Source organism: Paenibacillus sp. GCM10027628, assembly GCF_042676385.1.
GTDB lineage: Bacteria > Bacillota > Bacilli > Paenibacillales > NBRC-103111 > Paenibacillus_E.
The window spans coordinates 576,715-634,385 of sequence record NZ_JBHTHA010000002.1; the positions used below are offsets into that span (position 1 = coordinate 576,715).

Here is a 57,671-nt window from a genome sequence, read left to right on the forward strand (position 1 = left end):
CGACTCAGCCGTTCCAGCTCTCCCAGAGACATCTTCCTGGGATCGCACTGAATTCCGCCCTTGCCGCCTCCGTAAGGAAGATTCATAATGCCGCACTTGATGCTCATCCAGAGTGACAGCGCTTTGACTTCCTCCGGAGTCACGTCAGGATGAAAGCGAATGCCTCCTTTGGTAGGACCCACTGAATCGTTATGCTGCGCTCTGTACCCTGTAAATATTTGCACCTTGCCGTCATCCATCCGGACCGGAATACGGACGGTCAGCATACGCAGCGGTTCTTTGAGTAATTCATAAAACGCTTCGTCATAGCCTAAATGTCCGAGTGCGGAGTGAATGACCTTTTGCGTACTTGTCAGCACATCCATATTCTCCGTCATCGTTTCTGCCTCTTGCTTTGTAGGGATAATCATCGAATCCACCGACTCCTTTGGGCCTCATTGGCACGCAATTATAGCATTTTTTCCAAAAAATCCTGCGCTCTCTTGCTTTTAGGCGCTGTGAAGAATGCCGACGGATGCGCATCCTCGACGAGCAAGCCGCCGTCCAGAAACAGAATCCGATCCGCGACTTCCCGGGCAAATCCCATCTCGTGGGTCACGATCGCCATCGTCATCCCCGTGTGAGCCAAAGATTTGACGACTTCCAGCACTTCTTTAACCATTTCCGGGTCAAGCGCAGAAGTCGGCTCGTCAAAAAGCATAACCTGCGGTGACATCGCCAGCGCTCGCGCGATCGCAACGCGCTGCTTCTGACCTCCCGACAATCTCGTCGGGTATTCGGCTGCTTTGCCGCCCAGTCCCACTTTTTTCAGCAGCTCCTTAGCCTCTTCTTCAGCTTTTTGCTTGGAGGTCTGTTTTACGGTCATCGGAGCATAAGTCAGATTTTGCAATGCTGTCATATGTGGGAACAGATTAAAATGCTGGAAGACCATCCCGACATCTTGTCTTAATTTCATAATATCCGTCTTGGCGTTCGTAATTTCTTGATCCTTGATCCAGATCTGACCGCTGGTCGGCACTTCCAGCAAATTCATACAGCGGAGAAACGTCGATTTGCCTGAACCCGAAGGACCGATAATGGCAACGACTTCGCCCTCTTTAATGGTCGTCGAAATCCCTTTCAGCACTTCATTTTTACCGTACGTTTTATGGAGGTCTTGTATCTTAATCACTACGTCTCATCCTCCTCTCCACCACTTTACCAAGCATGGTAAGCAAAATAATCATGCAGTAATAGATGACCCCTGCCAAAATAAGCGGCTCGAGATAGCGGTATAATTGTCCGCCGACAATGTAGGCGCGGCGCATCACATCGAGTGCTCCAATTACCGTGACGACCGCGGATTCTTTGGTCAAGCTAATGAATTCATTCATTAGAGCCGGCAAAATATTTTTCATAGCTTGCGGCAATATGATGTCTTTCATCATCCGTCTGTATGGAATGCCCAGAGCAAGGGATGCTTCTCGTTGACCTTTATCGACAGCAAGAATGCCCGCTCGGATCACTTCTGAAATATAAGCAGCCGAGTTGAATGTAAAAGCGAGCACCGATGCCCAGTAGGCATTGATTTCTATGCCAAGAACTTGTGGAAGACCGTAATAAATAATAACAAGCTGCAAAACCAGTGGCGTGCCGCGAAATACGGAAGTATAACCGTCTGCAAGCCAATTAAGGATTTTGGTGCGGGCAATTTTGAACAAGGCGAGAACAATGCCTAGAGAAAAACCTAATAAGGCTGCTGTAATAACAATTCGAAGCGTTACCCCGATCCCGGCTAAAATATAAGGGATAGAGGGCACGACTTGTGCAAAGTCCAAATTCATGCCCATGATTTCCTCTCTTGTTTAAAATTAGCTACTGTTTATCTCCGAACCATTTTACGATCAGTTTGTCCAATTCCCCGCTTTGCTTCAATTCTTGCAGCGCCCCGTCAAATTTCTTCGTCAATTCACTATTTTTCGGAAATGCGATACTTGCTCCTGCAGAGCTTTTATTCGGAATACTTACGGAAACGAGATCTTTATTGCTTGCCAGCAAACCTTTAGCTACGACATTCTCCATAAGCACGCCAGCGATACGATCAGACTTCACTTCTTGAATGAGATCGCCTAATCGATCGCGGTTCGTAATGTTGAAGTCGATGTTTTTTTTCAGCTCTTCCGCTTTATCTTGCTGGATCGAGCCGACCTGCACGCCCAACAGTTTGCCTTTCAAATCATCGACCGACTTAATTCCGCTAGTTTGTTTGACGAGCATCACATTGTCGCTTTGATAATATACGCTTGTAAAATCAGCATTCTGTTGACGTTCAGGCGTAGGATCCATACCGGCCATGACAAAGTCCACTTTCCCAGCCTGCAAAGCCGTAATTAATCCGTTAAAATCCATATCCGTGATTTTGATTTCATAACCAACCTTATTGCCTAGTTCTTTGGCAATATCCACATCGAATCCGATAATATCGGAGCTTTTTGCCGTATTCACATATTCGAAAGGCGGATAATCTGCAGATGTTCCCATGGTCAGCACTTTTTTCTGTTCTTTTGGCTGAGCCGAGGTGCCCGCCGTTGTTGTCGAATGGTTGGTGGAGCCGCAGCCTGCCAGCAGCCCAGTCGTTAGTACTCCTGCTAAAACCAGTGAAACGTACTTTTTCATGATGTAATCCTCTTTTCTCTGGATAATGTTAAAATTGAAAGCGGATACAAATTGGTTGTAGTTAGAATGTAACATAGAAGTTTTGCTGCTAAAAATTGAATTCATATATCGTTACTATTAAAAAATCTAATAATTGCCCGGCAGACTCAGTGTCCCTCCTGCTGCTCTCTTCAAGAATTTTCATTAAAGCTTAGAAAACGACAACGGTTTTCGAGCGACATTTCAGTCATAATCCGTTAATCTATGAAAAAAGATTCAAAGGAGGCTGTACCGTGGCACATCAGGTAATCAGTGAAGAAGAGTTCAGGCTGTTGCTGTCGTCCGATTACCGTAAGGAAGAAAAGGAATCCTTGGAAAAACCGAAACTTACCATGAAATTTCTGCATGAGCTAATCAGAAAGCTTCAGCACGAGAACCTCGTGCTTGCTAAGCGCATCGTCGAATTGGAACAGCAATTGGATTCGTTTCATCGGATCCAAGTGGAAGTGGCCGCCACGGTAGAGCTGCCTGCTCCTGCTGAGGCAGATGCAGCCGCAGCCGGGACGGACATAACTCTTGACACCTTTGTCCCCCAAAAAGGTATCCTTATCCCCCGCTCCGAGCGGCATGCTACGGAAAAGAAAAAGTCTTTTTGGAACTTATGGTTTCGTCCCAACGCCAAGGAGAGCAAACAAAAACAAGGGGCTCCAGAGTTGGTCTGAAAGCTTCTTTTTATACTCCGGGCGCACAAAAGTCCATAAACAACGAACCATCTTCGTTGTTTATGGACTTTTATTTTTTAGCTACCTTAATCATTTGATCATATAAGATAAGTCATAACGTGCGAATAAATCCGACATCGCTCTCTTAGCTTCCTCAGCGTCCGGCCCTATAACGTAAAGCTCATATTTATGCTGATCCGCCAAGGTAACAAATACGCTAAGAATGCTTTTGGCGTCCACCACCACCGTGCCGAATTTCAAAACGCACGAGGATTGGAAACGATTCGCAGTCCGCGATATGTCCCAGCCGATTTGCGTCGTATTTAGCATCATGCGCCCTCCTCAAGGTATGATTTAACCTGCCTGCTCTCCGGATTTTTTCCTTGAGCCCAGCAGTTTTTGCAGGAGAATAAACAGGAACAGTAGCAAGCCGATCGCGATTTTCGTCCACCAGGAGCTTAAAGTGCCTTCGAACATAATCAGCGTTTGAATGATCCCTTGAATCAGGACGCCCACCAAGGTGCCGGCGACATAACCGGTGCCCCCCGTCAGCAGCGTGCCGCCGATTACAACGGCTGCGATCGTATCCAATTCCGTCCCTAAGGCATGCAGGCCGTATCCGGAGAGCATGTAGAACGTAAACACCACGCCGGCCAAGGAAGAACAAAAGCCGCTCAACGCATACACTAGAATTTTAGTCCTTTTTACCGGTAGCCCCATTAAGATCGACGATTGTTCATTGCCGCCCAGCGCATATAGGTTACGACCAAACTTCGTATAATGCGCAAGGAAAATCCCGGCAGCTACTACACCTAATGCAATGATCACGCTGATCGAGATGTAAGATTTGCCAAATACGTGCAACTTCGTTTGCGAAATCGCCTTGTACCATTCGTTATCGATCGTTATGCTTTCGATGCTGATCACATAGCACAGTCCTCTGGCTAGGAACATCCCGGCGAGTGTTACAATGAAAGGCTGTAGGTTAAAATAATGAATGAAACAGCCCATGATCCAACCCATTAGGCTGCCCAGCACCAACACCAGTGGGATGACGAGGAACGGCGGCCAATGATGATGTTGTACGAGACTCGCCGATATCATGGTTGTCAAGGCAATCATCGAGCCGACGGATAAATCGATCCCGCCTGAAATGATGACGAAGGTCATGCCGACAGCAACGATCAGCAAAAAAGCATTATCTATCAGTAGGTTAAAAAAGACCTGTAGCGAAAAGAATCCGCTATATTCGACCGACCCTGCGGCGAACATGACAATAAACAAAACGATCGTAACAATAAGCGGCAAGTATCGTTTATCCACGCTGTGGAGTCTCATAAGGCAACCTCCTCTTGCTTCAATGCTTTTTTATATTTTCTTCGCTTGGACGCCAGTGCTTTCCGAAAATTGTCCGATTGAATCAAGCAGACGACAAGAACGACAATCGATTTCACGACAAGCGTAATTTCCGGAGGCACTCCGATCGAGTAGATCGATGTAGTCAAAGTCTGGATGATCAGAGCGCCCAGAATTGTGCCTGACAAATAAAATCTCCCGCCATTCAGCGAGTTGCCGCCGATCACAACCGCAAGTATCGCATCCAGCTCATACCAGAGCCCAGCGTTGTTGCCGTCCGCGCTGGATACATTCGAGCTTAAAATAATGCCGGCAAGACCGCTCAAGAATGCGCAAAGCACATAGACGATAAAAATGATTCGTCCCGAGTGGATCCCTGATAGTCTGCTGGCCGTAGGGTTAGAGCCGACGGATTCGATAAACAAGCCGATTGCTGTCTTCCGGGTTAGCACTGCAGCGATAATGAAGAAAAAAGCGATTATGAAGATTGAGAACGGCAAGCCAAGCAAATAGCCTCCGCCGATAAATGAATAATGGGATGAGGAGATCGTAATAATCTGACCGTTAGTGATCAATTGAGCTACACCTCTGCCGGCCACCATGAGAATGAGTGTGGCTACGATGGGTTGAATACCTAGCGTGCTGACAAGCAGACCGTTCCAGGCTCCCGCAACCAGCGAGAGCAGCAGCGCGAGACCTATGGCAATGAACAACGTGCTCATGCTGCTGCCATCCTGCTTGCTGATCAACAGACACGACATCGCTCCCGCGATGGATACGATCGAGCCGACGGAAAGATCGATGCCTTTGGTCGCGATCACGAACGTCATGCCGATCGAAATCAGCAAAAGAGGAGCTGCTCGATTAAGAATATCGATCAGACTGCCGAATAGGTGCCCATCCTTCAACGTAATAGAGAAAAAATTGGGATTATGGATCACGTTGACGATTAACAAGAAAGCCAGCATGACTAGCGGCCAGAGCAATCGATTCTTCATCAGACTTCCCCTCCTGCTATTGCTTTCATAATGTCCTGCTGTGTGACACCGTCGTTATCGATCTCAGCGATCTTGCGCCGATCACGAAGAATGGCGATTTTCGTGCTCGAACGTACAACCTCCTCAAGCTCAGAGGAAATGAATAAGATCGACATCCCTTTTTCGCAGAGCAGCGCCATCTGTTTCTGGATCTCCGTTTTGGCGCCAACATCAATCCCTCTCGTCGGCTCATCGAGAATGAGCAGCTTCGGGTTCGTCAAGAGCCAGCGCCCCAAGATGACCTTCTGCTGATTGCCGCCGCTTAAGTTTTTGATCAGAGCCTCCGGGCTAGGTGTCTTAATATTCAACAGCTTGATGTACGTATCCGCAAGCTCGGTTTGCTTCTTTTTCGGCAAGTAACGGAACGTTCCGATCGTCGCCTGCATAGCGAGAATCATATTTTCTCTGACGGTCAAATCCTCGATGATCGCCTCCGTCTTCCTGTTTTCCGGACAGAATGCAATACCCGAGTCTATCGCTTGGCGCGGAAAATGAAGATTCACGACCTTCCCGTTAATCCTCATTTCGCCTTGATCAGCACGATCAGCGCCAAAAAGAATGCGGGCCAACTCTGTCCGTCCTGATCCCAGCAAGCCAGCCAGACTTAAAATTTCACCGGGATTCAGGTTTAAATCGAAAGGTTCTATAGAACCTTTACGCCCCACCTGATACGCTTGCAAAAAAGGATTCTTCGGCTGACTGCTTCTTTGTGTTGCCATGACATTCGGCAATTGTTCCAATTCGCTTAAATCCTTGCCAATCATCCTCGATACGAGCTCCATTCGTGAAAGCTGCTCCGTCATGTACTCGCCTTCAAATTGGCCATTTCGCAATATGGTAATCCGATCCGACATTTCATACACTTGATCGAGAAAATGCGTGACGAATAAAATCGCCAGTCCTTCGGACTTTAGCTTTCGCATCACTTTAAACAATTCCTGCACTTCATTCGTATCCAGACTGGAAGTTGGTTCATCCAGAATCAACACTTTGGCGGATACATTCAGCGCCCTGGCAATCGCTACCATCTGTTGAATGGCCACCGAATAGGAGCCGAGCAGTTTAGACGAATCGATCTCTACATTCAATCGTTTCAGCAATTCTTTGGAGCGGCGGTTCATTTCCTTCCAGTCAATACATCCTCTGCGCATCGGTTCACGTCCGATGAAAATATTTTCCGATACGGTTAAATTCGTACAAAGGTTAACCTCTTGATAGACGGTGCTGATGCCGAGTTCCTGCGCTTCCAGCGGACTTCTGGCACGTATTTCACGATCATCCAATACAATCCACCCTTCATCAATGGCATGCACACCGGTTAGCACTTTGATCAAAGTCGATTTACCTGCGCCATTCTGGCCCATTAACGCGTGAATTTCACCCGGAAACAAGCGGAAGCTGACATCTGTCAGCGCTTTTACGCCGGGAAAATGCTTGTGGATATGTTCCATTTGTAAACGCGGTTTTTTCTCTGTCACTTTCATCTGCCTCCTATCCTGTGTAACGATAAAAGCCAGGCAATCTCTCGGCAAGCTGCGCATAAGCTCGGCTGAACAGCTTGCGGGACATACCTGGCAGGTAAGGCTACTTTGTATCAATCAATATTGACGGTTAGGCAGTTCTTTCTCCGCTGTTTCTTGAGGGAATACGCCTTCTTTGGTCAAGATGCGCTTCGGAACTTCTTTTCCCGCGACGACGTCTTTCACGATTTGCATCACTTGAGGTCCCATAAGCGGATTACATTCAACGATCACGTTGATTTTGCCGTCTTTCATTGCTGTGAATGCGTCCTTCGTGCCGTCCAGAGAGATCACAAGAATATCTTTACCCGGTTTGATTCCCGCTTCTTCAAGGGCTTGAATGGCACCAAGAGCCATGTCATCGTTGTGTGCATATAGAACGTCCATTTTGGTGTTCTCTGCTTTAGCGGATTTGATGAACGCTTCCATAACCTCTTTCCCTTTGGCGCGCGTAAAGTCGCCGGTTTGCGATTTCACGATTTTCAGGTTTGGATTGTCTTTGATGATTTCTTCGAAGCCTTTTTTACGGTCGATTGCCGGTGCCGAACCCGTTGTTCCTTGCAGCTCGACGATGTTGATAGGGCCTTTTTGGTCCTTCACTTTATTAAGCAGCCATTTACCGGCATTGCGTCCTTCTTCGACAAAGTCGGAGCCGAGGAACGTTTTGTACAGCGAAGTATCTTTGGAATCGACCGCACGATCTGTTAATACGACCGGAATGCCCGCATCTTTCGCTTCCTTCAAGACGGTATCCCAACCAGATTCAACGACCGGCGAGAAGGCGATAACATCGACCTTTTGCGCAATATAGCTGCGGATCGCTTTGATTTGGTTTTCCTGCTTTTGTTGCGCATCCGAAAATTTCAAATCGATGCCGGCTTCTTTCGCCGAATCCTGAATCGATTTCGTATTGGCTGTACGCCAGCCGCTTTCCGCACCTACCTGCGCGAAGCCGAGTACAATCTTTTTATCTGCCGGCTTGGCTGCCTCAGCTGCTTTGGTCGCTGCCGGGGATGCTGTCCCGGAGGTTGAAGCCGGGGAGCTGCCGCCGCAGGCGCTTGTCAAAAACATCGTTGCCGCAACCAGCAGGAATGCGCTGGATTTCCATACTTTTTTCATTGGGTTAACCCTCCTTTTTGTTCACCACTTTTCTGGTGTAACTTAATTTTAAAGCGCTTACTTTACAGAATGAATAGAATTCAATGCGAATTAATTGGACTAATTTCCGATTGTTTTCTCGCCTATATTCAAAAATGTTGTTTTTTTATACATTAATTTGAATTTCTTCCGTCATCCCCCCCTTAACTTCACTTTCGCGCTCATGGCTCTACCGAAAGAAAAAAAGAGGGGGATTTCCCCCCTCTTCCGTCACTTTAATATTTACGCTTGTCAATTTCTCTTGCGGCAACTCCTTGGGTGAATACGCCTTCTCTGACGACAATCCGCTTAGGCAAATTCCTGCCCGAGATCAGCTCCTTTACAGCCTGCATCAGCATAGGACCGAGCAGCGGATTGCATTCGACAGTACAATTCAGCTTGCCGTCAAGCATCGCTTGAAAAGCTACTTTGCCTCCATCTACGGAGACGATGACGATATCCTTGCCAGGCTTTAGGCCAACCTCCTCCATCGCTTCCATGGCGCCGAAGGCCATATCGTCGTTGTGCGCGAACAGCACCTGTATATCCCGTCCATACTGCTTTAGTATATGCTGCATCGCCGTCTTCCCTTCTTCGCGGGTAAAATTGCCGGATTCCGACGCGGCAATTTTCATATTGACGTTTTCCTTGATCACCTCTTCAAATCCCTTTTTTCGATCCAATGCGGGTGCAGAATTCGTTGTACCTTGCAATTCCACAACATGAATTTGGCCTTTCACATTTTTCATTTTATCGAGCAAGTACTTCGCCGCTTTACGTCCTTCCTCAACGAAATTAGAACCTAACAGCGTCACATATAGAGAAGTATCCGACACATCGACGGAACGGTCCGTAACGATGACAGGAATGCCGGCGTCCTTTGCTTCCTGCAGTACCGCATCCCATCCCGATTCCACAACGGGCGAGAAGGCAATCACATCCACCTTGTCTGCGATAAAATCGCGAATGGCCTGAATCTGGTTTTCTTGCTTCTGCTGGGCATCCGAAAATAGAAGCTCAATCCCCGCTTGCCGTGCGGCATTCTGAATGGAGCTCGTGTTGGCTTCTCTCCACCGGCTCTCAGAACCTAATTGCGAGAATCCCAATCTAATCGTTCGCTCCTTCTCATCTGCAACAAATGCAAGATGGGTGTCCTTGCGTATGCTTCCTTCCGATACATGCGCCGTTTCCTTTGGCACAGTCCCGGATTCGCATCCGCTGAGCATCATGAGACAAAGCAGCAGCATCAATGTTCTTTTGGCAAACAACAATATCCCCCCGACCTATCGTGTACAGCGGGCTCGCAGGCAGCCTATTGCTTCCCTTGATAGCTGCCCAAATTCTCTTTCGTAATCAATATCGGTTCCAGCAGGTTTAGCTCTTGAATGGCTTTGCCTTCACCCGCATCGTTCAGCGTGTTAATGATATGTTCCCCCCATGCCCCCTCTTGAAGCGACAGGACCGCGCTAATCTGTTCATTCTTGACGCCGTCGAGCAGGTCAGGCAAGTCATTCGTTGTTATTGCGATCTGGCTTAGCCCCTTCGCCTTCCAAACAAGAATCGCAGCGGACCCCGCCAGCGTATCCAAGCCTACGAAGGCATCAAAATGAGGATGGGCGTCAATCATCGTCTCTAGATTCGTAATGGCTCGATCCAAATTATCCCCGTTCGTCCGATCTTCCAGCAGTTGAATGTCCGGCAGTCTGGATAAATAATCCTTGAACCCCGCCATTCGTTGCTGTATGCTGGTGAATCCGTATTGACCCGTCTCGGCAATCACCATCCCCTGCCCGCCCAAATCGTTCGCCAATTGCGCCGCCAGCTTACGACCGGTTTCGTAATTGTCGATTCCAATATAGGCTAACCTCTTACTCTTGGGGGCGTCATTGTCAAAGCATACAACACGGATTCCCGCTTGTACGGCCTTATTAATATACGGCGTCAAAGCATCGGCATCCACCGGACTGATCGCAATGCCATCCACATGCTGCTTGATCAGATTCTCCATCATCCGGATTTGCTGCTCGACGTTTGCTTCATCCGGAGCCTTGACGATGAGTTGCCCCCCCAACCTTTGAGACGCTTCTTCCGCTGTTTTCGTAACTGCTTTATAGAAAATATCAGATGTAGCATACACAATGGCAAAAATGCGCTTCGATTTAAATGCTCTTTCAACGGCTTGCTTTTTCTCAAAAACCGGTGGCTCTGGACTCGCTTGCTCGCTTTCGCAGGCTGCTGCTAAACCGGCCAAAATGCAGCAAAGGAATAGGAGAGGACAAATTCGCCTAATGAACCTCATACCGCAGTCGTCTCCTTCTATACTAACCTTGTTGACGGAAGACTTTTGTCGTAACTCCCGTGGCTTTCTTAAAAACAGCATTAAAATAATGCGGATCGTTATAGCCGACCATGGCGGCGATTTCATAAGACTTGGCGCTGGTTGTCTTCAACAATTGTTTCGCCTTATTTATTCTTGTCTTAATCAAATAATCAATAAAGGTTTGCCCCGCCGCCTGGGAGAAGATCCCGCTAAAATGGCTGGGACTTACGTTTACATAGGCAGCAACTGCGTTCAACGAAATATCCGGATTATCATAATTCCGGTCAATATAATCTTTGGCCTTGCTCAGAAGCTCCCCGTATTTATTTGAAATTTGATCGCGGTGTTTAAAGCTAAGCGAAAGAATGGAAATGGCATAGGTCCGCAGCTCCTCCAGACTATTGCTAATTAGCAAGGCCTCCTCTACCGATTCCAGCTGCTGCAAAAAAGACTTTACATCTCCACCGGATTCATGGATAAACTGTGTCGCAGCTGCAATCATGTCAAAAATCAGATAGTGGCGGAAAAATTTATGCGTGCTCTCAAGCTCCCCGCCTTCTTGGATGTATTCCCGCGCGAATCGCTCGATCTGCGAGCTATCCCCAACCTTCAAGAAGTTGGTCACCTTATTGCGGTCATGACCGCCTATTCCATTCGTGTCCGTATACATCGCCGGCCGGTTTTTCAGAAAATGATGATAGCTTTTATTTTGTTCCGCTTCCGCAAAAGAAACTGCAATTTCCTGTATGCGGTCCTGAACGCTCCCTATCCCCGCATAGAGGGCTCCGATCAGCTTATCCTCCAAGTGCTTGAATTTACGGGCCAGCTGCTGGGCTCTTTGTTCCAGATCCTCAGCTCGATCGCCTTTCAAAATCCAAACATGCTCTTTCTTATTGCGTTTAACGTGCAAATGATCCCCGAATTCACCAGTGAGCTCGAGGAATAGCGATTGGCTTTCATCTTGGGGTGCTAGCTCAAGCACAATAACCATATAATGTTTGGCGATAATCGGAAGCCCTAAGTCTTCCTCTTTTAGGATGGCTTCCGATGTCGATATGGAACCAAAGATGAGATCGTTCACAAACTGATCCTTGAGCAAATCAAGATTCGCTTTCGCTTGCAGCCGAAGCATTGCCTTCTCCTCAAGTTCAAGCCGGTCCCGATCGATTTTGCCCGAGACCTTTTTCAGAATGTGAAGCAGTTCCGTTGCATTGATCGGCTTCAAGCAGTATTCTTCCACACCGATTCGCAAAGCTTCCCGGGCATAGCTGAATTCATCGTGCCCGCTGAGAATGACGATTTTGATCCCCGGCATCTTCTCCTTGACAATTCGGCTTAGTTGCAAACCGTCCATAAACGGCATTTTTATATCCGTAATCAAAATATCCGGGGACAGCCGTTCTATGAGAGGCAAGGCCAGTTCACCGTCAGGAGCATCCCCGGTATAAAGAAACCCTTCATTTTCCCACTGAATCCGATCGCGAATTCCTTCTCTGACAAGCACTTCATCATCCACCAACAACACTTTTTTCATCGTTCACTCTCCTTGCCGGTATGCTTACGATGACCGTAGTGCCAACACCCTGATCGCTTTCAAGCTTAAGTCCGTAGGGCTCCCCATAATAGAGTCGAATCCGCCCGTGCACATTCATAATGCCAAAACCGCCTGACTGCGGTTGCATCAGATGGTTGTCCTGCTGAAGTATCGCGATGAGCTGCTCCTGCTTATCCTTCGGTATTCCCGCTCCGTTATCTGTAACCAGAAATTCGATATTCCCGCTCTTTCCGTAACCTCCGGTAATGCGGATTCGTCCCATGCCACGCTTATTCTTGATGCCGTGATACAGTGCATTTTCAACCAAAGGTTGCAGCGTCATTTTCAGTATATCGTAGGTTAATATCTCTTCTTGAACATGAATCTCGTATTCCAATATATCCCGGTACCGCATTTGCTGGATCGTCAAATAATTCGAAATGTGATCGATTTCTTCCTTGATCGTAATACAGTCCTTGCCTTTGCTTAAGCTGATCCGAAAAAAGGTAGCAAGCGCATTCACGATGCTAATGACCTCTTCGCTTTTTTTGCTTTCGGCAAGCCATATGATGGAGTCGAGCGTGTTGTATAAAAAATGCGGATTGATTTGAGCCTGAAGCGTCCTCAACTCCGCCATCTTCATTTGCTCCTGCTCTTTAATGCTATTCGCAATCAAAATTTTTATTTTATCGAGCATCGTATTGAAACTAATGCCTAAATCTGCGATCTCGTCATAGCCCACGCTGCCTACCTTAGCCTCCAAATACCCGGATGCGGCTTGACGCATTTTATTTTTGAGGAACCGGATCGGGCGAATCAGCCGGGATGAAACAAACGCGTACAACGTAATCGTAAAAACGATCGTAGATACGACGCTGACAAAAATTAGAGTCTCAATCTGCTTCGCATCCTTAACCACTTCCGATAACGGGACCTCCCCCACGATCTTCCAGCCGGTCAATTCGGATGTCGCATATACGGCGAGTTGCTCCCGATTGTTCATATAGCGAATATCGTTTCCAGATGGCGTAAGGAGCTCTTGCTTCGTTAACCCTGCGGCACGTCCCGCCGATTTCTCCTTATCCGGAACAATGATAGGCACTCCTAACTGATCGGCGACATAAAAAAAACCGCTTTCCCCCATTTTCGTATTGTTACAAAAGTCTTCAATGACGGATGCGTCCAGATTAATCACCATAAAGCCGATAACCTCGTCTGTAATTTCTTGTTTCACAGTCGCAACAATCGAGATCATGAATGGACTGTCCTGCACCGCGCGGTCCAGGTTGTTCAATCCATCCGTTTCGGAGGGAGGCAGGATCAGAATCTCATCCGGATTACTTAAGAGGTTTTTGATAGCGCGGTACCTGAAGGGATCCTCGTTCATTTGAAATACCCCTCTTTTCTCGCTAATGCCTTTACCGTATGGGTTAAACAGCATGATGTTCGTGATCCCGTTACTGAACCTGTACGTGTCCCTATATAAACTGAACGTCTTCAAAATATCCTTGGCTTCTTCATACGTTTCGTTCTGGACGAGCAGAAACCGCAGCACGCTTGACGTTTTACTGATATCAAGAAATTTGCGATTATCGGAAAATAGCACATCAATGTTATTCTTCAGATGTTCGGCCACAAGCTCCGTCGTTGCGATGCTATGTTGTGAAACCGTATTATAGGATTTGGTATAGCTGATGATCCCGACGATAATGAGCGGGATGGCGGTCAAAATAACAAACATAACCAGCATTTTCGTCCGCAGGCTTGAGGTCACCCAACGGTACAGCTTCATGTCGGCCCCCTCGTTTCTCGTCAGGTTGTTATTGAATAAAGCGTTTGCATAATTATATATTCTAAACCTATTCATTTCTATAATAAATAGAAAAGCATCCGAAAAAATGTTGTTTTTTTCTACAAAACTGAAAGAGGCAAGGGATTTCATCCCTTACCTCTGCCGAAGCGCACCAATGGTATTTGATTTTCGAGCCGCCATATTTTCCATCAGGAAAGTGACGTAGGTCTCATCTCGAACTAACCAGGCCGCATACTCCCTTTTAACAAAACGTTCCGCCTCTTCGAACGCAGGAAATTGCCGATTTAACTCCACTCCGTCCACATCGATTTCCCAGGCGCTGCCTGAAGGAAAAATAAACAGATGCTGTTCATTCCGATTCGCATAAAGCGACCCATAAACGGAATTTTTCAGATTAAAAGCGTTTTTACTCGAGTCCTCGCGTATCGGTTCCATCGGAAATGGCATTGCAACATACAGTTGATAGGCCTCCTCCGTCATGGAGCACCCTGAAGCCTTCGCATGACCCCCTCCCCCGTATTGACCCGCGATTTCCGAAACATCGATATGATCGTGAATCGTTCGAAAGCTTATCCTTTTACCGCCCATATTCATAATGGCGATGTAGTCCAGATGAGGGTTTTCTTTGCCCAAATCGTTGCCAAGTTCGGAATGATAGGATTCAGCATGAACAATGCCGACATAATGATCATGGATGCGGGATTGGACGATTTCCCGCTTTTTTCTCCGCACATAGCGCTCGATTTTTTCTTCCTCCATGTCCAATAATTTTTCTTCAAAAACGTCGAACGAAAAGTGCTCGCTTGTCCGAAGGCGAGCCACCATCTTTTCCTCAAATTCTTCGATGGAAAGCAGATAAAAGAGATCATTTAATCGTTTAGCTTGCAACGTTCCATGCTGTTCCCATTCCCAAGTGTCATATAGTCTTACGAATTCTACAAATTCATCTAAAGCCTGTGCCGGCTGTAACAATCCGTTTTGGACCAAATAATCATAAAACAAAGAAGTTGCGGAAGCGAGTTTTCCATTTTCATAAGCGACTTGAACAAACCCCCAAGGGTATTTGCCCAAATGAAGCGAGGTTTTATGATGATCGATCAGCTTTATTTGTCCGCCTGATTTGGCAAATTCGTTAAGTCCTTGTTCATTAGCTTCATCTACGGATAAGTCGGTGATAAACAGAAAGCTCTTTTTTCTTGGTTTTTCCAAAAAGCGTTTGACTTGCAGATTCAATCCTCCGACAGAGTTATATCGGATTTCAACCTTTTCTCCGAAAGCCAATCTGGCTACAATCCCGCAGCCTACTCCATCCAGATCGTTATGTGTATACAAATAATACAAAGGGACATCCTCCTGCTAATGATTTCCATTAGCCATTAAGATGCCCTTGATCAAGCTCCTCTATTCGGTATACTCGAATCGATAATCACCGTGCTATTTCACAGCTCCCGCCGTCATCCCTTCCATAAACTGCTTTGAGGCCAGGAAAAACATGACGATCATCGGTACGGAAGCCAGTGTCAGCCCCGCGAACAACATGCTCAAATCCGTAGAATACTGCCCGAAGAGCGACAGCATACCGACCGGTATCGTCTTCTTCAAATCGTCCTGGATAAAAATGAGTGGGAAGAAGAAATCGTTCCACGCCATTATAAAATTCATGATCATCACAGTCCCGAGCGCCGGACGGATCAGCGGCAGCAGCACGTGCCACATTACGCCGAAATCCGAGGCTCCGTCGATCCGCGCCGCTTCTTCCAGCTCCTTTGGCAGTGTCCGGAAGAATCCGGTTAAAATGAGCACCGCTAAGGGCAAGCCGATAGCCGTATACACACTAACCAGCGACCATATGCTGTTCAAAAGGGCAAGGTGCTTCATCAAAAGAAACAGCGGCACGATCCCGAGCTTGATCGGAATCATCATCCCTAGAAGGAAAAAGAAGAAAAGTGCGCCGTTCCATCTGAACGGATATCTGGCTATGTAAAACGACGCCAAGACGGCAAACAGCAAAATGAAAACAACCGAAACGACGCTCACTACGAGACTGTTCCAGAAATACGTTCCAAACGGAATTTGATGAATTAGCTTGTTATAAGCTGAAAACGACATGGAGATTGGAAGCGACAACGGATTTTTCAAAATTTGGATATTCGTTTTTAATGAGGAGGTCAGCATCAGAAAGATCGGATACAAACTGACCAGCGCCCCCAAATACGCCACCGCGTACTGGAGCCCCCGAACGGATTTGTTGGTTTTCATCGACAGCCTCCTCTCATCTTATTGCTGTGCCGATTGGTTCCTGGTGAAGTACAGGAATAAAGCTGATATCGTTGCGATGATGAAGAACAATACGACGGCCAACGCCGAGCCAAGCCCCAATGCGACCGAATCGCCGCCAGACGAGCCACCGAACGCAATGCGATAGAAGAATACGGCCAGCGTGTCGGTGGCATTGTACGGTTCCCCTTGCGAGCCTTCCATCGCGTAAATGAGTTCGAATGCTTCGAAAGCATGGATAAACGTAAACACCGTTACGATAATCAACGATTGGCTCATCATCGGAAGGATGATGGAACGGATCAACCGGAAGCCTTTGACCCCGTCCAACCGCGCCGCTTCAATGATTTCCGTCGAAATCGACTGAAGACCGGCCAGGAAGATCAACATCGAGAAGCCGACGCCGAACCAGCTGTTAACGAGTGTAATCGAGGTGAGCGCTGTAGCCGGATCCCCGAGCCAAGGCTTTGCCCATGAAACGAGGCCGATCTTTTTGAGCAGCACATTGACCACACCGTTGTTCGGATTCAGCATAAGCTTCCACAAAAACCCTACGACGATGACGGAAAGCAGTCTCGGCAAAAAATAGGCCATTTTTAGAAAGCTGGAACCTTTCAGCTTGCTGTACACGAGATAAGCAAGAACGAAGGCGAGCACGTTCTGCACAGCCATTTCGATCACGAAATAATAAAGATTATGACCGAACGCATTCCAAAATAAGTGGTTGAACGGCTCCTTCGTAAACAGGCTCACAAAGTTGCCTAGGCCGATAAAGTCGCCGCGGACCAGACCTTTCCAATCATAAAAACTATAGCCGAACGCCGCCACGATCGGATAAATCACGAACAAAATATAAACGGCGAGGGCAGGAACCGGGAACAGATGAACCGCTCCCTTTTTCCACCCGGATGATTTGGCCAAGTTATTCATGCCCCCACACCTCATCTCAACATCTTTTATTTCTTAGGTTTAAACCATGTATCCGCGCTCTTCTGCACTTCTTCGGCCACCTGCTCCGGCGTCAGTTTGTTCAAGTACATGCCTTGAATCGAGTTTTCCAAAGTAGCCTTCGTTGTCGGATTGCCGGCGCTGAAGTAAACGACCGCTGCGTAAGGTGTAGAAATAGAATCGGCATTCTTGGCGATCTTGGACACGAGCGGATCATTCGCCGCAACACCAGGGATCGTGCTTGGCTTTTGCAGTTCATTAACGGCTAACGCACCGAATTCCTTCGTCGTTAAAAATTCCATAAATTTCAGTGCTTCCGCTTTATGAGCGGATTTCGCATTCACGGCAAACGAACCGTCCACCCAAGTGGTCACCGTTGCTTTGCCATCCGCTTTCATCGGCGGAACCGGGAATACGTCCATTTGCAGATCCGGATTCGTTTTCTTCATGACCGCGTACTCCCAATCGCCCATGACCATCATGCCCGCCTGCTCGGTGACAAACATGTTCCTCATATCATCCATGCCAACCCCTATGTAATTATCCGGGAAATATGGCGTTAAATCTTTCATCATTTTGATGGAGTTGACGAATTCCGGACTTTTGAAGTTCGCATCGCCGGAAAGGATTTTATTGATAAAATCCGTACCGTAGAGGGAAGGCGCCAGCGTCCCTTGAGTCAATGAAAGAATCCAACCTTCCTTGGAACCGAAAGCAAACGGAGTTACTTTATTTTTCTTCAGCGTATCGGCCGTTTTGAGCAGTTCATCCCACGTTTTAGGCTCACCGAGATTATATTTTTGGAAGATTTTCTTGTTGTAAAATATTTGCGTCGAACTGAATACAGTCGGCACGCCGTATACTTTGCCGTCCTTGCCTGTAGCGGCCAGCAGCGTTGATTTGGCGAAAACGTCCATCCCCTTCACGCCGGTGAGCGGCTCCAGATAGCCCGCATCGGCCAAAACCGCACCTGCCGCATAAGGACGAAGATGAATAATATCGGGGCCGTTGCCGCTTTGCAGCGCTGTGTTCAAGGCCGTATTATATTCCGTATTTTTGGTCGGCTTGAACTCGATATCAATGTTCGGATTGCTCTTCTTGAACTCGGCAATGATTTTGGCATATGCGTCCGTATCCTCCGTACGCCAGCTGCCCATTGTCAGCTTCACTTTTTGCTGCGCAGCCGCCGTCGGCGCTGCAGTTGGCGCCGCCGTTGCTCCTCCCGGAGTTGCGCTAGGAGATGCGGTATTGCTGCTGCAAGCGACCAACATGGAAGATGCAGCGACCATCGTGACCAATGCCCCACTGAATACACGTTTCATTGAGAAAAAGCCTCCCTTATCTTTACACTTTTATGTTTAACCTCATGATGGACATGAGGACAAAACCGCTTCATGCAAAATCGGCCGATACTCGCGGATTCGGGTATTGCGTCCGAAATGAACCGCATTGGTGAGAAATACAACACTAAGACCCCGCGCCGGCTCGATCCATAGGCTCGTGCCTGTAAAACCGGTGTGGCCGAAGCTGCCGACCGGCCAGCTTTCTCCACAGCTGGGCACGACTGCCGGATCGTGCTTGACTTCCCAGCCCAGCCCGCGGCCACGAACCTGATGCATCGTTGCCTCCCTCATCAGGTTAGGCGGCAAGATATCATAGCTTTCCGGCCGCAACCACCAATCCGCGTAGCGTGCGAGATCTTCCGCCGTGGCGAATAACCCGGCGCTACCTGACACGCCGCCTAGGTGGAAACTCTTCTCGTCGTGAACCTCGCCGATGACGAAAGCTCCGTCCACTTGTTCCGTAGCGGCAATGCGATCCCGGAGCTCCGGTCCGGGGTTGAACGTCGTGCTGCGCATGCCAAGCGGATCAAAAATGTTATCCTTGGCGAAACGATCCAGCGGTTCGCCAGCAACCCGCTCTACGATGATCCCGAGCAGGATCATGCCGAGATCGCTATATTTCATATCCCCGCCCGGGGGGTAGGCAAGCTCTTGCGCCATAATCTCATCAAGCAAATTTGGCCGCTGTGCATGCCGTGAAACAAAAGACAACCCAGCAGGCAAACCGGAGGCATGCATGAGCAGATGACGCAATGTGACTTGCGGGTATCGAAATGCAGGCAAATAGTCCTGCACGGAATGGTCCAACGATAGCTTCCCCTTAGCCGCTAGCAGCAGAATGGCCGGCAGTGTCGCGGTTACTTTCGTAAGGGAGGCAATGTCGAACCATGTATCCAGCCGGACAGGACATTCCTTGGCGCCATCCGAGTACGATCCATATGATTTACCGAATCGAAAGCGGTTACATAAGGTGATTTCCAGAACAGCACCAGGCAGCTCCCCGTCACACACCCAACTTTCCACCAAGCGATCCGCTTTATCCATTGCGCTTCCCTGCCTTAACTGCCTGGCGCGTCTTTTCCAATGATTGAACACTCTCTTCGTAATGACGTCCGGCTATCCCGACATATAAAATATCGATCACGTTCAACTGGGCGATCCGGGAAGCCATCGCTCCGCTGCGAATGCTTTTCTCCAGGGTGCTGATAAACAGCTGGATATCCGCAAGATCCGATACGGGATTTGATCCGAATCGGGTGAGCGTGATGACGACGGCGCCATTTTGTTTGGCGATTTCAAGCGAACGGATCATGTCTTCCGTCTGACCCGCATAGGATATGCCAAAGACGGCGTCACCGGGAAGCAGATTGGCTGCGATCGTCGCTTGCGCGTCAAATCCGGTGCCGATTTCACACCAGCGGTTAATGCGGGACAGCTTTTGCTTAAAGTCCTCCGCAATGACGGCCGATGCTCCAACGCCGAACAGCCCGACTTTTCTCGCACTGCTCAGCGCCGATATCGCCTTCTCTACGCTTTCCGGCGAGAGTACCGTTAACGTATCTTGGATGGAAACTATATTGTTATGGGATACCGACTTGATAAGCTCCCCAATCGAGCCGTCGGTCCGGATCTCCTGATAGGAATCCGCAGGCAGCGACGATTGCGTTAAATCGCCGGCGATTCGCAGTTTTAATTCTTGAAATCCCTTGCAGTGAAGGGAGCGTGAAAGCCTTACGATCGTCGCTTCGCTCACAGCGGCGTATTCCGCAAGCTTTTGTACGGAAAGGCTGACTACCTCTTCCGGATGCTCTAAAATATATTGCGCCGCTCTACGTTCCATTGGCTTTAAACTGCCCATGGCCGCTTCTATGCTCACTAAGCCACCCTTTAGCATGGGAATCATCCTCTATGGTTTGATTGGTACTTTTGCTTTTCTTAACTCTATTATAATGAATAATATTTCACATTGTAAATATAAGTTTGAAATATTGTTTCTTAGCACAATGGATCATGCTTCTATGACAAGCAGTTTGTTGAAAACGATTTCTTTCTGGACTATACTAAATGTAATATAAATCATGCCATGTGTTTATTTGGGCTAGAAGGTTGATACCAATGGATAGTAAAATCAAAATCGTCGACGTCGCCACCAGAGCCGGGGTTGCTCCCGCTACGGTTTCGCGCGTACTCAATGACAGCAGCAAAGTTACGCCTAAAACAAAAGCGAAGGTCATGCAAATTATTAATGAGCTCGGATATCAGCCTAATGCGGCTGCTAAAAATCTCCGCTCGCAAAAAACGATGACAATCGGCGTCATTGTTCCTGATATCAGCAACGCCTTTTTCTCTGAAATCATCAAAGGTGTAGAAAACATCGCTTACTCCAAAAAATACAAAGTGGTCATTTGCGACACCGAAAATAATGAAGAAAAAGAACTTGAATTCCTGAATTTATTAACGACTCGAACGATAGACGGCGTCATCATGGTTGCGCCCATGCTCTCTAATGAAATCATTACTTCTATTGCGAACCATGGGCATATCATCGGCATCGTAGGCAGACAAATCGATCATGAACGTATTCCTTGCATCATTACCGATAATGTAAAATTTTCAATGCAAGTCGTTAGCCATCTAGTGGAAAAGGGGCATCAGGAGATCGCATTCATTAACGGTTCTCCGCATGCCGTTGACAGTTATGACCGGTTGGAGGGGTATTTGAAGGCGTTGCGGGAACATCACATTCCGTTTCATCCCGAATTAATTGAAAACGGCAACTTTAATGAATCTGGCGGATACGAGGCTGCGAAACGGCTTTTCGATAAAAAGATTCCCTTTACTGCTATTTTCTCGGCGAATGACGAAATGGCGCTCGGCGTATATCGGGCATGCGCCGAACTCGGGATTCAAATCCCGTCACAATTAGCCGTGGTGGGTGTTGATAATAATCGTATCAGCAAATACATCCAACCTTCGCTAAGCACTGTGAATCAGCCGAAATACACGATGGGCGCACTGCTCGTCGAGAAGTTAATCGACATGATGAATGAGAACGAATACGCGGACAATCGCATATTTAAAGTGGATTCCGAGCTGCTGATACGCGGCTCTTCCGATTACATAGTCCCCCGCTAAGGTCTCTAACTGTCGATCTTCCCATACAAATCCGGTTACCCAATAAAAACGAAGAAATGGACAGGAATAATCTCCTGTCCATTTTTTTATCGCTTATTCAGTTGTATCAAGGTGCAGCGGTTACTACGAATGACTCCCAAGCCCCGCCGACAGCGCTTCTATTCGCAACAAGCGTTCCTGCGTCAACATTTAGATCTGCGCAGACAAACATATTATTGGCTACCGCTTGGAAAGCCACCGTTCCGTCTGCATTCGTAATTTTCTTAAATTTCTCCCAAGCGGCTATCCCTTGTGCTCTGGCAATCAGCTTAGCGCCTTGGTTGAGATCGGCGGTCACATATTTATTATTGGCCATGGACAAAAATGAAACGGTGCCATCCGCATTGTTCACCACGATGAATTTCTCCCACGTATTCACCGTTGTCCGGTTCGGGATTAACGGATTGGCGCCTGCATTTTCGGCCGTAACGTAATTGTTGTTCGCTAGCGCTTTGATGCTGGACGTGCCGGCAAGCTTTCCATACGCTTTAAAAATATTTTGCAAGGCTGTATTGGCCTGAAAATAATTCGTTGAGAATTTGGTCAACTTGGAGGATATGGTAGCAGCGCTGTCGTTATTAATATCCGGAAAAGGATTGCTGTTGTTTTGGTAAAGGCCCCAATTACCGCTGCCTGTTACTTTGTAGGTCCAGTTCGTCCAGGACACATTTAACGCGTCAAGCCCGGACAAGTATTTTTCCCACAGGTCATTAAAATTCCAAAGGGTAAATTCCCCGGCAAAAACCGGAACGTTCCAATTTTGCTGATGCCAAACGATATCCGTAAACCATTGATTGACACTGGCCGATTGGCTGTTGTAATCCGTGTTGCTCCAGTTATAGTTATGCAGCTCATACACGACGTTCGACCAGCCGTAAGTTGATGGTGAAACGATATTGTCCCAGTATCCGAATGCTTCCACATAAATCATGTGATCCGGATCGATCGCGCGAACTGCCTTATAGAGTCGGTCGTACATCTGACTAATGGACAGATTGCTGTTATTACTCACCGGCTCGTTCAAGAGGTCATAACCGGCAATCGTCGGATTGCCTTTGTAATGCGTGGCCAAACGCTGCCAGATTTGCACCGTCCAATCCTGATAAGTCGTATTCGACCACAGTTCGTTTGCCCCCTCGCGCCCACCGCTCTGCCACCCGTCATCATTGCCGGGTACGCCGTGCAGATCGAGCAGAACATAGATGCCACGCTGTTGAGCTTGCGCAACTAACCAATCGAGTTTACGAAATGAGACCGCATCCGATTTCATCGAGCCGTCACGGTTCATCAGATTTTCCCAGTAAATCGGTACGCGGACAAAATTCAAGCCCATATTCGTGATGTTATCCAAGTCGCTGGCCTGAATCCATGTATCTTGATAGCCGGCAATAATGCTGTCCGTAGTCGCAGCTCCGAACCTATTCGTCAATGTTTGGCGCACGGTCCATTCGTCAGTGCCTCCAAGCGGTGACATCCAATTCTCTTCGAGCAGCCAGCCGCCTAAGTTTGTTCCATGCAGATTGACCACGCTGCCTGATGAATTTTTAATCAAGGTCCCGCTTGTTTTTAAAAAATCGCTCGCACCGATCGCCGCACTTGCTGCAGTTGGTTTGGCTGTAATCAAGAATCCAAAAATAAAACAGGTAACGAGCAGCAGGGAAACGAATTTCGTTAATTTCATTGCAATCCTCCTCTTGAATTCAGATCTTAATCTTTTGGATAAAGATGGATTTAACCATACTGCTTGGCGCTAGCACCACCTCCTTCATAAAGTTGTATGTAAGCGCTGTCTTTCAAGTATGAAAAACAGGAAATGATTCAATCACCATCTTATACAAGTATTGGCGTTTCCTCATTCCCTGCTCTCACCGTTGTTATGCTCTATTGCTTATGAATGGAACTATTTAATTCCTTTTTCATCAAAGTAAGCATTCGCTTCTTTCTTGACATATTCCGTCAATTTATCGATTCCGGCAGCCTTTAACTTGGCTTGATAGTCTTTTATCGACGCATCCACGTCCTTGACCAGCCCCATCATTAACGGTTTGCCGTACTGCTCAATGACGGTATTCACGGCAGCTTGCTCCGCTTTCACCGGCTCGTAGTCCAAGGTGATCGGATCGAAAATATTCGGCTTGGATTCGGCTTTGAATTCTTTTTTCAGCAGTTCTTCGCCAGGCCATGCGCCAGCGACGCTCTTCATATTCGGCTCATATCTCCAGCCCCATGAGGCGATTTGGATTTTAATATTTTCATTTTTAGGATCTTGCCCTTTGGCCGGAATAATCAGATGTTTACCGTCTGAATCCAAATCGTAATGAAGCCCTTTTATCCCGTAAGTCATCAGATCAAAATAGGCCGGATCATTGCGGAGTTTATCCAATACCATCAAAGATCGCTCCGGATGCGTGGAGCTTTTAGGGATCGCCATGCCATTGTTGATCGATAGATTGGGAACCGCATAATTATGGAATCTGGTGAACGGAAGGTAACCCAGCTCGATATTAGCGGACTTAATGACAGGATCATTGAAGAATCCGCCCGCACCAGCAGGGTTGCGCCAATACACCGCGCCTTGGCCCGTTTTAATGAAATCTCCGGCTTCCGCTTTAGAAGCAAGTGTACTTTTGGACCAATAGCCCTTATCGGCCCAATCCTTCATTTTTTTGACCCATTCCGTATATTCGGGTGTAAATGGATAAGCAATAATATCGCGCGGTGTTTGATACGATTTGGCGACAACTACGCTTGCTCCGTCACCGCCGATCGCCTGATAATCGTTGGTCGTTCTAAATAAGGAATTGATTTCGTTATACGCATTCCCGTTAATTGGCGTAACGCCCGGCATGCCTTTTTTCACGCCGTCCAGATAGGCTTCGATCGAGGCCAAATCTTTAACTTCCGGCAGGTTCAGCTTTTTCCGCCAATCTTCCCGATACAACCAGCCATTGGGCGTATACTCCGGGAACGTACTTGGAATCGCATAGATTTTGCCTTTCACCTTCACATCTTCCCAATCCTGTTTAGGAACGGTGCTCCAGGTTTGCGGCATATTCGTTTCGATGAGATTCGTCAGATCGAGGAAGGCGCCTTGTTTGGCATATTTATAATAATTAGCCCACGTAGAAGCAAAAATCATATCGATTTTTTCGCCGGAGGTGAGCAGCAAATTATACTTTTGATCCCATTTATCCCAGGTTGTGAAATTGAGCTTAACCGTTGTATTCAAATCTTTTTCCAGCATTTTATTCCACTCGGCAACGATTTTGGAAGTATCCTTGTCTTCCGGCCCCAGCAAGTACCAGTTCAACTCCACTTTCTCCGATGTGTTAGGTGTTTTATTTGCCGCTGCCGATGCGACAGGCGCTTTCGTTGCGTCAGCCGGAGAAGATGTGGATGCTACATCCGTTTTACTGCTGCACGCAGACACCAGCAGCATGGTCGCTGCAAGTAAGCCATACATGCGTGAATACCTTTTGCTCATTTACGAATCCTCCTATTTTCTAACTTTTATATGTTAGCCGGAAATCGGTTCTAACCTTTTACTGCCCCAACCGTAAGCCCTTGGACAAAGTACTTCTGTACAAAAGGATAAAGAAAGATAATGGGCCCCGTAGCAATGACAGCTACAGCCATCTTCAGTGTCTCGGTCGGTGGCGTGATGTTCGCGGAGAAGTTATTCGCAGCTCCGGTTTTCAGCACGGCGGCGCTCGCCAATATTTTATACAGCAAGTATTGAAGCGGAAACTTCGATTCAGTCGTCATGAAAATGTTGGCATGAAACCAATCGTTCCAATAATTCAAAGCAAGAAACAATCCGATCGTGGCAAGCCCTGGCGTCGACAAAGGTACGATGATTTGCGCATAAATTTTGAAATCCCCTGCCCCATCAATACGGGAAGATTCGATGATGGATTCTGGAATCGATTTCATGAAATTTTTCATTAAAATAATGTTCCAGGCACTAAGGAGAAGCGGCACCAGTATAGCCAGATAGTTGTCTTTTAAATCCAGGTATTTCACGATCAATATGTACCACGGAATCAAGCCGCCGCTGAATAGCGTAGTAAAGTAAATGAAAAACGCAATCGGATTCCGATATGTAAAATCCGGTCTCGCCAGCACGTAACCTGCCATCGAGGTAATGAACAAACCTACGACGGTCCCGATAACGGTAAGCCCGATCGTCACGCTGTATGCGCTCACAATTTGATCCGGGCTGCTGAAGACGACTCTAAACGCTTCGAAGGAAATATCCTTCGGCCAAATTTTGAACCCCTCCGACATAATCTCGTGCTCCGAAGTGAACGAGCCTGAGACAATTAACCAGAAAGGAATCAGGCAAAAGATCGCGAAAAATGCCGTCACCGCGTAAGCTATCGTTTGAAACCAAACGGTGGAAAGCTCTGTTTTTATTTTCAATCCATACACCTCCTAAAATAATGCGTACTCGTTGTTATGCCGCTTGATCAAATAGTTCACCGTCAGCACCAGGATGAATCCAAAGAAAGATTGATACAATCCGGCCGCTGTCCCCATGCCCAAATCGAAGTTAACGGTTAATGAACGAAATACATATGTATCAATAATGTCCGTGGCATCGAACAGTGTGCCGTTATTGCCGATGATCTGATAAAACAAGTCGAACTGCCCCTTCAATATGCCGCCCAAGCTGAAAAGGACCAGAAGAATAAACGTCGGCTTCAGCAGCGGAATCGTAATATGCCGGATTTGTTGAAAAATATTGGCGCCGTCGATTCTGGCAGCTTCATAATTTTCTTCGTTAATGCTCATAATGGCCGCCAAATAAATAATCGTTCCGTATCCTAGCCCTTTCCAAATGTTAAAGGCGACGAGAATGTACTTCCAGGGCGCTGTCTCCAGAAAGAAATCATAAGTCGGCATATCGAATTGTTTAAGCAGCGTATTAATGACCCCGTTATCGGAGTTGAACAAGTTATACGCGAAAGCGCCTACAAGAACCCAGGAAATGAAAAATGGCAAAAACATCATCGATTGTGCGGTCTTTTTAAACCATTTACTAGAAATCCTGCTCAAGAAAATCGCGCATACTAACTGAAACATATTGCCGAGAATAATAAAGGCCAAATTATATAAAACGGTATTTTTCGAAATATTCCATAACACGCCCGACTGGTACAAAAATTTGAAATTAGCCATTCCGACAAAGTCGCTGCCGAACAGTCCTTTATCAAAGCTGAATTTCGTAAAAGCAAAGTAGATGCCCACCATCGGTATGTAGCTGAATAAGATAAAAAATAACAATGCCGGCGATATCATAGCAAACAGTACTTTGTTACGATTCAACTCGCTCCAGAATCCTTTTTTCACGGTAACAGACCTCTTTCTTATTGAACTAGACAAAATGAAATCGATTTTATTTCTAAGCATGAAAATGAACTTTTTTTCGGCTTCATCTTGGCATTTTACATTCTCATTTTGTTTCGCAATGACTGATTTGCCCTTTATTGCGATATTATACGAGAAAATGAAATCGATTTCAATAACCTATTTTTCAGGTCGGGTTGCATTTCTTTGGCAATTTGGAAAATAAAAATTAATTATAGCTTTTCTCGGCCAAGAAATCGCACAAGCCCTTGTGATAAAGTTAGGTTACTTTTAGGAAACGGAGGGGTTACCTGTGATTGATTTTATCCGAGTTAGATCTTTGCGCGGCTAGTTTCATAGCGCCAAAGACTCTGTGTGTACGTACAGAGGACTCAGGATAGGTCTGTCCATTTTTAAGGGTAATCCCATAATCAGAACATACACTAGGGGCAGCATTACTTTGCCTGCTTCGCTTACCTTTAGATTTGAGCTTATTTTGCGTCCTCTTCTACCGAAACAATGGCTGTCTGCCTGTGTTTCTTACTTTTTAACTTGAGAGGATGGTTATCCATGGAACAACTGAAACATAAAGCGATTCTCGTCGGTGTCAATATTTTGAACCGCCCGGACTTTGCATACGCGATGGAAGAACTCGGCAACCTGGCTGCGGCATGCGAGATCGAAGTTGTCGGTGAGCTCAGCCAGAAAGCAAGCCGCATAAACGCTTCCCACTATATCGGAACCGGCAAAATTCAAGAATTAGCGGCACTTATTGCCGAGAAGAACGCTTCCGTCGTGATTTGCAACAATGAACTTTCACCGTCCCAAATACGAAACTTGGAGGCTGGCCTGAATTGCAGAGTGATTGACAGGACGATCTTGATCCTGGATATTTTCGCGGACCGGGCCCAAACGAGGGAGGCCCAGCTTCAAGTGGAGGTTGCCCAGCTCCAATATATGCTTCCCCGGCTTGTAGGCTTGCGGGAATCGTTAGGGCGGCAAGGCGGCGGGTCCGGATTAAAGAACAGAGGTGCAGGTGAAACCAAACTCGAACTCGACCGCCGGAAAATCGAAGAGCGAATCACTGCCCTGCAATCGGAGCTGGAGAAACTAGTAGCCCAGCGTCAGACCCAGCGAAAGCAGCGCCGCAAGAATGAGGTTCCCGTTGTTTGTCTGGTCGGCTATACCAACGCAGGCAAATCAAGTCTGATGAACGCGATGATAGACACGTATCATCCAGGTGGGCATAAGCAAGTGTTGGCCAAAGACATGCTGTTTGCGACCCTGGAGACGTCGGTCCGAAGCATCCAGCTGCCCGACCGCAAATCGTTCTTATTGACCGACACGGTTGGATTCGTCAGTCAGCTTCCCCATCATTTGATTAAAGCGTTCCGCTCGACGCTGGAGGAAGTGACCGAAGCTGACCTATTGATCCACGTCGTCGACGTTTCTAACCCAGAATATGAACAGCATATTACCGTAACCAATGAGACTTTGAAAGAACTGGGTGCAGATTCGATCCCGATGATTTTCGCATATAACAAAACAGATCGGACCAAGCTTGAACATCCTCAGATCGAAGGTGACTGTGTCTACCTCTCTGCCAAGCAGCTAAGCGGTATCGTAGAGCTTACCCAAGTGATTCGCGATCGCATTTTTCACGATTATTTGCAATGCGAAATCGTGATCCCTTACGATCAAAGCCGACTGGTAGCCTATTTTAATGAACATGCACATGTTCAATCAACAAGCTATGAAGCAGACGGCACACGGCTCAAACTGGAGTGCAGAGCAGCAGATTTCGAACAATACCGCGGCGATTTTATTCAACTCTAGGACATCAAAGAGCAGTCTGAAATTAGATGATTTTGGTTTTAGACTGCTCCCCCTGTTTACAATCATTGTAAGCTATGGTATCTTTATTTCGACACTTATAGAAATAATGACTCCAACAAGGGTGAGATAACATGGTCCAAGATAATGCGGAAGTACGCCAAGCTGTCAAAGTATATAAAGCACTCGGGGAACCGACTCGACTCAAAATAGCGATGCTGCTTACTGAGGAGAGAAATCTGTGCTGCTCCGATATTGGAAGCAAACTTGAATCTGTCGCAGGATCCACGCTGTCACATCATTTGAAGCAGTTGACGGATTGCGGTCTTTTGGATCTTCGTAAGGATGGTACTTATATCTATTACAGCGTGAACCGTGAAATGGCCCAAAAGTATGCACCGTATTTGTTGGAATAATTTTTTCGTTTTATTTCTATAATTTTAGAAATATAAAAACAATGGAGTGAAAGAGGTGCAATAGAAAGATGTCAAACACATGGAAAATTTATATGCTAGCGGTCGTCAGTTTTCTGGTTGGAACGTCTGAATTTATTATCGCCGGCATTTTGGATAAAGTCTCGCAGGATATCGGTGTCTCGGTGTCCGCAGCGGGTCAGCTCATTACGGTTTTCTCACTTGCTTACGCCTTCGGGACTCCCATCCTCATGGCCGTTACAGCCCGTCTGGAGCGACGGAAGCTTCTGCTCTACTCGCTTGGCATCTTTGTCATCGGCAACGGAATCGCCGTGGCTTTGCCCGGTTTCGGATTTTTAATCGGTTCCCGGATCATCCTGGCACTCAGTACCGGCGTGTTCGTCGTTACAGCATTGACCGTAGCTTCCAAGCTGGCTCCGCCCGCTAAACAAGGAAGCGCGATTGCCACCCTCGTGATGGGATTTAGCACCGCCCTGATCGTTGGGGTTCCAATAGGTAGAGTTGTCGCTGCGGTTTATAATTGGAAGGCGATCTTCGGCGGCATCGGCTTGTTAGGCTTGTTTGCCATCCTAGTCATTGCCTTATCGATTCCGCAGACGGACGGTGAGGAGCCGGTACCGCTGAGCAAACAGCTGGCACTGCTGAAACAGCCGAAAATCGCAATCGCTCTGATGGTTACCTTCTTCTGGATCGTCGGTTATTCTACCGTCTATACCTATATTTCACCGTTTCTGCTTAACGTAACCGGAATGAGCGAAAAAGTAGTGAGCGCGGGATTGTTCGCCTTCGGCATCGCCAGCTTGTTCGGTTCCAAGTTCGGTGGCTATAGTACCGATAAATGGGGAGTTCCCCGCACGTTGATCGGTGGGATGCTGTTTCACGCAGTTGCTTTAATTCTGATATCGCTGGCTGCCCATTCCCCTTCTATCGTATTCCCGCTGCTTATGCTATGGTCATTCTCAGCCTGGTCTTCGGGCCCAACGCAACAGTACAATCTTATTTCTCTAGCTCCTGAGGCTTCCGGCATTATGCTAAGCCTAAACACCTCGGTTTTGCAGCTTGCCATGGCTGCAGGTGCGGGAATTGGCGGCGTCATCGTGGAGCAAGCTTCGCTCACAGCCATCAGCTGGATTGGGGCGGCGGCAGTCGTCATAGCCGCGGGGACAGCTGCCGTATCTCTTGGACGATCTCGCTCCTGTTCAAAGTCCGACCAGGAGCTGGAAGAACGAAATTTGCAGAAGGCGGGAGCCTGATTCGAAATTGAAAAAACTCCCCGAGGTTTAGATCTTCGGGGAGTTTTTTTACTTATTCCGACATCGAAAGCGAGAGAAGAATGAGAGTTAGTCCTTGCCCATAAAGTGCCGGATAACATGGAATTGTCTGGTAAGCGGCTATGCTCGGCATAACCGGCGTACCTCCAGAGACGCCATGAACGGTTCCATCGGTCGCGATTTGCGGAAGAATCCCGCTCAATGCTTTATGTGCCAAAGCTTTGTATGTATCATCCAACCATCCGATCCTGACTCCAGCTAACCATCCTGCCGCAATGCCTGCACTACCGGACGTTTCCCTATAAAATTCAGGCTCATCCATAACCGTTGACCACAGACCATCCGCCCCTTGATACTCTCGGAGTCCGGCTGCAAGCTTCTGGTATCGTTCAAAAATTTCATGAGGGATATCGATCAGTGAAACAATGTCTTGGACAATCCATGGACAAGCCAACACAACCCACGCGTTGGCGCGCGTCCATCGGGCCGATGACATATGATCGCCTTCTACACAATTCCATCCGTGAAAGAGCACCCCTGTTTGCGGATCTTGCAGCAATCGCAGATGAACAAGGAGCTGGAAAGCTGCTTCTTCGGCATACTTTTTTTCAGAGGTCAGCTTCGCAAGCCGAGCCAAAAAAAGCACAGCCATAAACAAAGTATCCGCCCACACTTGCTCTGGAAAGCTTGCATTCTCCGTTACCGTGTGCTCAAATGCGCCTTCGCGCGTGCGCGGCGCTTCTGTCAGCAGCCAATCACCGATCTTTTTTCCCGCCTCCAAATACCAGAGATCGCCGGTTTGTCGATAGAGATCCGGGAAAATCGCATAAGGCGCCAGTGAATTGATGACTTTCACCTGCTCGCTCAAGTGCTTGTTGCGTTCTGTCCAGAGCCGTAAAAATTCGATGCCCTCTTGGTTCTGCGTACACTCAGCATAAGAAAGGATCGATATGACACCGACACCCGGCACCCAGTCCCAGCTTTCCAAATTCATTCCCCAATCTTCTGTAGGCCCCCCGATCATTGTACGAAATACCCGATCAGCCGTCTCAGTCAGATTACTTACCGTATTCATATCCCCACTCCTCGCAGTTCTTGATTGCATCTCTCCTTCAATGTACCTGCTTTTTTAAATTATATCTTGGAGATCTGTTCGAATTTTATGGGGATTTTTCCACAACAATCGGCTTCCAGGATTACATACTGTGGTACAATTGTAGTATGTTTTCACACCTGTAAAGCGGAGATGATCTTATGGCTTCACTTTCTAAGTCTTTCGAATATGATTTGGATACGGTTACAAACAAATTTCTGGATGACTTCCCCATCCATTGTCATTACCGCACGGGTGCAATCGGTCAATCGCAAATGCATTCGCATCGCGGTTACGAATTTTATCTATGTATGGAAGGTCAAGGAAAGCTATTGGTCGGGGATCGTATATTTGCGCTCGAACCTGGTGCTTTTACCATAATGAAACCGTATGTGCTTCATTGGCCGCGAGTCGAAGGACTAAGACCGCTTCATCGTTTCGTTCTATCGATCGACGAGCGTTACCTCTTTTCATGGCTCGAAGGTCTCCCTGCTATTGCCGATTGTGTTCGCTGCCTGCTGCTCGATTCCGACTCATCCTCCTTGCACTGGCAGCTTTCCGGCGAAAAGCTGCCTTCCGTCAACACACTGCTTGTACAACTCACAAAAGAAATTGCTGAGAAACCAATTTATTATGAGGCTGCAATGTTCCAACATCTCGCGGGCTTATTCGTTAGCCTCGCCCGGGAACAGCAAATGAACATTGTGAAGTGTGAAACGAATACTACGCCTTCCCAGTTAGCGGAGCGGATTCTTCATTATTTGGCAGAACATTATGCTGAACGTATCGAAGTCAGCCGTTTACATGAACAATTTAACGTGTCCAGATCCCACATGTACGATCATTTCAAACAGTGGACTGGGCATTCACTGAACCGCTATTTGACACTTTATCGAATCGATCAGGCTAAACGGCTGCTTATAGATACGCAGCTTTCCGTAACGGAGATTGCTGCGGCTACCGGGTTCAACGATCTTTCCCACTTCTTCCATACGTTCAAATCGGAACTTGGCTTAACTCCGAAAATGTTCCGGAAGCAGCATATTCATTTACATCCCATTTAGCCCTCTTCTGACTTTCAAAGCGAAAACAAGCGGCTTTTCAACCGCCTCGATGTTGACATAAATCAACCGGGGTTGATCGAATAACCATTCGTTGTGCACGGACGAAACTTTGATGCCTTGATTGCGGATAACGGATACAAAACGGTTTACTTCTTTTTGCAAAAGGGCAGCTCTACCCAGACATAGCGCTCTGCCGGTGCTCGCATTTTTGGACTCAAAAGAAAAAGAAGAGGTGACTCCGAATCTTTTTCCCAAAATGGTTGCTCTAATTGAATCCCTACTTATCGTCGCCACGCATTTCCCACCAGCGAAACCGGATTGCCCACCGATGATTTTGGCAAATTGCCGACAAAGCAAGTCATTGCGATCAGCCATACGTACATACCTCCTGTTCATTGATAAGATATGAAGGTGTGTACGATACTGAAACGGATGATCACCTACTCGTTTCGGAGACTACTTTTTTACCTAATGACATTATGGAGTCTGATCACGCCTTCTTTTATTTGATCTTCGGATAAATGCCCGTAACCCAGTATAAGCTTGTCTTGGTGTTTGTCTTTGACATTGGCGTGATCTTCCACAGGATAAACATTCACACCGGCCTCTTTTATTTCATCAAGCAACTGCCTGGTAAAATGAAACCCCGGGAATTGGGCGATCAAGTGCAGCCCTGTTGTATACCCGGAAATGTTAACCCTATTCGAAAATGTAGATTGCAGACTTTCGATAAGGAAGTCTCTTCGTTGTTTGTAAATTTTTTTCATTTTCATAATGTGCCGTTCCAAATAACCTTCGGCAATAAATTGAGCCATGATAAGCTGGTTTAGCGAAGGTGTGTGCAGATCCGAAATCCATTTTAATCTGCGGCAAGTTTCAATCAGCGGTAAAGGGAGAATTAAATACCCCATTCGAAGGCCTGGGGATAAAATTTTGCTAAAGGAACCTATGTATAGGACTCGTTCCGGATCCAACCCTTGCAGTGAGCTGACAGGAGTGCCTTCGTATCGGAATTCACTATCAAAGTCGTCTTCGATCAGATAACAATTGGTTTGTCTGGCGTAATTGATTAATTGAACCCGACGTTGAATAGGCAAAGCGCCGCCTAAAGGATATTGATGAGAAGGAGTCGTGAAGACGAACTTGGGATGTACTTGAAAAGGGAGCAAAGAAGTATCCAATCCGTGATCATCAACTGGAACAGGGTGCAGGGTTGCTCCCGAATTTGCAAAAATCGCTTGAATATCGTGGGTAATAGGATCTTCCATAACCACGTCCTCACCAGGTGACAAAAGCAGTTTGGCTACCAGGGTTAGCGCCTGAGTCGCCCCCGAAGTAATGACGATTTGCTCCGGATGGCAATCGACGCCTCTCGTTTTAAGCAAATAGCTTGATAGAGCCCGTCTTAATTCCGGACGCCCTTCGGGTGAATCGTAGCCAAGAGCAGAGGATGAGGCATTGCTCCACATCATTTGCGATAATTTGGCCCAAGTTTTACGCGGAAATAGCTCCAAAGCCGGTATACCGGATCGAAAATTGATGAGGTTACTGCTTTTGTTTGCAGATTCACTCCAGGCCAAGTCATCCGCTGTGCGTGCTTTTTTATGCTGCTCTAAAAACGTTCCTTCAGCAATATATGTCCCTGAACCCGACCGTGCGACCAAATAACCTTCGGCAAACAACTGATCGTAGGCCTCTAATATAATGTTTCTTGACACTTTTAACTCTGAAGATAGCTCACGGGTCGATGGCAGTTTTTCTCCCGATTTAAGCTCCCCGCTTAAAATGCGTTCGCGTATTTGTTGATACACCTGCCGGGTTAATGTTAAATCGGATGACCGATCAATGGGTAGCCAAAACATGAATTTTTCCCCTTCGAATCTAGCAGTTTTAATTCCGAAAATCTTCGATGCCTATTCTTACCGCTCTTTGTTTTCTTTGGATCAGCATGACAAGCCCAACCACGATCACGCACGCCAAAGAAAACCATGAGCTATATAAAAAAACTTGTCTCATCCCGTATGCTGTGCTCAGGATTCCTCCCAAGAAACTGCCGATAATGCGAGCAGCCCCAAGACTGAGCAAGCCATTAAGCGTTTGTCCGCTGGCCTTCCATTCCGAAGGCACTTCACGGTTGATGAACGTAGCCAGCGTGACGGACAGCACGATGAAAATAAGTCCGTGCAGCATCTGCACCGGCAATATCCAATAGGGATTGCCGATCATGGCAAACAAGAACCAGCGGGCCGAGGATGCGAGTGCAGCAACGATCAAAATGACGGATATCGGAACACGTTTGATAATTTTGCCGGAAAACAAGAGAAACGGCAGCTCGCTAAGCGAAGAAATGACCATCGACCATCCCAGGAGCGTGCTGTCTGCCCCCATCTCCTTAAAGTAGATCGGAAAGAACGAATAATAATATCCCAATGTAATTTGAACGACAAAATTGATCCCCAGATAAAACATCAGCTTACCGTTGCGGAAAAGCTCCCGGAACCGTTTGCCGGTGACATTTGCCGAACGACCGGCAGCCTGCGGAAATCGCCAGAGCAGCAGCAAGGCGACAGCCATAGTCCCTGCGTAGACCGGGAACATTGAACCTATGTGCGACTTGGCTGCGATACCGAAAAAGAGAGACATCGCGGCGAATCCGACGGTACCGCCGAGGCGAATGAAGCCAAAGCTCCAAGTGGGATGCCGGTCCAGCTCTTCCAAAGTTATCGCATCGCTGATCGCGAATATGGATGTTTGAAAAAAAGTAAACATACATATCCAAACTAGCAAGTAAATAAATTGATGGGAGAGCGGGAAGAACATGATCGAGACTCCGCTTCCGATCAAGAGACAGCAAAGCACACTGTTCTTCGTCTTGGCTCTGTCTCCGAGCGCCCCCCATACCGGTTGTCCGAACATTGCAACCAAGGGCCCCAGACTAAGAAGCATGCCGATTTGCTCCTGGGAAAATTGGATGCCATGCAAATAAACCGGCAAAAACGTGCCATAAACGGCGTTGCCCATATAAATGACCACATAAAACAACAAAAAGAAGTAATGCCTCGTTGTCAGCCCCTTCTTTCTCACTTAAAATGATCCCTCGCTCAAGAAACGAATGCTTCCGTTTCACGGACGAGCGATTCGAATATGCCGATTGACCTGGACAAATCAGAAAGCTCAGCTGATAAACATGCGAAGCCTTCCCGAACGCGCGACTCGAAATCGATTGGGGCTATTTGAAACCGGCTGCACTGGGCTACCGCCCCTTTCTCATTCAGAAGATAAACCCCATTGCATGCAAACAACGTTTGAACCAAACAACTTACCGTCCGAAAGAGATGACCTGCCGCATAAGAAACATCCTTACGAGCTACTGCTTTTTTTGCATTTGAAACTGAAAAATCCGCTTCCCACAAGAACTTTGAGATCGTCGCTTGCCGAAGGGAGCTAGGAAATGGCGTTGTCCTCGTCTTCATCTCAGCCACAAGGCCATCCGGATCCCAGAGCGGTCGGCAATACGCGGCTTCCCCCATATAAATGGATGTGCAGAATCCATGGGGATGCCCTGGCTGATAATGGATGTCGATCCGACCTTGGCGGCAATCGTCGATCACTCCGGATACGATTCCTGCATCACGGTAGAGGAAATCCATTGAAAAACCTCCCGCCTTCAACCAGCCGCCGCCGTTGATCCACGGCCCCCATTCGCCTATGGGTGTGATTAGACCACTGCGACGCTCGTCGTCAATTGATGACGCTACCCGATCAAGAGCATCCGTATCGATCGGGTAATCAGACCGGTAGTAAAGTCCGATGTCAATATCGGATTCCGGCGTCTCTGTGCCACGGGCTCTAGATCCGCCCAATACAATGGCTCTGATTCCAGGGACATTGCGTAATTGCCTAACAACCGATTCAATCACTTCATTGGCACCCAAATGCAATCGCCTCCATTCGAAGGGAAAGCCGACCCAACATGAAGCAGGGCCGGCTTTCCGACACATGTATACTAAAACTGTACGACAAGTGTAGTTTCCGGTTCAAGAACTATTTTTTCCTTCAGTGTCAGCCTTCCCTGTGACCATTCGACAGGAACGCTTTTGCCACCAATCAATACCTTCTTAACTCACCCCATCCATCATTCAAGCTCCAGAAACAACGAAAATCTTCTTCCTGCCATCTCGGGCTAAATCCGATATGACCACTAACCATGTCATTCAGGGGGAATCCGTCTTACTCTGATCCATTGAGAAACCAGCATTTTAGCGATATAATAGGAATAGCACAAAAATGAATGCGCTATCATTTTTCTAAGGGAGGAGCTTTTCAATGGCATTATCGTTATCGCTGAGCAATAAGATGAACATCCAGTTAACGCCGCAATTGCGTCAGTCTATCGAAATTTTGCATATGTCCTCTCTGGATCTCGTCGAATTCGTAAAGGAAGAAGCTAAGGACAACCCGTTATTGGAGTACCGTTACGAAAGCTTCATGAGCAGAATGAAACCGAGCTCCCGCCATAAGGCGGATTGGAATAACGAGTGGTGGCTCAATATCGAGAGCAAGCAAGAACAATCACTTGAAGCCCATTTAACCGAACAACTCCACGATTATCGGCTCGACTCCGAGCTATATAAAATAACGTTATTTATTATTCGTTCTCTCGATGAAAAAGGGTATCTCCCCTTCAGTGCAGAAGGCATCGCCGAGGTTCTACATGTGCCTGTAGATGCGATATGCCGCGCTATCCAAATCGTACAAAAGATGGAACCGCGCGGCATTGCAGCTTCTTCCTTGCAAGAATGTTTGCTGCTGCAACTTGATCCTGATCATGGCAAGGATCCTTTAGTGCGCCGTCTTATTGAGGAAGACCTCTATGAGATCGCAAAACGCAAATTCACGCTGCTCGCCAAAAAATACAATGTCGACCTTCCCGACATTCTACAGGCCGTGGGCCGTATCAGCCGCCTTGATCCGAAGCCGGGCGCCCTATATACACAAGAGAAGACGCAGTATATTCAGCCTGATGTTACAGTCACGAATACGAACGACAAGGTTGAAATCATGATGCATGACGCATCCCTTCCGCGCATTACACTGAATGAAGAATATATGGAGATGATGAAAGGGCCGCTCGCGAATGAAGTGTCATCTTTCCTAGGTGAAAAATGGAAAAGGGTCAAGAGCATCATCGACAGTATCGAGCATAGAAAAGCGACCTTGTTAAAGGTGGCATCGGTTATTTTCGATCACCAGCATGTATTCTGCCAGAACGGGCCCGCTGCGATCCGGCCGTTGTCCATGTGGCAAGTGGCTGAAATTCTTGGCATCCACGAGTCTACCGTAAGTCGGGCGGTTAACCAAAAGTATGCGATGACGCCATGGGGGCTGTTCGAGTTAAAGCACTTTTTCAGCTCATCGATCAAGCAATCGGACAATGATGCCGTGTCGGCCATCCAAATCAAACAAAAAATCCGCGAACTCGTGGAACGCGAGAACAAATCCGAGCCGTTGTCCGACCAAAAATTGACCGACCAACTGCAGGAAGCTGGTTTGCGTGTCTCCAGACGCACCGTAACCAAGTACCGCGAACAACTGAACATACTTGTTGCGGCCGAACGCAAGCAATATGCCAAATAGCAATCATCCTTAATTAAGAACATGTCTTTATCGCGCCATAAATAATAGGGTATTACCACTGAAGTTCTTCATGGCACACCCCCTTTTACCCCATTCCGTTCAAATCGTTTTCTGTACGGTTACCACCCACCAGGAGATTAAAATTATGCCCCTTCAGCAGACGATAAGGAATAAAGTCGTTATTAGCGCCCAGTTGGACGCTATTTTTTTGGAGAAATGTCCCAAACTGGTCTCATACGAATAAAAGTCCATAATTAGCGAAGATTGTTCGTTGTTTATGGACTTTTGTTCTTTCGAGCCTCGAATTGGCTATTTCTCCGAAATTTAGCGTCAAACTTGATCACTAATAACGACCTTTGTTCTTTGTCAAGCGGGTGACCCGAAGGTCCCCCCCCTCATTTCTTTGAAAGTGGCCGTTGGTTGCCTGATGTGCAATCAAATCTGTGGAAGAGCGAGCCAAAAGGAGCGTTTTTTATTGGGACTTGCCACTCGACAAATCCGTGGATAGATCGTCATTTACCCACAATTCAGCATCTTGCATAATTTCCGATACCATGAAAAAAAGCCAAGTCACTTTGGACTTAGCCTCATGACCTAGCTAATTTCAATGTTCATGGATGATAAAAGGTACGACTTTTCCTTGATTGACGTCGATTAACCCGAAGTCCGTAATTTTAAGCGCCGGGCTTACTGGCAATGAGTGCGTACTGATCGACATGATCGGATTATAATGACGGTAGCCTAACGATTCCATGGCTTTGCGCAGCTGTTCGACTTCCTTGGCGACTTCATCTAGTGGTGCTTCCGTTAAAATGCCGCCAACGGGCAGCTTAAGACTGGCAATGACTTTGCCGTCCAGGACGACGCTGAAGCCCCCTTGGTTGTTGATGACTTCATTGGCGGCAATCATCATATCGACAGGATCATGACCGACAACCAGCAGGTTATGATTATCATGGGAGTAAGTCGTCGCCACGGCTCCCCGCTTGATCGTATCCCCGCCGATGAGACCATAGGCGCGGTTTCCGTTTTTCCCATACCGTTCAAACGTAGCAATAAGGCCGCAGCCGCTTTCTTGCCAGCAGAGCTTCCCTTGACGAACGTCAACCTCAACCTGACGCTCCTCGGTAAACGTGGACCCATCCTTCACCATCATCGTTCGGCAGGCATATCGGCCATCAGCTGCTTCGGTGTTCACCGTGAAATCAGCCTCCGTTAACGACGCCATATGAACGCTTTGATAATAGTGCGCCGGAAAAGCTGGGGCTTGGACAGTAGGCTTATACGGCTCGCGTACATCATAGACTTTGCGTCCATGTTTGTAAACTTGCTCGATCTTCAACTGCTCCAGATTGGATAGGAGCTGAAAATCTGCGATTTTCCCTGGCGCTATGACGCCGCGATCATACATCCGCATCCTTTTCGCCGGGGAAAGCGTACTGGCATATATCGCCTGCTCGGGCTTCATTCCCATCCAAATCGCTTTACGAACGATGTGATTCAAGTGCCCCCGGCGCTCAAACGAATCGGCCATCACATCGTCGGTAACGAAGCAAAAATGCTCGGCCACGTCGTGATTCATCAAGTAAGCCATCACTTCAGGCGTCATCGACTTCTCTTGAATTTCGATAAACATGCCCGCTGCGATCCGAGCTTCCATGCCTTCAATCGACTGATGGGTATGATCAGAATCTACGCCGCTGTAAATCATCCGGTGCAAATCCAAATCCAATAGTTTCGGAACATGTCCTTCTATGATGAGATGAGGATAGTTGCTGCGAATATGGTTTAAAATTTGATTCGTCTTACAGTCGGGGTCCGTGATCACATCCACGTAGTTCATGATCTCGCCTAAACAAATGATTCGTTCAGTGCGAAGCAGCTCGTCCAAATCTTCAATTTCAATCGCGCCCCCGGTCGTTTCCATCGAAGTGGCAGGAACAGAGCTTGGAATCGCATAAAACATGTCTGCGACGCAATGCTTGCTGGCCTTAATGATTTCCTTCACCCCATCAAGACCAAAAACATTGGCGATCTCATGCGGTTCTGGAACGATAGTTGTAACGCCATTGCGGATAAGACCATAGGAGAATGTCTCCGGCGTCACCATGGTGCTCTCAATATGCAAATGAATATCGATAAGGCCCGGGATCATATACTGCCCCGCCCCGTCCAAATGTGAAGCCGCTTCGAAACTTTCGGCTCCCCGCTTCCCGATATATAGAAACTTCCCGTCCAAAATGGCCGCATTGCCTTGGATGAACGTTTTAAAATAGCTGTTATAAATTTGTACATTCTCGATCAGTACATCTACACGCATCTGCCTTCGCCTCCAAGTACGCTACTCAACTAAAACCAATTTCTCGCTCGGAAAATGAAGTCTGACCTCCTGACCGTTCGCGAAAGGAAGCTCCATTTCTTTATTCACTGTGAAATCACCCAGTTCCGTCTCTACGACGTATTGGTAGCTTCTTCCGAGGAACGTGCTCACTTTGATGCGGCCTGCCAAACGATTCGGCCCCTGTTCAATATCCTCCGGCATTCCGATGACTACATCATCCGGGCGAATGGCCCCCTGTTTACCCAGTTGTTCCCCTTTGTTGGCGTGCTTCGTAACGGTAAACATATATTCCTTTACCTTCAGTGCAATCTCTTCATTTCCCTCAAATCTTGTATCGAAGGAAATGAAATTCGTAAAACCGATAAACCGAGCGACGAATTCCGTCTTCGGATATTTAAAAATGGTTGCCGGTGCGCCCAACTGTTCAATGATTCCTTTATTCATAATCGCAACTTGATCCGAAATGGAGAAGCACTCTTCCTGATCGTGGGATACGTAGACCGTCGTGATGCCCAGCTCCTGCTGAATGCGACGGATCTCCACCCGCATGTTGATGCGCAGATTGGCATCCAGGTTGCTGAGCGGTTCGTCGAAAAGCAGCAGCTCCGGTTCAATGACGAGCGCCCGGGCGATAGCGACACGCTGTCTTTGGCCGCCCGAAAGCTCTTTCGGAAACCGTTTTTCAAAGCCGGATAAGCTTACAATATCCAGAATGTTCCGGACCCGGCGATCGATCTCCGCTCCGCTCACTTTGCGAAGGCGCAAACCGAAGGCCACATTATCGTATATGGATAAATGCGGGAACAAAGCGTAGCTCTGAAACACGAATCCGAAGTTCCGTTTGTTGACGGGAATGCGTGTATAATCTTTTCCGTTTAATGAGAATTTGCCTGATTTCGCCTCGATGAATCCGGCGATTAGCCGTAACGTCGTCGTTTTCCCGCACCCGCTTGGGCCGAGCAGCGAGATCAGGCTTCCTTTTTCAACATTCAGGTTGAAGTCTTGCAGAATATAGTGCTGGTCATAGGCAACCGATATATGTTCCAGTGATAGCAATGCCATGGATGAATGCCTCCGTTATCGTTTGGTGAAGTAGGATAAGCCCATCAACCGTTCAATAATGAACATAAGTACCGCAGTAAAGATCATAAGCAACACAGAAATAGCGGCAATCGTGGGGTCAAAATGGTTCTCCACATACGTCAGCATCTGGATTGGCAGCGTACTGACTCCGGGTCCGGTCATAAAGACCGAGATGTCGACATTATTAAATGATTCCAAGAATGCGATAAGAATGGCCGCGATAATACCGGATTTGATATTCGGCAAGACCACTTTAAAAAAGGTTTTCAGCTGTCCTGCCCCCAGGCTTAACGCTGCTTCTTCCACCGCAAAATCGAAATTCGATAAGCTTGATGCAACGACGCGGATGATAAAAGGAAGCATAATCACCGTATGTCCGACAAGTAATGCTGCATATATAGGCAGGTGATAGGTCACGATCAGGTACTTGAGCATTGTAAATCCAAGCACGATACCTGGAATAAGCACCGGGGAAATAAATACCGCATTGAGCACCTCTTTGCCCTTGAACTGAAACCGGCTTAAAGCGTATGCCGCCGGAATCCCGAGCAGCAGCGCAAACAAATTGCCTAAGAGCGAAACAAGGATTGAAGTGCCTAAAGTCGTAACAAACATCTTGACTTCCAGGATGTTGCGGTACCATTTCAACGAAAATCCCTGCGGCGGGAATTTCAATACACTCCCTGGTTCAAATGAAGCAAAAGCAATAATGACGAGCGGTCCGAGCAAGAATATATAAACAAGAAGCGTAAACAAGCCTAGCCCGCGATTCTTCTCCCGCATACTTCTACCCCTTCGGATTTAGTTTAGTAGCCAGTTTGTTCATGAGCGCGATGACAACGAAAGTGATCACGATCATAATAACGGCAATGACGGAGGCGAGATACCAATCGTTCAGTGTGATAGCATTCTGATAAAGGAAAGTGGAAATGACCCGCTGCTTGCCTCCGAGCAGAGCCGGCGTCGTATAAGCCGTTAAGCTTCCGACAAAAACGAGAATGCTGCCGATGATTAATCCAGGTACGCTGAGCGGCACAATTACCTTGACGAAAGCCGTCAAACGGCCCGCACCCAAGCTCTCTGCCGCCTTGATCAGATCCGGATCAATATTCTCAAGAACACCGACGAGCGTAATGATGATGAGCGGCAGAAAAAGATGGATAAGTCCGATCATCATCGCCGTAGGCGTATATAAAATATCGAGCGGCTCTTTAATGAGACCGATCGCTAACAAAGCATTATTGAGCAGTCCTTTTTTGCCCAAAATAATCATCCAGCTGAACGACCTCACAACGGAGCTCGTCAGCAGCGGAAATATTGCCAGCGCTAGCAGGATCGCCTTTTGTCTCGGGCTCTGTTTGGAGATGAAGTATGCCACCGGAAACCCCAGCAGGATACAAAGCAGGGTTGTCACCAGGCTTACACGCAATGTCGTCCACAATATTTTGAGAAAATAAGGGTCTTTGAAGAACCCCAAGTACCCTTCAAGTGTAAATGTTCCTTTATCGAAAAAGGTTGAACCTATCGTAAGAAGGATCGGAACCACCATGAAAACCGTCAGGAACAGCAGTCCCGGTAGCAATAGGAAAGATAAGTACTTTTTTTTCATGTAGGTTAACTCCTGTTCCAGGTTTCGCTAGGCACGCAGAGCGTGGATAAAAAGCTCGAGAAATTCGTCAGCCGATACATCGGTACACACATGAATATTAGCTTCCTTGGACAAGCGATTCTGGAAATCGCATACCGTTTGTCCGTCGCAAAGCTCACTTTTGGTTTCTACATCAACGTAATAGTGGCGGGTTGTGACAAGCGATTTGCGGAGAGCCACCCCGACAGCCAGCGGATCATGGAGCGCGCAAGCGCGAACGCCGTTGCGTTCAAAATATCGCTGCATATAATCAGCCGTACTTGCCTGAACATATCTGGCGATAGTAGAATCTCCGAGCTCTTGAATATGCTTTTCCGTCAGCAGCGCCTTACGCGTTACATCCAATCCAACAAGCGTTAATTTAGGAAAGCCGGCATGGAAAACGATCTTGGCCGCCTCCGGATCGACGTACATGTTGTATTCCGCCGTTGGCGTCACATTGCCGAAGCCTTGAACGACGCCCCCCATCACAATGACTTCGTTCACCTGTTGGACCAGCTCCGGGTGTTTCATAACCGCCAGGGCCAAATTCGTCAGCGGCGCGGTCATCACCAAAGTGACTTCCCCCGCATGTTTCCGCACTTGGTCCACGATAAAATCGCAAGCGTGTCCCTCGGCCGTCTTCATATGAACCGGCATGTCGCTTAAAGCGCCTCCAAGCCCGTCTCTGCCATGAACCCGATGCTCAAAAAATGCAGGCCGCATCAAGGGCTCGTTCGCCCCTTTAACCACGGGGATCGCTTGCTCCATTCCAAGCAGCTGAAGGATCTTGCATGTATTATCAGTCGCTTGGTCAAGCGAAACATTACCGTTCACGGTAGTAATTCCGAGTACATCCATGTCTCCGCTGCGAATGGCCAGCAGTATACCAAGGGCATCGTCCACGCCCGTATCTACATCAAGGATGACCTTCTTTTTCATGACTAAGCCCCCTTAAATTCATTTAAGAAAAACAAGGGTATATACACGGTCATATACCCTTGTTCGGTGTTATTTATTGAGCGACTTCTTTGTTCCAGCGAGCAATCCACGATTTGAGATTCTGATTGACGAATTTCATATCCAACTTGCGAAGTTTGTTCACGACGTCAGCTCCATAGGTAATCCCTGTCGTTTCGTCCCCCGACAACTGAAGCGTCGTATTCACCGGCGAATCCACTTTCGCTTTGGCTGATTTCTCCTGTACTTCCTTGCTCAAATGCCAGTTGATGAAATCCTCGGCCAGCTGCTTATTTTTGCTTCCTTTCACCACGTTGACCGTGTTCATAACGGCATATCCGCCTTCTTGCGGAGTGATGAACTTCGTATCCGGCACAGCCGCTTTCAGATCCTTCACATACATTTCCATGATCGGACCTGCAGCAATCTCACCTTGCGAGAACATGTTGACGAACTCGGAGGTTTGACCGTAGTATTTGACGACTCCTTTGTTCAGTTCTTTAACCTTTGCGAACGCTTGATCTTCATTAAATGTAGTAGCCCCGGCGACAAGTGACGCCGCATCCAGAACCATAGGACCCGTAGTCGTCGTAATATTCGGCAGTGTCAGCTTTTTGGCAAGCTCAGGGCTCCACAAGTCGCTCCAAGACTTGATCTCTTTGCCGGTCGCTTTCGGATTATAGGCGATCCCCAATTGACCTATTGTGTATGCTGGACCGTAATCTTCACCCAGCGGCGCTTTGGCAAGATCGTAAATGTCTTTCAAATTCGGAATCCGGCTGCGGTCAATCTTCTCGAACAGACCCGCTTCAATCCCTTGTTGTGCGTAGAAATCCGATAAATAGATAATGTCCACACTCGAGCTGCCTTGTTTCACTTTGTTCAAACGGTCTGCATTGTTGCCGACTTCCGTAACGATCTTGACATTATGTTCTTTTTCAAATGGCGCATACACTTCTTTCCTGAAGAAGTCATCCGAGAATCCCCAAGTGGAAATAACCAATTGTGTAGGTTCCCCTTTTGATGCAGCTGTTGACGCCGCTGTAGGCGCTGTTGAAGCCGTTGTATTCCCCTGATCCTTCGCAGGCGTTCCGCATCCTGTCAATGCTAGTCCCACTACTGATAAAGATAGTAAACCGCGAATCATTTGTTTTTTCATCTTCGTCGTCCTCCCAAGTTTTCATCTGATTTGAATCGTGAATCCCCTGCCAATTTTTACTAGTATGCTTCCCAAGACCCCACAACTATGCATGTCTTGTCCTTGCTCTATATAAAAAAAAGAAAAGTACACTTGATAGAAGAAAGCTTCTAACAAGAGCACTTTTCATTGTAAACAATGCAAAGAGTCATCTGCTGGTAACATCCATGCGGTTTCCTCTTAAGATAGATCAAAAGAGAAACACCAATGACAACAACTATTCGGTTTGTTTAAGAATAATGTTCGTAATCGCCCATTGCGTCGGCGGGTCATAGTCTCTTAATACCGCATCCATGGATAGGCCAAGCTCTTGCTCCAGCCTCTCCCGGATCCTCTTCTTATAGATAGAGGACATATAAAAATCGACTTCGTGTTTGAGTGTCGGCGCCTCACCTTCCAATGCCGTTGAGCGCGGCGATCGGCGATGTTTGGCATGAAACGTAATAATGTTCTGATCAATGGAAACTTTCAGCAGTGTTGTGCCAAACCCGAACAACTCTTTCGATATTTCGTTATAGAGGTGACATAGCTTCTTCTTATATTCATTAGAATCTAGTTGCTGCATGGCATCACCTTCAAGAACATTTATACTTTAATAATACATAGGATTTCAGAAATAATCAAGATTATCGTTCGTCTTTCTATCTAAAATCGGGCGCAATCCGCCTCCATTTATTTAAAACATTCCAATTTCCCGAATATCACCCCTACTAGTATCCATAAACGAGACAGCAAAAACCGACAAAACTTCTTATTTTAGAACCCTATAATAATTCATGGATGTGTTATAAAATAAAAAAAAATTGTATAAGGAAAGACGACTAAGAAATCTATGAAAATTTATTCATATAATAAGGAAGGGTGAGGTATGATGAAAATAAAAAAGAAAAACGACATTGATGTGATTTTAGACAACTTTTCCACCATTGCGGAGTGGGACCATTCAGGCGGAAAACATTATTTCGTATTCGCTGACCGGAAACGCGGGGGGCAATGGACCTTAATGAGCTATGGCGGCGAGCGGTTTAGCGTACACGGAAAAGGTAACGAATATCGGGATGAAAACGAGTCGTTTTTTGACGAGCGTAACACCATCGTTTCATTTCTATGGGATAACCGCGCCGCATTCAACGCCACATTGAAAGAAACCAATTAGCCTGAAAGGATGGCAGCAAAAAGGCCTGTTATTATAGACAGGCCTTATGCCGCTTTAAGCAACCTCTTGCATCGATTCCTTTTTAAAGGTAGCCGCGTATTGCTTCCCTTTGGAAGAATTGTATTGCCCTTCCCACTTCGACATCACAATGGCTGCCAGGGAGTTTCCAAGCACGTTCACAACGGTGCGCGCCATATCAAGAATCCGGTCAATGCCCGCAATGAACGCCAATCCTTCAATGGGAATATGAACGGAGCCGAGTGTTGCCAATAAAACGACAAAGGAAACGCCGGGCACTCCTGCAATACCTTTGGAAGACACCATCAGAACGAGCATCAATGTAATTTGCGTACTGATCGGCATATCAATACCGTACATTTGCGCAATAAATATCGCGGCAAGCGCTTGATAGAGCGTAGATCCATCCAGATTAAATGAATAACCGATCGGAATCACGAACGAAGTAATTCCCTTCGGACAGCCGAACTTCTCCATTTTTTCCATGATTTTGGGCAGCACTGTTTCCGAGCTTGCCGTTGAATAAGCAAGCAGCAGTTCGCTTTTTAATATTTTAATCAGCGTCATAATTCTTGTCCCGCACATTCTGGCAATAATGCCCAGGACTACAAAAATGAAAAATAGCATGGATCCATATACCGATAGAACCAGTTTGCCAAGCGGCAATAAGGAGGCTATTCCAAATTTTGAAACGGTTACACCAATAAGCGCAAAGACACCGATTGGAGCAAAATACATAATTTTATTCGTCACCCAGAACATCGCATCCGCAACGCCTTCAAAGAAGCGAATAACCGGCTTTCCTTTCTCCCCAACCGCGGCAACGCCCAAACCGAACATGACGGCAAAGAAAATGATGGCGAGCATGTCACCGTTTGCAAGCGACTGTACAATATTCGTAGGGACAATATTCACAATGGTATCCATGAAGTGATGACTAACTTTGCTCTCCGTATTTACATACGTCTGAATATCGGTCTTCGCCAGATGCGACATATCTACGCCTGTACCCGGTTTCAGCAAGTTGGCTGCGAGCAAACCGACGATAATGGCTACCGTTGTAACAATTTCAAAATAAAGAATGGTTTTCCCGCCGATTTTCCCCAGCTTCTTGATATCCCCTACCCCGGCAACCCCTACAACAAGTGTAGAAATTACGATGGGAACGACGATCATTTTGATTAAACGGATAAAAATGTCGCCTATCGGTTTTAAATAATTTTCAACTCCTGAATTTCCGTAGAAAAAAGCGCCAATAATAATACCTAAAGCCAGTCCGATAAAAATTTGCAGCGTTAAACCGATTTTTTTCATTACACTCACCCCTGATCTTCGTTAATGTAAACGTATTCTAAATCCCCATCTACTTAAAACAACAAAAATCTACAACCCATAAAAAATCGGGGCGGATCTTTACATAGGGTTTCCGGATAAGTATGATAGTTCAGGTGCGACTGCCTGGTGACAGCTCGCTCGGAAAGGATAACGACATGCGATTTTTTATTGTGGATGACGATCATGGAGTTCGTTCGATGCTAACGGATATTATCGAAGATGAGGAGCTTGGGGAAGTCGTCGGGGAAGCGGAAGACGGTTCTTATGTAAATCCTGAATTGCTGGAGCTGAAGAAAGTCGATATTCTGCTTATCGATTTACTTATGCCGATTCGAGACGGCATTCAGACCGTTCGTGCGATTGGACCTCATTTTAAAGGGAAAATTATTATGATTTCACAAATCGAATCAAAAAAAATGATTGGCGAAGCCTATTCGCTAGGTATCGAGTATTATATCGCCAAACCGATTAACCGCCTTGAAATATTAGCCATCATTCAAAAGGTCAAGGAACGCTTACGGCTGCAAAAATCGATCAACGATATTCAGAAAACGTTGCAAGTTTTCGTGGGCGATAAGCCGCGGGAACTGGGCGAGCCGCCCATCCCGGAAAAAAGCATCGTCACTTCCGGTCAACTTCTTTTATCAGAGCTTGGGATGATCGGGGAAGCAGGCAGCAAAGATTTATTGGACATTCTGGAATATCTTTATCAATATGACAAAGAAGCTGTTCTAACGCTGAACAGGTTTCCTTCTTTGAAATCCATCTTTGTCCATATCGCTGCAAAAAAGCTGGGGAGCTCATCTTCACCCGCTGAATTAAATAAAGAAATCAAAGCTTCGGAGCAGCGGGTACGCAGGGCCATCTTCCAAACATTGAGCCATGTAGCCTCACTCGGCCTTACCGACTACTCCCATCCCAAATTTGAAAATTACGCCTCGAAATTTTTTGATTTCACCGAAATCCGCAAAAAAATGCTCGAGCTGCAAAATAATTTAAAACCATCCTTATCTCAAACCAAAATTAACACAAAAAAGTTTGTGCAAGTGCTCTATTTTGAAGCTAAGCAATCTATGAATTAATGATTACCGATCCTTTAATAAAGCATCGATTTCCGACGCTGCGCGGGTTAATCCTTCCTTCACGGAGATATCGCCTTGAAAAATTTTGCGCATATGTCGGGTATAGACTTCATCGATTTTCGTCCAATTCTTTACCGGCGGCCTAACGAATGCATGGTTGAGCGCCTCCACGTACGGCCCGATATATGAGTCCTCTTTGAAAGTAAGAGCTTTAAACGCATCAACGTTAGTTGGGATCAGTCCGGTTTTGGACATGACAAGCTGCGCTTCTATGCCGGTCAACCATTTCACAAAGACCCATGCGTCCTCGGGCTGCTTGCTTCCTTTCATGATTACTAGATTCTCACCGCCAATGATGGAAGCCGGCCCACTGTCATGGGGCATCGGAATACGGAATGTCGAATGGATGGCATTGCCCAAATCTTGACCGCTAAAAACGCTGTAGAACCACGGTCCGTCATCCGTCATGAACACATTGCCGCCTTTTACGCCTTCCCAATTATCCCCGCCGCCTTTTAACATGGAACTCACAATCGTTCCCTCCTTAAAGAGCGAGAGCAAACGCTCCACGGCGCTTACAGTTCCAGGCCCATTCAAGTATCCGGTTGCCTTTGTATATTGTTCGTCCGTCAAGGCCCCGCCTAAACCATAAATATACGGAAGAGTACTCCAGGTCTCGAGACCTCCTATACCAATCGTATACTGATTTTTTCGTGCGAATTCAAATGTATCTTCCAGCGTTTGAGGGGGTCCTGAAAGGCCCGCCTTTTTTATCAGATCACGGTTATAAATGGCAATTTTGGTGTTGATATTCATAGGTAACGAGAAATATTGACCCTGGTACAAGCCGATATCCATGACATCATGACGCAACCGGTTCCGAATCGCTTCAAACTCCGGGAACTGGTTGAGAGGTACCAGCAACCCTTTGTGCGAAAACTCGGGCACCCAAACGATATCCATCCGCACAGCATCGGGACCTTTCATGGAAGAGGCGCGCGCGATCAAGGTGTTCTTCAACTCCTCATTGTTCGTCTGCCGCACTGCCTTCACACGAATACCCGGGTGCTGCCGTTCGAATTCAGGCACAAGATCCTTTTCTAACAATCGGGTTTCTTCATCGCTATAGGTATGCCAGAATTCGATGATATGCTCTTCTTTGCCTTGGAGAACCTCTACCTTATCTGGATCGGAGATGACATTAAATTTACCGCACCCGGTCGTAAGGATAACTAGACATACAATAATAAGCCATCGCCTTGCCATTGCCCGTCCCCTCCCCCTAATCAAGTTATTCAGAGGCTTGATACTTCTCTCTAAATTCCCCGGGCGTAAAGCCCGTCATTTTTTTGAATAACTTACTGAAATATTTCACATCGTTAAATCCCGCAGCCTCCGCGACCTCATAGATTCTGCTTTCCTTTATGATCAAGAGCCTTTTCGCTTCCCGAATTCTCAAATCGATCAAATAATCGATAAAGTTTTGTCCGGTCTGCTTTTTGAATAATAGGCTGAAATAGCTTTTGCTGACATGTACGGCATCCGCCGTGCTTTGCAAGGTCAAATCCTCGGTGTAATGGCTATCGATGTAGGCTAATGCTTTCGCAATTAACTGACCGCTAAATCCTTTATCAGGCTGCTTGTGCGCAGGTCCCTTTCCTATATCCTCCAAATGACGACTTAAAATTGTCTCTAACTGTTCAAGAGTTTCAGCGGCTCTTAGAAGATCAAGCCGTTCGGGGAGAAGCGCCCCCATATCCGCGTAAATCTGGTGAACTTCCGTAAGCAGACTGCAGGCTTCTTGCTTGATTTGATCAGGATCCATGCGCCCCTCTGCCCATCGCCCATGGACCTGTTCGAGTACTAATGTAACAGGACTGCGGCCGCGAACCTGCTCAGCAAGATCCGTCCAATCCGGTGTTTCGCCATGATCTGGAGCCTCTTGCCACGCAGCAATCTCTTTCGTCACACTTACCGAAAACAATCTGCCCAGACCTTTAAAGAATCTCTCCCGGCAAGCCGTTCGGCTCTCGTTGAAGCCACGGCCTATTGCCCGGATTCCACTGATGGTGCATATCCCAGTCGAAACTGATACTCTGAAATCTTTATCCAGCTTTTGTATCCAATTGACTAGCAGCGGTTCAACCTTGCCCGAGCCCTCCGGGAGCACAAGAAACAGACTGTTGTCGGAAGTTACCAGTGCAGCCACGCCTTCATTCACATCCGCGTAGAACGATTCCTGCAGATCTTCCAGAAGCAGCTGCGCATGCAGATGGCCGTGATTTTCCAGTAGTTCCTGGGCACGGTCCAGCATCATATAGGCACATGTAATCGTTTGTCCCATCCATTCCGGTGCCCTGCTAAGATCGTACTCCTGCTCTAAAACAATCTGCCTTTTCACTTCGTGTTCAAGCCTTCTTCGATCCCGATAAACGGCATCCGAATTGAAACGTGTCCACTCTGATGCTTTCTTCTTTTCTTCTTCCAGCATTGATATGCAGCGCTGAAGAACGGCAAGCAGATCTTCAGATTCCAGTGTCGGCTTCAACAAATAGTCGATGGCTCCAAACTTGAGCCCTTCCCTTACAAACTCAAAGTCACTATAGCTGCTTATCAGGATGACTTTAATCCGTGGATATAGCTGCAAGGCTTGCTGCATCAACTGTATACCGTTCATAAGGGGCATTTTGATGTCTGTGATAAGAATATCCACAGGAGAACTTTCCAACAGGGACAAAGCTTCCATTCCGTTGGCACAACCGGCAGCTACGGACAAACCTTCCTTTTCCCAATCGATAAAAGCTTTAATTCCATTGCGGATAACGGGCTCGTCATCCACGATGAGAACACGGTACATATCCATTCCCCCCTTATTGCTCTTGTTGTCCTTTCAATCTTTCGGGGTTTCTGAGCGTGATTCGAACGGTTGTCCCCTCCTGTAAGACACTTTCGATTGCATATTCCGAACGTCCTGCATAATGGAGTGCAAGCGTATCATATAAATGGCGCAATCCGATGCCTATAGTTCCATTCATAATCGCCGTCTCCGGATCACGCAACTCGCGGAGCTTCTCCTCTTCCATTCCCAATCCGTCATCCGAAATGAGAAACTCCGCAGTCTCCTCTTTCATTTGAACATCAATCGTAATCCGGCCATCTGTGTTTTTCGGAACGATCCCGTGGAAGATCGCATTTTCTACCAAAGGCTGTAAAAGCATGCGCGGGATGATGATGGACTCCGCTCCGGGATCCAGCTTCACATCGAGCGAGAACCGTTTCTCGTACCGCAACTCGAGAATCACCAAATATTTCTGAATGATATCCAGTTCTTCCGCTACCGTTATCAGGTTCCCGTTTTTGCCCATATTCGCTTCCATGAGCCGTGTTAGCGCCGATAAGCCTTGATCAGCCCGTTCATTTTGTTTGGATTTGATCAGCCATCGCAAGGTACTTAGCGTGTTATATAAAAAATGAGGGTGAATCCGATGCATCACAGCCCGAACTTCCGCTTGAAGTTTCTGGAGCTGTTCCTCTTCCACACGCTGCATCAATTGTTCGATTTCCTTTAGCATCTTGTTGAACTGTTTGCTCAGGAGACCGATTTCATCCGAAGAATCAATAGGTGTCCGAACTTTCAAGTCCCCTTGTTGGACTTGCCTCATATCCCGGGTCAGACGGTTAATAGGCTTGGTTACCCAGCCGGCAATCAGGAGCCCGATCATAATCGCAAGTAAGGCGAACAGCCCGGATGAGACGAAAATACTGCCTTGCAGCCGATCTAGCTGATCTGTAATTTCTCGGACCGGGACTGTACCCACGATCATCCAGCCGTTGTTCAAAAACTGTTTAACCCCATAATGCGGCAGCCCGTTTATGGTAAATTCAAATTCTGCTGAGTTATTCCCTACAATTCCCTTGTAAAGCTCTGGATTCTCCACCTTCTTACCGATCAGGCTGAGGTCGGAATCGATCATTATTTTCCCTTCCGAATCCACAACGAAAAATTTGCCGGTTTCGCCCAGCTTTAATTGCTCAATGGTGCTTAGAATAGAACGCCCGTTTAAGTTCACCATCACAAGTCCGATGTTATTTAAAGTGTGAAAATCTTTCAGCACTCTGCCTACTGGCAAAATGAGATCCGTATTATCGCCCGCTCCACTAAATCGGTCATATTGCAAACCTTGCCAAACCGGTTCTCCGTCCTTATCCTTAGCCTCCTTCACCCAGGCTTCTTTGGATAAGTTCACACGTTTTAATTTGCTGGCGGAAAAAGCTCCGCTTCCCCATCCTCCCCCATCGTTTCTCATCACATAAATGATCTTCACGAAGGAATTGGAATACACAATATGATTCAGCATCGAGTCCATATATTGGTTCATCCGGTTTTGTTCATCAGGCGGGCTGCTGTTTAACTGCAGAGCTGCATTCTGTACGTTGGTATCGCTATATATATAATCGGAGGTGTCGCTTCCGACATTAAAAATGAAAGATAGCGAATCCGCTGTCTGTTTAGCTAATTGAATCGTGGATTCACGAACATTTTTCTTCACGATCGAAGTTGATTCCATGTAAAAAGATACGCTGGCAAAAATAATAGGGATCAAACTAACGAGAAGAAAAGCGAAACTCATTTTCACGGCGAAGCGGTTTGTAAACCGTTTGGTTCGAATCATGCTGCCCCCCTACTTCTGCGTCATTCCTTACTTTTATTTTACATGAAGGGAGAGAAGAACCCTAGAAGATGTTACTTTAAAATTCCCCCCAAACAGCATAAGGCGCTTCCGTATTTATTGTAACCCCTTTCAACGCTAGATTTGGTGTACTTTATTTCACTTTTGGGGTCTTTTATTACTCAAAAACAAAAATAGACTGCCATCTCCCAACCTTACGGGTACAGCAGCCGTATTTCTATTTACGTGTACTCTATAACTACCATATCCCAATATTTCAGGTAAGGCATAGTCATATGAATCAGATCGTTTTCTTGTTTAAAATCAATCATCACCGGAGAACCGTCATGATAATCCGGCGATGCCAGCCAAACGCGCTTTGCTTTTTTCGCTGAATTGACCGTAATGGTAACGCTGTCTATCTGCTGCGGTTCCGCCTGCTTGCCGTCCGTATCGTTCCAATTCATCGTTGTCGCATCTGTGAAATTAATAAAGTGCACGATATCCTTACCGTTCTTTTCCTTTGAAAACGACCAAATCTTTCCCTTATCGGCGGTTTTAGAAAGCTGTATACCAGGACTACCGGCGATAACCTCTAGAGAGGTTTCCTGAGCGCCGTCTCTCAACAAATTTTGATACGCCACCAAAAAGTCATAGTAAGTGACCAATTGTTTCTCCAAGACCGCAGGGATCTTCAAATTCTTATGGGGAAAATATTCCTTGGACAGCATATTTTCGCCAAGCTCCAGATGCGAACCTCCGATCGCGAACATTACGGCATCCGCGAGAAGGACGCCAGGAGTGTTGAATTCGCCGGCAGAGTTAGACAGTTTATAGTTCATGTAAGCTGCTAGAACGGTGTTATATTGATATTTTCCGTATTTCGCATTCTGGTCTACGATTTCTTTTAAATGGCGGAATTGCGGATGCCCCTCCCACACTTCGGAATAAAGGAACTTAACAGGGCCTTGCGCGATCGAGCCTTGCCCATACTGTCCGACGGCGTTCATGACCAAATCAACGTTCAAACTTTGTTTGGCTTTCTCGAGAAAGTCGCCGTACGTGGCTGCCAGATTGATGCTTTTACCATTGTACCTCCAAAGCGGGCCCCGATCGCCTAGCTGATCGACATGAAACCCGTCAAACGGAAGCACCGAGAATGTCCGTTTCTCCTCTTGGAACAAATGGTTTTGCCACTCCGGATTCGAAGGGTCGAACAAATAAATGTCGCTTGCCCAGGAGTCCGGCAAAGGATGTTTGTCTTGCCGCTCGTGAAGCGGATCCTTATAGAGCCCCCACTCCTTCTTCACGCCATCCTGCTCTGCATCCGCGTAAGCGCCGAACAACAGATTATAATTCATAGCCTTCATATTGCGCTTGTGGGCAAGATCGATATATCCTTTAACCGTTTCGAACGATACGGGCCGATTGGCAATATCCTGCCATGAATCCGCGGGTTTGCCGTTCTCCCATTTGACCGGCATCTGATGCTTGTACTGCCAGTCGTAAAATTGAATGCCGTTGATATGGAATCGGTTAAGGCGATTGATTACCTCGCTCATCGCCTGACTATCCATCTGAGGGAAATCAGCCAAATAACTGTAACGCGGGAACTTGCCCCAATCGCTCGAAACATCCACCGCAATGTTGGTATGGTCCACCCATTTGCCGTCTTGTTTGAGCATCAGCTCAGCCATATAGCCTTTCCCGTCCGCTTGAGGAGGCGTCCAGTCCCACGACAATTGTTCGCCCTGCACGCTTAGCTCCTCCGTCTTAACCATTTCGCTCAAATGCTTATAGCGAACGACCAAGGTGCCTTTGGAAACCGGCTGCTGCAAAGTTACGTCAAACTTTACGGCTTCTCCGGGCTTATAGATGGCCTTATTCGTCGCAACCTGCTTAAAAAGATTTCCGTCAGCGACAGTTTTCACCCGAATCGCCTCTTGATTCGTACAGCCTGTCGCCAGCACGGCTGCACATACAGCCATTACACCGGCTGAACGCCAAACCCGTGACCCTCTCACCCTTTGACACCGCCCTCGTTAAACCCGCTTTGTACGAAACGTTTCTGGAAAATCAAATACACCAGAATAACCGGCAAAAGCGCGATGATCGAAGCCGCAAATACTTGTGCGTAGTTGGTCGCGTACTTATCATTAAAAGCCTGCAGGGCGATCGGCAGCGTGCGCAGCGATTCCTTCTTCAAAATGACGAGCGCGGTAAAATATTCTTCCCAAGTACCTTGAAATGAGAATATGGCTAGCGTTCCGATGGCTGGCAGTGACTGCGGGAGGTAGATATTCCAGAATATGCGCCAGTTACCGCCGCCGTCCATTAACACCGATTCTTCCAGTTCTTTCGGAATGCTTTCGAAGAAACCGCGAAGGAAAAATGTACTCCCGACAACGCCGCCGCCGATGTAGAGCAGCCACAAGCCGCCGAACGTGCTGACAAGTCCCAGATTTTTAATAATCAGAAATTGCGGGATGATGTTGATCGCTCCAGGAATCATGGTCGTCAGTAGAAACATCCGGAACAGTCCTTCTTTTCCCGGAAACCTGAATCTGGCAAAGCCGTAAGCCGTTAACGCTCCTAAAAGCAACCCTCCTGTCATGGCTACCGACGTCACGATGATACTGTTCATGAAATAGAGGGCAAAATTGTTTTTCCCTAGCACAATTTGAAAATTATACAGATTCGGAATGACGGAAAAAATCTCTTTTGGCCGGGGCAGCGAGTAAGCGCCCCTAATGAAACTGGTCAGCACCATGTAGACGAAGGGGAACAGAAACGACAAGGCTCCGGTTATAATAATGACATAGATGACGATTCTCGATAACAGCTTTGTTTGCATTCGTTTTCCCCTCCTGCTATAAGAAGCGCTGATTGCCGAATTTTTTCATTTGCGTGTAAGTTAAAGCAAAGATGGCAAGCCCCATCATGACACTGAGAGCGGCGGCGTAGCCAAATTTAAAGTTCGTGAACGCTTGTATAAACATCAAGCTCGGCAGCGTCTGGGTCTGATCCATCGGCCCGCCTTTGGTAATAAAGTAAACCTGCGGAAAGAAGTTAAACGCTCCGTTTATCAAATTGATAAGTATAAAAGCTGTGACCGGCGCGAGCAGAGGAACCGTAATTTTCCAGAACTGCTGTACACCGTTAGCGCCGTCAATCTCAGCCGCTTCGTAATAATCCCTGGATATGCCTTGAAGCGCGGCAAGATAAATGATGACGCCCCATCCGACCGTTTTCCAAATGTGAAATAACCAAATAACCAGCATCGCCGTCCAGTAGTTGGCCAGGAAGTTAATCGGTTTATCGATGACCCTGAGCCCGTTCAAAAGAATATAGTTGATCAATCCATATTCCCCGCTTGCAAAAAGAAACCGGAACAAAAACGCAACCACAATCCATGATGTAATAATGGGTAAATAATAAATCGTGCGAAACGCGAGCTTGAACTTCACAAACTTCAAATGGATAAGTACCGCGAAAAAGATAGCCAAGAACCAGTTGACGGGTACCGTTACAACAACGTTCAGAATCGTATTTTTGACGGCCATATCAAATTTGTGGCTCGGGTCGCTGAATGCAAACTTGTAGTTGTCGAGCCCGACAAAAGAATTTACGGCTCCCGGCATAATCGAGTAATCCTGAAAACTGATGATGATGTTCTTAATCATCGGGTAGATGACAAATACGGCG

General features: G+C 47.1%; 51 protein-coding genes (2 of these 51 only partly in view). 9 read left to right on the forward strand and 42 right to left on the reverse strand.

Going from position 1 to position 57,671, the window contains the following annotated elements; all coding sequences use genetic code 11:
- The 4 genes in view from ACFQZT_RS03745 to ACFQZT_RS03760 are tightly spaced (at most 38 nt apart) and all read right to left on the reverse strand, a layout consistent with a single transcriptional unit that may run on beyond the window.
- Positions 1-410, reverse strand: the 5' end (the start) of a protein-coding gene (locus ACFQZT_RS03745) for a Glu/Leu/Phe/Val family dehydrogenase (RefSeq protein ID WP_379296669.1). Its footprint begins 868 nt before the window's first position; 410 of the gene's 1,278 nt are visible here — the first part of the coding sequence; its start codon is at positions 408-410; the stop codon falls past the left edge of the window.
- Between the two features lie 38 nt (positions 411-448).
- Complete coding sequence (locus ACFQZT_RS03750; protein ID WP_379296671.1) at positions 449-1,171, reverse strand: amino acid ABC transporter ATP-binding protein; 723 nt, start codon at positions 1,169-1,171, stop codon at positions 449-451.
- Positions 1,164-1,823: an amino acid ABC transporter permease gene (locus ACFQZT_RS03755; protein WP_379297942.1), complete on the reverse strand. Its 660-nt coding sequence runs from the start codon at positions 1,821-1,823 to the stop codon at positions 1,164-1,166. Before ACFQZT_RS03755 ends, ACFQZT_RS03750 begins: the two co-directional genes overlap by 8 nt.
- 31 nt (positions 1,824-1,854) lie before the next feature.
- Complete coding sequence (locus ACFQZT_RS03760; RefSeq protein WP_379296673.1) at positions 1,855-2,655, reverse strand: transporter substrate-binding domain-containing protein; 801 nt, start codon at positions 2,653-2,655, stop codon at positions 1,855-1,857.
- A gap of 272 nt (positions 2,656-2,927) precedes the next feature.
- On the opposite strand from ACFQZT_RS03760, the gene ACFQZT_RS03765 reads away from it, so the two are divergent.
- Positions 2,928-3,356: a hypothetical protein gene (locus tag ACFQZT_RS03765; RefSeq protein ID WP_379296675.1), complete on the forward strand. Its 429-nt coding sequence runs from the start codon at positions 2,928-2,930 to the stop codon at positions 3,354-3,356.
- Between the two features lie 90 nt (positions 3,357-3,446).
- Here the strand turns inward: ACFQZT_RS03765 and ACFQZT_RS03770 are convergent, their stop codons facing one another.
- The 15 genes from ACFQZT_RS03770 to ACFQZT_RS03840 all read right to left on the reverse strand — a co-directional run bounded on the left by ACFQZT_RS03770 (position 3,447) and on the right by ACFQZT_RS03840 (position 20,535).
- A complete protein-coding gene (locus ACFQZT_RS03770) occupies positions 3,447-3,689 on the reverse strand; it encodes an HPr family phosphocarrier protein (RefSeq protein ID WP_379296677.1) in 243 nt (80 codons plus the stop codon).
- 21 nt (positions 3,690-3,710) lie between these two features.
- Positions 3,711-4,694, reverse strand: coding sequence for a galactofuranose ABC transporter, permease protein YjfF (gene yjfF / locus ACFQZT_RS03775; protein ID WP_379296679.1), 984 nt, complete (start codon positions 4,692-4,694; stop codon positions 3,711-3,713).
- Complete coding sequence (locus ACFQZT_RS03780) at positions 4,691-5,710, reverse strand: ABC transporter permease (protein ID WP_379296681.1); 1,020 nt, start codon at positions 5,708-5,710, stop codon at positions 4,691-4,693. The genes yjfF and ACFQZT_RS03780 overlap by 4 nt, the downstream gene beginning before the upstream one ends.
- Positions 5,710-7,227: a sugar ABC transporter ATP-binding protein gene (locus tag ACFQZT_RS03785; RefSeq protein ID WP_379296683.1), complete on the reverse strand. Its 1,518-nt coding sequence runs from the start codon at positions 7,225-7,227 to the stop codon at positions 5,710-5,712. The genes ACFQZT_RS03780 and ACFQZT_RS03785 overlap by 1 nt, the downstream gene beginning before the upstream one ends.
- Before the next feature lie 120 nt (positions 7,228-7,347).
- Complete coding sequence (locus ACFQZT_RS03790; RefSeq protein ID WP_379296685.1) at positions 7,348-8,388, reverse strand: ABC transporter substrate-binding protein; 1,041 nt, start codon at positions 8,386-8,388, stop codon at positions 7,348-7,350.
- Between the two features lie 254 nt (positions 8,389-8,642).
- Positions 8,643-9,674 (reverse strand): ABC transporter substrate-binding protein, encoded by a 1,032-nt coding sequence (locus ACFQZT_RS03795; protein ID WP_379296687.1) that lies wholly within the window; start codon positions 9,672-9,674, stop codon positions 8,643-8,645.
- A gap of 44 nt (positions 9,675-9,718) precedes the next feature.
- Positions 9,719-10,705, reverse strand: coding sequence for a sugar ABC transporter substrate-binding protein (locus tag ACFQZT_RS03800; protein WP_379296689.1), 987 nt, complete (start codon positions 10,703-10,705; stop codon positions 9,719-9,721).
- 22 nt (positions 10,706-10,727) lie between these two features.
- Positions 10,728-12,260, reverse strand: coding sequence for a response regulator (locus tag ACFQZT_RS03805; RefSeq protein WP_379296691.1), 1,533 nt, complete (start codon positions 12,258-12,260; stop codon positions 10,728-10,730).
- Positions 12,235-14,052: a cache domain-containing sensor histidine kinase gene (locus ACFQZT_RS03810; RefSeq protein ID WP_379296693.1), complete on the reverse strand. Its 1,818-nt coding sequence runs from the start codon at positions 14,050-14,052 to the stop codon at positions 12,235-12,237. The genes ACFQZT_RS03805 and ACFQZT_RS03810 overlap by 26 nt, the downstream gene beginning before the upstream one ends.
- A gap of 153 nt (positions 14,053-14,205) precedes the next feature.
- Complete coding sequence (locus ACFQZT_RS03815) at positions 14,206-15,414, reverse strand: DHH family phosphoesterase (RefSeq protein WP_379296695.1); 1,209 nt, start codon at positions 15,412-15,414, stop codon at positions 14,206-14,208.
- Between the two features lie 93 nt (positions 15,415-15,507).
- On the reverse strand, positions 15,508-16,332 hold the full coding sequence (locus ACFQZT_RS03820; RefSeq protein ID WP_379296697.1) for a carbohydrate ABC transporter permease: 825 nt from the start codon (positions 16,330-16,332) through the stop codon (positions 15,508-15,510).
- Positions 16,333-16,350: 18 nt separating this feature from the next.
- Positions 16,351-17,280, reverse strand: a complete 930-nt coding sequence (locus ACFQZT_RS03825; protein WP_379296699.1) for a carbohydrate ABC transporter permease — start codon at positions 17,278-17,280, stop codon at positions 16,351-16,353.
- A 26-nt stretch (positions 17,281-17,306) separates the two neighbouring features.
- Positions 17,307-18,620, reverse strand: a complete 1,314-nt coding sequence (locus tag ACFQZT_RS03830) for an ABC transporter substrate-binding protein (protein WP_379296701.1) — start codon at positions 18,618-18,620, stop codon at positions 17,307-17,309.
- A gap of 42 nt (positions 18,621-18,662) precedes the next feature.
- Positions 18,663-19,685: a serine hydrolase domain-containing protein gene (locus tag ACFQZT_RS03835; protein WP_379296703.1), complete on the reverse strand. Its 1,023-nt coding sequence runs from the start codon at positions 19,683-19,685 to the stop codon at positions 18,663-18,665.
- Positions 19,678-20,535: a MurR/RpiR family transcriptional regulator gene (locus ACFQZT_RS03840; protein WP_460871512.1), complete on the reverse strand. Its 858-nt coding sequence runs from the start codon at positions 20,533-20,535 to the stop codon at positions 19,678-19,680. The genes ACFQZT_RS03835 and ACFQZT_RS03840 overlap by 8 nt, the downstream gene beginning before the upstream one ends.
- Positions 20,536-20,756: 221 nt before the next feature.
- Here ACFQZT_RS03840 and ACFQZT_RS03845 point away from each other — a divergent pair, with 221 nt between their 5' ends.
- Positions 20,757-21,776 (forward strand): LacI family DNA-binding transcriptional regulator, encoded by a 1,020-nt coding sequence (locus ACFQZT_RS03845; RefSeq protein ID WP_379296707.1) that lies wholly within the window; start codon positions 20,757-20,759, stop codon positions 21,774-21,776.
- A 106-nt stretch (positions 21,777-21,882) separates the two neighbouring features.
- On the opposite strand, the gene ACFQZT_RS03850 is transcribed toward ACFQZT_RS03845, so the two are convergent.
- The 4 genes from ACFQZT_RS03850 to ACFQZT_RS03865 form a co-directional block, all read right to left on the reverse strand.
- Positions 21,883-23,496 carry a cellulase family glycosylhydrolase gene (locus ACFQZT_RS03850; protein ID WP_379296709.1) on the reverse strand — a complete coding sequence of 538 codons (1,614 nt, stop codon included), beginning with the start codon at positions 23,494-23,496 and terminating at the stop codon, positions 21,883-21,885.
- Between the two features lie 219 nt (positions 23,497-23,715).
- Positions 23,716-25,299 (reverse strand): extracellular solute-binding protein, encoded by a 1,584-nt coding sequence (locus ACFQZT_RS03855; RefSeq protein ID WP_379296711.1) that lies wholly within the window; start codon positions 25,297-25,299, stop codon positions 23,716-23,718.
- 50 nt (positions 25,300-25,349) lie between these two features.
- The gene (locus ACFQZT_RS03860) at positions 25,350-26,237 is read right to left on the reverse strand and encodes a carbohydrate ABC transporter permease (RefSeq protein ID WP_379296714.1); all 888 of its coding nucleotides are present in this window, start codon (positions 26,235-26,237) and stop codon (positions 25,350-25,352) included.
- Between the two features lie 12 nt (positions 26,238-26,249).
- A complete protein-coding gene (locus tag ACFQZT_RS03865; RefSeq protein ID WP_379297944.1) occupies positions 26,250-27,116 on the reverse strand; it encodes an ABC transporter permease in 867 nt (288 codons plus the stop codon).
- Between the two features lie 618 nt (positions 27,117-27,734).
- Here ACFQZT_RS03865 and hflX point away from each other — a divergent pair.
- The 3 genes from hflX (at position 27,735) to ACFQZT_RS03880 (ending at position 30,684) form a co-directional block, all read left to right on the forward strand.
- Positions 27,735-29,000, forward strand: coding sequence for a GTPase HflX (gene hflX / locus ACFQZT_RS03870; protein ID WP_379296716.1), 1,266 nt, complete (start codon positions 27,735-27,737; stop codon positions 28,998-29,000).
- A 131-nt stretch (positions 29,001-29,131) separates the two neighbouring features.
- Positions 29,132-29,413 (forward strand): ArsR/SmtB family transcription factor, encoded by a 282-nt coding sequence (locus ACFQZT_RS03875; RefSeq protein ID WP_379296718.1) that lies wholly within the window; start codon positions 29,132-29,134, stop codon positions 29,411-29,413.
- Positions 29,414-29,481: 68 nt separating this feature from the next.
- Positions 29,482-30,684, forward strand: a complete 1,203-nt coding sequence (locus tag ACFQZT_RS03880) for an MFS transporter (RefSeq protein WP_379296720.1) — start codon at positions 29,482-29,484, stop codon at positions 30,682-30,684.
- Positions 30,685-30,736: 52 nt separating this feature from the next.
- On the opposite strand, the gene ACFQZT_RS03885 is transcribed toward ACFQZT_RS03880, so the two are convergent.
- Entirely contained in the window at positions 30,737-31,777 is a 1,041-nt protein-coding gene (locus tag ACFQZT_RS03885) for a glycoside hydrolase family 88/105 protein (RefSeq protein ID WP_379296722.1), read from the reverse strand.
- Positions 31,778-31,956: 179 nt separating this feature from the next.
- Between ACFQZT_RS03885 and ACFQZT_RS03890 the strand changes: the two genes are divergently transcribed.
- Positions 31,957-32,859, forward strand: a complete 903-nt coding sequence (locus tag ACFQZT_RS03890) for an AraC family transcriptional regulator (protein WP_379296724.1) — start codon at positions 31,957-31,959, stop codon at positions 32,857-32,859.
- Here the strand turns inward: ACFQZT_RS03890 and ACFQZT_RS03895 are convergent.
- From ACFQZT_RS03895 to ACFQZT_RS03910, 4 genes are all read right to left on the reverse strand, one after another.
- The gene (locus ACFQZT_RS03895; RefSeq protein WP_379296726.1) at positions 32,845-33,234 is read right to left on the reverse strand and encodes a DUF1259 domain-containing protein; all 390 of its coding nucleotides are present in this window, start codon (positions 33,232-33,234) and stop codon (positions 32,845-32,847) included. The genes ACFQZT_RS03890 and ACFQZT_RS03895 overlap by 15 nt on opposite strands.
- 89 nt (positions 33,235-33,323) lie before the next feature.
- Positions 33,324-34,721, reverse strand: coding sequence for a MocR-like pyridoxine biosynthesis transcription factor PdxR (gene pdxR / locus ACFQZT_RS03900; RefSeq protein ID WP_379296728.1), 1,398 nt, complete (start codon positions 34,719-34,721; stop codon positions 33,324-33,326).
- A gap of 28 nt (positions 34,722-34,749) precedes the next feature.
- Complete coding sequence (locus ACFQZT_RS03905; protein WP_379296730.1) at positions 34,750-35,943, reverse strand: MFS transporter; 1,194 nt, start codon at positions 35,941-35,943, stop codon at positions 34,750-34,752.
- 17 nt (positions 35,944-35,960) lie between these two features.
- Complete coding sequence (locus ACFQZT_RS03910; RefSeq protein WP_379296732.1) at positions 35,961-36,794, reverse strand: nucleotidyltransferase domain-containing protein; 834 nt, start codon at positions 36,792-36,794, stop codon at positions 35,961-35,963.
- A gap of 391 nt (positions 36,795-37,185) precedes the next feature.
- On the opposite strand from ACFQZT_RS03910, the gene rpoN reads away from it, so the two are divergent.
- Complete coding sequence (rpoN, locus tag ACFQZT_RS03915; RefSeq protein ID WP_379296734.1) at positions 37,186-38,496, forward strand: RNA polymerase factor sigma-54; 1,311 nt, start codon at positions 37,186-37,188, stop codon at positions 38,494-38,496.
- A gap of 604 nt (positions 38,497-39,100) precedes the next feature.
- Here the strand turns inward: rpoN and ACFQZT_RS03920 are convergent.
- The 7 genes from ACFQZT_RS03920 to ACFQZT_RS03950 all read right to left on the reverse strand — a co-directional run bounded on the left by ACFQZT_RS03920 (position 39,101) and on the right by ACFQZT_RS03950 (position 46,270).
- Positions 39,101-40,816, reverse strand: coding sequence for an adenine deaminase C-terminal domain-containing protein (locus tag ACFQZT_RS03920; RefSeq protein ID WP_379296736.1), 1,716 nt, complete (start codon positions 40,814-40,816; stop codon positions 39,101-39,103).
- A 21-nt stretch (positions 40,817-40,837) separates the two neighbouring features.
- A complete protein-coding gene (locus ACFQZT_RS03925; RefSeq protein WP_379296738.1) occupies positions 40,838-41,899 on the reverse strand; it encodes an ABC transporter ATP-binding protein in 1,062 nt (353 codons plus the stop codon).
- Between the two features lie 15 nt (positions 41,900-41,914).
- Positions 41,915-42,703: an ABC transporter permease gene (locus ACFQZT_RS03930; RefSeq protein WP_379296740.1), complete on the reverse strand. Its 789-nt coding sequence runs from the start codon at positions 42,701-42,703 to the stop codon at positions 41,915-41,917.
- Between the two features lie 4 nt (positions 42,704-42,707).
- The gene (locus tag ACFQZT_RS03935; RefSeq protein ID WP_379296743.1) at positions 42,708-43,529 is read right to left on the reverse strand and encodes an ABC transporter permease; all 822 of its coding nucleotides are present in this window, start codon (positions 43,527-43,529) and stop codon (positions 42,708-42,710) included.
- Between the two features lie 27 nt (positions 43,530-43,556).
- Entirely contained in the window at positions 43,557-44,489 is a 933-nt protein-coding gene (locus ACFQZT_RS03940; RefSeq protein WP_379296745.1) for a nucleoside hydrolase, read from the reverse strand.
- Between the two features lie 73 nt (positions 44,490-44,562).
- Positions 44,563-45,666 carry an ABC transporter substrate-binding protein gene (locus ACFQZT_RS03945; protein WP_379296747.1) on the reverse strand — a complete coding sequence of 368 codons (1,104 nt, stop codon included), beginning with the start codon at positions 45,664-45,666 and terminating at the stop codon, positions 44,563-44,565.
- 256 nt (positions 45,667-45,922) lie between these two features.
- A complete protein-coding gene (locus ACFQZT_RS03950) occupies positions 45,923-46,270 on the reverse strand; it encodes a DUF2294 domain-containing protein (RefSeq protein ID WP_379296749.1) in 348 nt (115 codons plus the stop codon).
- A gap of 303 nt (positions 46,271-46,573) precedes the next feature.
- Here ACFQZT_RS03950 and ACFQZT_RS03955 point away from each other — a divergent pair, with 303 nt between their 5' ends.
- Complete coding sequence (locus ACFQZT_RS03955) at positions 46,574-46,861, forward strand: hypothetical protein (protein ID WP_379296751.1); 288 nt, start codon at positions 46,574-46,576, stop codon at positions 46,859-46,861.
- A gap of 54 nt (positions 46,862-46,915) precedes the next feature.
- On the opposite strand, the gene ACFQZT_RS03960 is transcribed toward ACFQZT_RS03955, so the two are convergent.
- Complete coding sequence (locus ACFQZT_RS03960) at positions 46,916-48,193, reverse strand: cation:dicarboxylate symporter family transporter (protein ID WP_379296753.1); 1,278 nt, start codon at positions 48,191-48,193, stop codon at positions 46,916-46,918.
- A 176-nt stretch (positions 48,194-48,369) separates the two neighbouring features.
- Between ACFQZT_RS03960 and ACFQZT_RS03965 the strand changes: the two genes are divergently transcribed.
- Complete coding sequence (locus ACFQZT_RS03965) at positions 48,370-49,296, forward strand: response regulator (RefSeq protein WP_379297946.1); 927 nt, start codon at positions 48,370-48,372, stop codon at positions 49,294-49,296.
- A 3-nt stretch (positions 49,297-49,299) separates the two neighbouring features.
- Here the strand turns inward: ACFQZT_RS03965 and ACFQZT_RS03970 are convergent, their stop codons facing one another.
- The 6 genes from ACFQZT_RS03970 to ACFQZT_RS03995 all read right to left on the reverse strand — a co-directional run.
- Entirely contained in the window at positions 49,300-50,562 is a 1,263-nt protein-coding gene (locus ACFQZT_RS03970; protein WP_379296755.1) for an extracellular solute-binding protein, read from the reverse strand.
- A gap of 25 nt (positions 50,563-50,587) precedes the next feature.
- On the reverse strand, positions 50,588-52,153 hold the full coding sequence (locus ACFQZT_RS03975) for a response regulator transcription factor (RefSeq protein WP_379296757.1): 1,566 nt from the start codon (positions 52,151-52,153) through the stop codon (positions 50,588-50,590).
- A gap of 13 nt (positions 52,154-52,166) precedes the next feature.
- On the reverse strand, positions 52,167-53,969 hold the full coding sequence (locus ACFQZT_RS03980; protein WP_379296759.1) for a cache domain-containing sensor histidine kinase: 1,803 nt from the start codon (positions 53,967-53,969) through the stop codon (positions 52,167-52,169).
- Between the two features lie 239 nt (positions 53,970-54,208).
- Entirely contained in the window at positions 54,209-55,990 is a 1,782-nt protein-coding gene (locus tag ACFQZT_RS03985) for a glycoside hydrolase family 66 protein (protein WP_379296761.1), read from the reverse strand.
- Entirely contained in the window at positions 55,987-56,820 is an 834-nt protein-coding gene (locus tag ACFQZT_RS03990) for a carbohydrate ABC transporter permease (RefSeq protein WP_379296763.1), read from the reverse strand. The genes ACFQZT_RS03985 and ACFQZT_RS03990 overlap by 4 nt, the downstream gene beginning before the upstream one ends.
- Before the next feature lie 16 nt (positions 56,821-56,836).
- Positions 56,837-57,671, reverse strand: partial view of a carbohydrate ABC transporter permease gene (locus ACFQZT_RS03995; protein ID WP_379296765.1) — the 3' portion only. Its footprint extends 128 nt past the window's final position; only the last 835 of its 963 coding nucleotides appear in the window; its start codon lies beyond the right edge, outside the window; it ends in the stop codon at positions 56,837-56,839.

Coding starts and splice junctions, on each gene's coding strand:
- ACFQZT_RS03755 (WP_379297942.1), bottom strand. CDS start 1,823: ATGAATTTGGACTTTGCACAAGTCGTGCCCTCTATCCCTTATATTTTA.
- ACFQZT_RS03760 (WP_379296673.1), bottom strand. CDS start 2,655: ATGAAAAAGTACGTTTCACTGGTTTTAGCAGGAGTACTAACGACTGGG.
- ACFQZT_RS03770 (WP_379296677.1), bottom strand. CDS start 3,689: ATGATGCTAAATACGACGCAAATCGGCTGGGACATATCGCGGACTGCG.
- yjfF (WP_379296679.1), bottom strand. CDS start 4,694: ATGAGACTCCACAGCGTGGATAAACGATACTTGCCGCTTATTGTTACG.
- ACFQZT_RS03780 (WP_379296681.1), bottom strand. CDS start 5,710: ATGAAGAATCGATTGCTCTGGCCGCTAGTCATGCTGGCTTTCTTGTTA.
- ACFQZT_RS03790 (WP_379296685.1), bottom strand. CDS start 8,388: ATGAAAAAAGTATGGAAATCCAGCGCATTCCTGCTGGTTGCGGCAACG.
- ACFQZT_RS03800 (WP_379296689.1), bottom strand. CDS start 10,705: ATGAGGTTCATTAGGCGAATTTGTCCTCTCCTATTCCTTTGCTGCATT.
- ACFQZT_RS03805 (WP_379296691.1), bottom strand. CDS start 12,260: ATGAAAAAAGTGTTGTTGGTGGATGATGAAGTGCTTGTCAGAGAAGGA.
- ACFQZT_RS03810 (WP_379296693.1), bottom strand. CDS start 14,052: ATGAAGCTGTACCGTTGGGTGACCTCAAGCCTGCGGACGAAAATGCTG.
- ACFQZT_RS03820 (WP_379296697.1), bottom strand. CDS start 16,332: ATGAAAACCAACAAATCCGTTCGGGGGCTCCAGTACGCGGTGGCGTAT.
- ACFQZT_RS03825 (WP_379296699.1), bottom strand. CDS start 17,280: ATGAATAACTTGGCCAAATCATCCGGGTGGAAAAAGGGAGCGGTTCAT.
- ACFQZT_RS03830 (WP_379296701.1), bottom strand. CDS start 18,620: ATGAAACGTGTATTCAGTGGGGCATTGGTCACGATGGTCGCTGCATCT.
- ACFQZT_RS03835 (WP_379296703.1), bottom strand. CDS start 19,685: ATGGATAAAGCGGATCGCTTGGTGGAAAGTTGGGTGTGTGACGGGGAG.
- ACFQZT_RS03840 (WP_460871512.1), bottom strand. CDS start 20,535: ATGCTAAAGGGTGGCTTAGTGAGCATAGAAGCGGCCATGGGCAGTTTA.
- ACFQZT_RS03845 (WP_379296707.1), top strand. CDS start 20,757: ATGGATAGTAAAATCAAAATCGTCGACGTCGCCACCAGAGCCGGGGTT.
- ACFQZT_RS03850 (WP_379296709.1), bottom strand. CDS start 23,496: ATGAAATTAACGAAATTCGTTTCCCTGCTGCTCGTTACCTGTTTTATT.
- ACFQZT_RS03855 (WP_379296711.1), bottom strand. CDS start 25,299: ATGAGCAAAAGGTATTCACGCATGTATGGCTTACTTGCAGCGACCATG.
- ACFQZT_RS03865 (WP_379297944.1), bottom strand. CDS start 27,116: ATGATATCGCCGGCATTGTTATTTTTTATCTTATTCAGCTACATACCG.
- hflX (WP_379296716.1), top strand. CDS start 27,735: ATGGAACAACTGAAACATAAAGCGATTCTCGTCGGTGTCAATATTTTG.
- ACFQZT_RS03875 (WP_379296718.1), top strand. CDS start 29,132: ATGGTCCAAGATAATGCGGAAGTACGCCAAGCTGTCAAAGTATATAAA.
- ACFQZT_RS03880 (WP_379296720.1), top strand. CDS start 29,482: ATGTCAAACACATGGAAAATTTATATGCTAGCGGTCGTCAGTTTTCTG.
- ACFQZT_RS03885 (WP_379296722.1), bottom strand. CDS start 31,777: ATGAATACGGTAAGTAATCTGACTGAGACGGCTGATCGGGTATTTCGT.
- ACFQZT_RS03890 (WP_379296724.1), top strand. CDS start 31,957: ATGGCTTCACTTTCTAAGTCTTTCGAATATGATTTGGATACGGTTACA.
- ACFQZT_RS03895 (WP_379296726.1), bottom strand. CDS start 33,234: ATGGCTGATCGCAATGACTTGCTTTGTCGGCAATTTGCCAAAATCATC.
- pdxR (WP_379296728.1), bottom strand. CDS start 34,721: ATGTTTTGGCTACCCATTGATCGGTCATCCGATTTAACATTAACCCGG.
- rpoN (WP_379296734.1), top strand. CDS start 37,186: ATGGCATTATCGTTATCGCTGAGCAATAAGATGAACATCCAGTTAACG.
- ACFQZT_RS03920 (WP_379296736.1), bottom strand. CDS start 40,816: ATGCGTGTAGATGTACTGATCGAGAATGTACAAATTTATAACAGCTAT.
- ACFQZT_RS03925 (WP_379296738.1), bottom strand. CDS start 41,899: ATGGCATTGCTATCACTGGAACATATATCGGTTGCCTATGACCAGCAC.
- ACFQZT_RS03930 (WP_379296740.1), bottom strand. CDS start 42,703: ATGCGGGAGAAGAATCGCGGGCTAGGCTTGTTTACGCTTCTTGTTTAT.
- ACFQZT_RS03935 (WP_379296743.1), bottom strand. CDS start 43,529: ATGAAAAAAAAGTACTTATCTTTCCTATTGCTACCGGGACTGCTGTTC.
- ACFQZT_RS03940 (WP_379296745.1), bottom strand. CDS start 44,489: ATGAAAAAGAAGGTCATCCTTGATGTAGATACGGGCGTGGACGATGCC.
- ACFQZT_RS03945 (WP_379296747.1), bottom strand. CDS start 45,666: ATGAAAAAACAAATGATTCGCGGTTTACTATCTTTATCAGTAGTGGGA.
- ACFQZT_RS03950 (WP_379296749.1), bottom strand. CDS start 46,270: ATGCAGCAACTAGATTCTAATGAATATAAGAAGAAGCTATGTCACCTC.
- ACFQZT_RS03955 (WP_379296751.1), top strand. CDS start 46,574: ATGATGAAAATAAAAAAGAAAAACGACATTGATGTGATTTTAGACAAC.
- ACFQZT_RS03960 (WP_379296753.1), bottom strand. CDS start 48,193: ATGAAAAAAATCGGTTTAACGCTGCAAATTTTTATCGGACTGGCTTTA.
- ACFQZT_RS03965 (WP_379297946.1), top strand. CDS start 48,370: ATGCGATTTTTTATTGTGGATGACGATCATGGAGTTCGTTCGATGCTA.
- ACFQZT_RS03970 (WP_379296755.1), bottom strand. CDS start 50,562: ATGGCAAGGCGATGGCTTATTATTGTATGTCTAGTTATCCTTACGACC.
- ACFQZT_RS03975 (WP_379296757.1), bottom strand. CDS start 52,153: ATGTACCGTGTTCTCATCGTGGATGACGAGCCCGTTATCCGCAATGGA.
- ACFQZT_RS03980 (WP_379296759.1), bottom strand. CDS start 53,969: ATGATTCGAACCAAACGGTTTACAAACCGCTTCGCCGTGAAAATGAGT.
- ACFQZT_RS03990 (WP_379296763.1), bottom strand. CDS start 56,820: ATGCAAACAAAGCTGTTATCGAGAATCGTCATCTATGTCATTATTATA.